Here is a 56018-nt window from a genome sequence, read left to right as displayed (position 1 = left end):
GGGCTGCGTGCCATCGCTGTCCTCGCCGTCGTGTTGTTTCACTTCGGCGTTCCTGGCCTTACCGGCGGTTTCGTTGGCGTTGACGTCTTCTTCGTTATTTCCGGTTTTCTGATCACGTCCATTATCTGGCGCGAGCGCCAGGCCGGACGCTTCAGTTTCATTGATTTCTGGGCCCGTCGCGCACGGCGCATCCTGCCGGCGCTGTTTGTAATGATTGCAGCGACACTGGCGGTGGGCTGGTTCCTGTTGGCGCCCAAAGACTATGAGGAGTTGGGGCGGTCGGCGCACTATCAGGTGACCTTTACCTCAAATTTGCTGTTCGCGCGCCAGCATGGCTACTTCGATGCGTCCTCTGACATCAAGCCTCTGCTGCATACCTGGTCGCTGGCGGTAGAAGAGCAGTTCTATATCGTTTTCCCGCTGCTGCTCACCTTGCTTTCAAGCCGCCTGAAGCACTGGCGCCTGGCGCTGTTCGTGGTGTTGCTGGGCTCTTTTGGCATGAGCGTCTGGGCGGTAGAGCATGAGCCGCAAAAAGCGTTTTTCCTGCTGCACCTGCGGGCCTGGGAGTTGTTGGCCGGCGCGATGCTGGCGGTGCTGCCCAAATATGAGTGGCGCGCCTCACCCGCCCTGGCGCAGGGGATCAGCCTGGCCTCCATGGCACTGATTCTGATCGCGGTATTGGGTTACGACGCGAAAACCCCTTTCCCCGGCGCGACCGCGCTATTGCCGGTGCTGGGTGTCGTCGGGCTGATCTGGGCCAACGGGCAGCAACACACCTGGGTCGGGCGCCTGTTGAGTACGCGGCTGATGGTCGGTATCGGGCTGATTTCCTATTCCTGGTACCTGTGGCATTGGCCGGTGTTCGTGTACGCCAACTATGCTGCGGTGGATGGCTTGAGCACTCTGGAGTTGGCCGGGTTGATGCTGCTCTCGTTGCTGCTGGGCTACTTGTCCTGGCGCTTCGTGGAAACGCCGTTTCGTGAAAAACGCTTGTTGGCCGCCCGCAAGGCAATTCTGGCGGCAGCCGTGGTCGGCATCCTGGGGCTGGGCTTTACGGGCCTTGCGATACGCGAATTCGACGGTGTGCCTTCACGGTTGTCCGAACAGGCACTGCGTTTTGCCCAGGCGAAAAAGTGGAGCCCGGACCTGCTGGCGTGCATGGCTGACAAAGACACACCCGACGAGCGGTTGTTCTGCCATTTCGGTCCGCCAACCCAGTCCGTCTCGGCGCTGGTATGGGGTGACAGTCATGCCACCGCGCTGATTCCGGCACTCAAAGAGGGCGCTGATCGCCACGATATCAGCCTGGTTGAAGCCAGCTTCGCGGGCTGTATTCCGTTGGATGGCCTGGAGAATATTGCTCGGTGCGCGCATTTCAACCGTCGCGTCGAGAAGGCGATGGCCGAGAAAAAATTCAGCGATGTGGTGCTGGCGGCGCGCTGGAGCCTGTATGTCTATGGGCAAATGTCGGGCGACAAAGAGCATGCGCTCAAGGACCCCAGCACTGGCGAGTATGTGCGTGCGGTCGCCGAGCAGCGCTTTGCCGAGGGCCTGCGCGAGCGCATCCAGGCGCTGCGCGCTGCCGGGCATAAGGTCTGGCTGGTCAAGGAGGTGCCGCTGCAGGAAATCATCGTGCCTTACCGCCTCAGTCGCCTGGCAATGATGAACCGGCCGGTGGACGGTGAAGGGCTTGCCGTGGCCGAGCATGTGAAGCGCCAGGCCTTTATTACCCAGCTGTTTGACGAGCTGGCGGCGGCCGACAGCGGTGTCAGGGTGCTGGACCCCGCGCCCTTGCTGTGCGGCACCGACGGCTTGTGCCGGGTGGAACTCAATGGCCGCGCGCTGTACACCGACGATAACCACCTTTCCGACGTAGGCGCGCGGCACATCGAGGCCTTCCTGGAGCCATTGTTCAGATCGCTGCAATCACGGGGGTTGACGGCCAATTAAGCTGCCAGCCGCCTCTAGAGCAGGTAGGATGTACGCCTATTTTACGGGTGGCATGGTTAATGAAATTCAAGGATCTTCGGGATTTCGTGCAGCAACTTGAGCAGCGCGGAGAGTTGAAACGTATCCAGATGCCGATTTCACCGGTACTGGAAATGACTGAGATTTGCGACCGCACCTTGCGCAACAAGGGCCCGGCGCTGCTGTTCGAGAACCCGACCGGCTTTGACATCCCGGTGCTCGGCAACCTGTTCGGCACCCCCGAGCGCGTCGCCTTTGGCATGGGCGCCGAGGCGGTCAGCGAGCTGCGCGAGATCGGCAAGCTGCTGGCCTTCCTCAAGGAGCCCGAGCCGCCCAAAGGCTTGAAGGACGCTTGGTCGAAGCTGCCGATCTTTCGCAAGATCATTGCCATGGCGCCCAAGGTGGTCAAGGACGCGGTGTGCCAGGAAGTGGTCATCGAAGGCGATGACGTCGACCTGGCCATGCTCCCGGTGCAGACCTGCTGGCCCGGCGATGTCGGCCCGCTGATCACCTGGGGCCTGACCGTCACCAAGGGACCGAACAAGGACCGCCAGAACCTCGGCATCTACCGCCAGCAAGTGATCGGCCGCAATAAGGTGATCATGCGCTGGCTGAGCCACCGTGGCGGCGCCCTGGACTTTCGCGAGTGGTGCGAAAAACATCCGGGCCAGCCGTTCCCGGTGTCCGTGGCCCTCGGCGCCGACCCTGCCACCATCCTGGGCGCCGTAACGCCAGTGCCGGACAGCCTGTCCGAATACGCCTTTGCCGGCCTGCTGCGTGGCAACCGCACCGAATTGGTAAAGTGCCGTGGTAATGACCTGCAAGTGCCGGCCACCGCCGAAATCATCCTCGAGGGTGTGATTCACCCCGGTGAGATGGCCGATGAAGGGCCTTACGGTGACCACACGGGTTATTACAACGAAGTCGACAGTTTTCCGGTGTTCACCGTCGGGCGCATCACCCATCGGATCAAACCGATCTACCACAGCACCTACACCGGCCGGCCTCCAGACGAGCCGGCCATTCTCGGCGTGGCGCTGAACGAAGTGTTCGTGCCGATCCTGCAAAAGCAGTTTCCGGAAATCACCGACTTCTACCTGCCGCCGGAAGGTTGCTCGTACCGCATGGCCATCGTCACCATGAAGAAGTCGTATCCGGGCCACGCCAAGCGGGTAATGCTGGGCGTGTGGTCGTTTTTACGACAATTCATGTACACCAAGTTCGTTATCATCACTGACGACGACATCAATGCCCGCGACTGGAATGACGTGATCTGGGCCATTACTACGCGCATGGACCCCAAGCGCGACACGGTAATGATCGACAACACGCCCATCGATTACCTCGATTTTGCCTCGCCGGTTTCAGGCCTTGGGTCGAAAATGGGCCTGGATGCCACTCACAAATGGCCGGGCGAAACTACCCGCGAGTGGGGCCGGGTGATCGTCAAGGATGACGCAGTGACTGCTCGCGTCGATGCAATCTGGAAAGAATTGGGAATAGATTGATGCGTGTAACCTTGCAACCTTCCGGCGCGGTCCTGGAACTGGACCCTGGCGAACGAATTCTCGATGGCGCGCGCCGCCTGGGCTACGAATGCCCGCAGGCCTGTCGCAACGGCGTCTGCCACGTGTGCGCGGCGCTGCTGGTGGAGGGCCGGGTGCAGCAGGCGGGAGAGGTGCGTGACCATGGTGAGTTCTATACCTGCATCGCCGAGCCGCTGGAAGATTGCATTGTCTTGTGGGATGGCGTGCTGGCGCCGGGAGAACTGCCGTTGCGCAAGTTGGCGTGCCAATTGAGCGAATGCGTGGAAGTCGGCGGCGATGTGTGGCGCGTGCGCCTGCGGGCTCCTGCCGGCAAGGCCGTGCGTTACCACGCCGGGCAATACCTGATGATCGAGCGTGAGAACGGCGAGAAGTCGGCGTTTTCCCTGGCGTCGGCGCCTCACTGTGGACGCGAGCTGGAACTGCACGTACTGGCCCGCGAAGACAGCGCACGCAACCTGTTGGACCAGCTCCAGCGCAATCAGATGGCCCGCGTCGAACTGCCGTTCGGTGACACTCACCTGGCGGAGCTGCCGGACGGGCCGCTGGTGCTGATCGCCGCCGGTACCGGCATGGCTCAGATGCACAGCCTGATCGAGCATTGCCGAGCTTCCGGCTTCAAGCACCCAGTGCACCTGTACTGGGGCGTGCGTCGCCCGGAAGATTTCTACGAGATCGAGCACTGGGATCAGTGGCGGCAACTGCCCAATCTGTTCCTGCACAAAGTCGTCAGTGACCTGTGCGGCTGGGAAGGACGTTGCGGGTTGCTGCATGAAGCCGTGTGCGAAGACATTGCCGACCTTAAGGCCGTGCATGTGTACGCCAGTGGATCACCGGCGATGATCTACGGCACGCTGGATGCGTTGGTCGACGCCGGTATGGATGCGCACCAGATGCGCGCTGACGTGTTTGCCTATGCCCCTCGGCCCTGAGCAGATCAAATCCGGCAGCACCATTGCGCCGCCAATCTCGCCTACAGCACTTTTTCGCCGTACGGTTACAGCGGCGCGTTTTATTACGGTAAAGTCGCTTACAACTGGTAATACATAGGAGGCGCACCGCTTTTCGCCATGACCGCCATTGAAACCGATCTTTTGCAGTTGGCTTACCCTCCGCGGCTCGACTTGGGGCCGCAACTCACTCACGAACAATTGATGAGCTCGATGCAGGCCACCATGGCTCGGCACAAGGGTGGGCCGGTCTGGCTATTTGCATATGGTTCGCTGATCTGGCGCCCGGAATGTTCATCCACCGAGCGGGTGCGGGCGCGGGTCCATGGTTATCATCGGGGCTTGTACCTGTGGTCCCATGAGCACCGGGGTACGCCGGAGTTGCCGGGCTTGGTGTTCGGGCTGGATCGGGGCGGCTCGTGCAGCGGGTTTGCTTACCGCTTGCCGGAAGATCAGCTGGAGGCTTCGCTTTATGCGTTGTGGCAACGCGAAATGCCTTACCCGTCCTATCGACCGCACTGGCTCAGTTGCCGGCTGGAAGATGGCAGCCAGGTACAGGCGTTGGGGTTTGTGCTGGAGCGGCACTTGCCCAGCTATGCCGGCAACTTGCCCGATATCGTGCTCAATCATGTGCTGCAAAGCGCTTGCGGGCGTTACGGCACCACTCGCGATTATGTCGAACAGACCGTGAACGCCCTGCGCAGCCACGCCATGCCAGATAAAAACCTGGAGGCGCGGCTCAAGCGTTGTGCAAAGGATTGCTCAGGCGGTTAACGCGCCGAGCTGACGCTGTTGGTGTGCCACAGCGTTGGGATCAGGAAGGCAATTGCCAAGACGCATGCGCCGATCAGCAGCACGAAACCACCGTCCCAGCCGAAGTGGTCCACGGTGTAGCCCATCGCCGCACTCGCGGCCACCGAACCGCCCAGGTAGCCGAACAGGCCGGTGAAACCCGCAGCCGTACCGGCGGCTTTCTTCGGTGCCAGTTCCAGCGCCTGCAGGCCGATCAGCATCACCGGGCCGTAGATCAGGAAGCCGATGGAGACCAGCGCGATCATGTCGACCGTTGGATTGCCCGGCGGGTTAAGCCAGTAAACCAGGGTCGCCACGGTCACCAGCGCCATGAACACGATGCCGGTCAGGCCGCGATTGCCACGGAAGATCTTGTCCGACATCCAGCCACACAGCAGCGTGCCCGGGATACCGGCCCACTCGTAGAAGAAATACGCCCACGACGACTTGTCGACCGTGAAATGCTTGGCTTCTTTCAAGTAGGTCGGCGCCCAGTCCAGTACGCCATAGCGCAGCAAGTACACGAACACGTTGGCGAACGCGATGTACCACAGCATTTTGTTGCGCAGCACGTACTTGACGAAGATTTCCTTGGCACTGAATTCGTCTTCGTGGCTGGCGTCGTAGCCTTCCGGGTAGTCGTTCTTGTACTTTTCTATAGGCGGCAAGCCGACCGATTGCGGGGTGTCACGCATGGTGATGAAGGCAAACGCCGCCACTGCCAGCGCCACCGTGGCCGGCACGTAAAATGCCGCATGCCAGTCGTTGAACCAGGCCATGCCTAAGAGGAACAGCGGGCCGATCAGGCCGCCGCCGACGTTGTGCGCCACGTTCCACACCGACACCACGCCGCCGCGTTCCTTCTGCGACCACCAGTGCACCATGGTCCGCCCACTCGGCGGCCAGCCCATGCCCTGGGCCCAACCGTTGATGAACAGCAAAATGAACATCATGGTCACGCTGGATGTTGCCCAAGGCGCGAAACCGAAAATGAACATCACCCCCGCTGAAACCAGCAGGCCGAAGGGCAGGAAGTAGCGCGGGTTGGAGCGGTCGGACACCAGGCCCATGAGGAACTTGGACAAGCCGTAGGCAATCGCGATGGCCGACATCGCCAGGCCCAGTTCACCACGGGTGTAACCCTCGTCGATCAGGTAGGGCATCGCCAGGGAGAAGTTTTTGCGCAGCAGGTAGTAGCCGGCGTAACCGAAGAAAATACCGGCGAAGATCTGCCAGCGCAGTCGTCGGTAGGTCGTGTCTATTTTTTCTTCAGGCAGGGGCGCCTGATGTGCGGCAGGGCGAAAGAAAGCAAACATTCAAGAGCTCCAGATTTCTTGTTTTGACTGCGGATGCGAATGTTACAGTTTCGTTACCGAAAATAGCATCGCCTCTTATCTGCAAACACAGGAAATCAAAGCAATTGCATGTTCTCTTATGAACATGTCGCGAATAGATAAGGTGTGGTCGTAAGTGGATTCTGCAGGCGCTGGAGATCCATATGTGGGAGGGGGCTTGCCCCCGATAGCGGTGGTTCAGTCAACATATGTGTCAACTGATCCACTGCAATCGGGGGCAAGCCCCCTCCCACATTGTTCGCATTTCAACTGGCTATCAGCGGGTCTGAACAACCACCTTACCCACCGCCTTGCGCTGCCCCAGGTCGTTAATAGCCTGGGCAGCCTGTTCCAACTGATACACCTGCGACACCAACGGCTTCAACTTGCCCTCGCCATACCAGGTGAACAACTGCTGAAAATTCGCCGCATTGTCCTGGGGCTGACGCTGGGCAAACGAACCCCAGAACACCCCCACCACCGCCGCGCCCTTGAGCAGTGCCAGGTTCACCGGCAGTTCCGGGATGCGCCCGCTGGCAAAGCCCACCACCAACACGCGGCCATTCCAGGCGATCGAGCGGATGGCCTGGTCAAACAGGTCGCCACCCACGGGATCGTAGATCACATCGGCGCCGTTGCCACCGGTCAGGCGCTTGACTTCGTCCTTGAGGCTGGCTTCGCTGTAGTTGATCAGCTCATCGGCGCCGGCCGCCTTGGCCACCGCCAGCTTGTCGGCGCTGCTGGCAGCGGCGATCACCCGGGCGCCCATGGCCTTGCCGATTTCCACGGCGGCCAGGCCCACGCCACCGGAAGCGCCGAGCACCAACAGGGTTTCGCCGGGTTGCAGGTTGGCCCGCTGTTTCAGCGCATGCATCGAGGTGCCGTAGGTCATGCTGAAGGCGGCGGCGATGTTGAAGTCCATGCTCGGCGGGATCGGCAGCACGTTATAGCCCGGCACCGCGACCTGCTCGGCAAAGCTGCCCCAGCCGGTCAGGGCCATCACGCGATCACCGACTTTCAAGTGACTGACCTTCTCCCCGACCTCACTCACCACGCCCGCCGCTTCGCCACCCGGCGAAAACGGGAAGGGCGGCTTGAACTGGTACTTGCCTTCGATGATCAGGGTGTCCGGGAAATTCACCCCGGCCGCGTGCACGTCCAGCAGGATTTCGTTCTGCTTGATCGCAGGGCTGGCGATCTCTTCCAGCACCAGATTTTCGGCGGGGCCGAAGGCTTTGCACAGCACAGCTTTCATCGGACTATTCCTTTTGGCGTCGTGGCCGATAAGTGTAGGAGGGTACGCCCGTGGGTCAACGAGCATGCCCGTGCCTGATAAGCCCTCATAAGCTTGTGCTCAGCCTTGCTAGCGTTATGCTACCCGGCAACCGAATTCGAGGAGTGAACTGTGAAAGCGTGGATCCTGTTGATGCTGGCCCTGACCTTGCCGATGGCGGCCCAGGCCGAAGAAGCCAAAGAGGGCGAGGCGCCGAAGGTCAGCTATATCAGCCTGAGCCCGCCGTTCGTGGGTAATTACGGGTTGGATGGCACGGCCAAGCTAAAAGTGTTCAAGGCCGACATCGCCCTGCGCGTCACCGGTACCGAAGCTGCCGCAGCGGTCAAAGCCAACGACGCGTTGATTCGTAACCAGTTGGTGGCGCTGTTCACCCAGCAGACCAACGAAGCCATGAGCAGCGTCGAAGGTAAGGAAAAGCTGCGTCAGGAAGCGTTGAAACAAACCCAGCAAGTGATGAACGATGAAACCGGCAAGCCGGTGGTGGAAGACTTGCTGTTCAACAACTTGATCATTCAATAAGTCCGAAAAAGCGGACTTTCAAGGGTTTTGGGAGGCCAGCAACTTAGTTGCTGGCTGTAGTGTAGTCAGGAGCTAATTGGCAATCAGTCTTAATATTTTTGTATCTGTTCTCCATAGCCCCTCAGGCGCGTCGAAGACAAAGTAAAACTTGAAGTCCATTGCTGTGTTCGCTGTTTGGTAGCTTGTTGAAGAGCCCCAGAAGTGCCATTGGCCATCCTGTGGAGGGACGACTGTCAATGTAGGGCCGTTTACGGCCATGGCGCTGATTTCGAAGCGCGGGTTTTTCCCCGTTACCGCACCTCGCTCGAACTGATACCTGCGCGCATGGATCGTGTAAATATTATTGCTCCACGAGTATTCAACCTCGATAGAGCCTTTATATCCATGTAATGGGTACGCCCCCGTCACTATCGTTATTCCTTTGGTGTTATCCGAGTGGATCTTAATCTCTATTTTTTCTATGGAGGCAGCTTCATTCGAGTCATTTCTATCTGAGTCTGATAAGTCAGCCATTTTTGCTCTCCTGGTAGTGTGAATGCGATAAATCCGTGTTCAGTGGTTATCATTCACTTTGGAGAAAATGTTGACTACTGTCATAAATGACAGTTGGTTATGCTGAATTTTGATAACTGTTTCTTTTTTTATAACGAGTACTTTTATGATGTTAGATGAATGCCCAATGGCATCGGACAGCTAAAGCAGTTGACGAATGGCCGTCCATTGTTCCGACGTGACCGACATCACCGAAAGCCGGCTGCCCTTCTGCACCAGTGGCAACTCGGCGAGCGTGGCTTGCTGTTTCAGGTGGCTCAGGCTCAGCACCTTGGGGAAGGTTTTGACGTGGGCCACGGTGATCGCACTCCACGGGTTTTTCTCCGCGCTGGCCTTGGCGTCGAAATAGTGGCTGTCCGGTTCCAGCGCGGTGGGGTCGGGGTAGGCGGCCTGGATAATTTTGCCGATACCGGCAATGCCAGGCTCCGGGCAACTGGAGTGATAGAAGAAAAACTCATCGCCCACCGCCATGGCGCGCAGGAAATTGCGCGCCTGGTAGTTGCGAACCCCGTCCCAGCGCGTTTCGCCGAGCTTTCCCAGGTCGTTGATGGAGAGCTCGTCGGGCTCGGATTTCATCAGCCAGTAGGCCATTTCGGGGCTCCTGAGAAAGGCATTGGGCAAGTTGTCGGGCAATGCCATGACAAACCGACAGTCGGTTGGCGTCAAGGTTTGCGTGTTGGTTCACGTTACCGCAGAATGCCGGCTTTTAAGCTTGGTGCAGCTGCAACGGACTACTTTGGAACGTTGTTGTCATCGTGTACGAGGTGCCTGAAGGGGGGCAATCGATGCAACGTAAACCGGATTTACTATGGATTTTGGTAATTTTGTTTGGTCTGGGCGTCGTGACCACCGGGTATGCCCAGAGCCTGTGGTCGAACAAGACCGATGCGCCGGTCGAACTCTCGCCTGTGCAACAGCAATTCAAGCGTTAACACGGTTTTAACCGCGTCGCGGTTCCAGCGACGTTTCTGCGACAAACCATTGCTTATCGGTGACAGTGCCCGCCAGCGGCACGTCCCAGCTCGCCTGCGCCAGGCGATCGACTTGCTGACATTCATGGGCCAGCCCCAGCAGCGTCGGCTTGCGCCAGGTTTTTCGCCTGGCAAGGTAGGCCAGGCTGCGGTCATAGAATCCGCCCCCCATGCCTAATCGCCCACCCTCGTTATCGAACCCCACCAGCGGCAGCAGTACCAGGTCCAGCGTCCACACCTTGCGTTGGCACCGGGCATTGGCCCGTGGCTCCAGAATGCGAAAGCGGTTGGGCAACAACTTATCCCCAGGCCGCACGCGTTGGAACACCATCTTGGTACGTGGCCACGCACTCAGTACGGGCAGGTAAGTGGCCTTGCCCTGGCGCTGGGCAGCGCGCAGCAGCAGACGCGGATCGATTTCGCCGTCCGTCGGTAGATATAAGGAAATATGTTTGGCCCGGCGAAACAGCGGGTGCTGTGCCAGTTGCCGATACAGGCCGCAGGCGGCCTGGCGCTGCTCGCGGGGCGTGAGGGCGCGGCGGGCTTTGCGCAACATGCGTCGAAGTTGCGGACGGGAAAGCGGCGCAGATTCGGTCATGGCTTTTCGGCTCATAAAACAATGCCAGTCCTGGGACTGGCATTGAGTTTGGGAATTCAGGCTCCCCGACAGAACCGCTGTCGACTAAGCCCTTGAACCCGAAAGTTCAAGGTGGAAGAAGCAGTAGGCTTTAAGGCTTTCCGTCTAGCGGACATGCACACCAGCCCAACGTGCAACTTCCAGGGTAGTGCGAATCGGCTCCGGGACATCGCCGACTGGCAAGCACGCCAGGGAGTGGGGCGAGTATACCTTAAACAGACTCGGCAATCAGCCCTTGGGTGCGTCTGAATCGGTGGAAAGCACCAGATCAACGCGTTCGAGCAGGTCACGCACTTGCTCGCGGGTCGAGCCGCTGGCCTGCACGTCAGGGCGTTCCTGCTTATGCAGCAGGTCGTGGGTAATGTTCAGCGCGGCCATCACGGCGATGCGGTCGGCGCCGATCACTTTGCCGCTGCTGCGGATTTCGCGCATCTTGCCGTCCAGGTAGCGGGCAGCGCTCACCAGGTTGCTGCGCTCTTCCTGGGGGCAGATGATCGAATATTCTTTGTCGAGGATCTGCACGGTAACGCTATTGCTTGAACTCATGAGTCTTGCTCCAGGGCCTTCAGGCGCGAAATCATCGATTCGACCTTTCGCCGGGCGATTTCGTTTTTTTCAATGAGGTGAGCGCGTTCCTCGCGCCAGGTTTTTTCCTGAGCTAGTAGGAGTCCGTTTTGACTCTTAAGTTGCTCGACCCGATCAATTAGCAGTTCGAGTCTGGCCATCAGCGCTTGCAGGTCGGTGTCTTCCATTGGGTTCCACTGGATTTGTCTGATGAATGGCAACTGCAGGATAAACGATCTGACGCCCTCGATAGTCTTGGTACGTCTGCCGGTGCTAGGATACAGCGCTCCATTCTAGACATTGCGCCGTCTGGCGCCTAGCTCACCATGCCCATTCAGAACTCCCCGTACGACGCTTTTTCCAAACTGCTGAGCACCAGCGGCCATCCTTGCTCGCCTGCCGAACTGCACGGTGTGCTGTTGGGCCGCAGCTGCACCGGTGTCGGCTTCGATGCCGACAACTGGCTGGCCGATGTGGCCGAGCTGCTGGAGAAAGAACCCGAAGAAAACGTGCGCAATGCGCTGATCGGCCTGCAAGAGATGGTCAAGGGCGAGCTGACCGGTGATGACGTCACCGTGGTCCTGCTGCTGCCCACCGACGATGCGCCGCTGGCCGAACGCGCCGCCGCGCTGGGCCAATGGTGCCAGGGTTTCCTCCACGGTTTCGGCGTGAACGCCGGTGGCCTGGAGCTGAGCACCGACGCCAAGGAAGTGCTGCAGGACCTGGCCGCCATCTCCCAAGTGCAAGACGCCCTGGAAGAGTCCGAAGACGGCGAAGGCGACTACATGGAAGTCATGGAATACCTGCGCGTTGCGCCGTTGCTGCTGTTCACCGAGACCAAAAAGTCCGCTGAGCCTGCTTCGCCCAAGCCGTCGCTGCACTAAACGAGGAAGCCCATCTGCCCATGATCCATATCCCCAAAGCGGAATACACCCGTCGCCGCAAGGCGCTCATGGCGCAGATGGAACCCAACAGCATCGCGATCCTGCCGGCCGCCGCCGTGGCGATCCGCAATCGTGATGTGGAGCATGTCTACCGCCAGGACAGCGACTTCCAGTACCTGAGCGGTTTTCCCGAACCGCAGGCGGTGATCGTGCTGATGCCCGGTCGCCAGCATGGCGAGTACGTGCTGTTCTGCCGCGAACGCAATGCCGAACGCGAATTGTGGGATGGCCTGCGCGCCGGCACTGAAGGCGCGATCCGTGATTACGGGGCTGACGACGCGTTTCCCATCACCGACATCGACGACATCCTGCCCGGCCTGATCGAAGGCCGTGACCGGGTGTATTCAGCCATGGGCAGCAATGCCGAATTCGACCGGCATGTGATGGAGTGGATCAACGTGATCCGCTCCAAAGCGCACCTGGGTGCCCAGCCGCCGAACGAATTCGTTGCCCTGGATCATCTGCTGCACGACATGCGCCTGTATAAATCGGCGGCGGAAGTGAAGGTGATGCGCGAGGCGGCGCGGATTTCCTGCGCGGCCCATGTGCGGGCGATGCAGGCCAGCCGTGCCGGCTTGCACGAGTTCAGCCTGGAAGCCGAGCTGGATTACGAATTCCGCAAGGGCGGCGCGAAAATGCCGGCCTATGGCTCCATCGTCGCGTCCGGGCGCAACAGCTGCATCCTGCATTACCAGCAGAATGACGCGTTGCTCAGGGACGGCGACCTGGTGCTGATCGACGCCGGTTGCGAGATCGACTGCTACGCCAGTGACATCACCCGCACCTGGCCGGTCAATGGCAAGTTTTCGCCCGAGCAGAAGGCGATCTACGAAATTGTGCTGGCTTCCCAGGAAGCCGCCTTCAAGCAGATCGCGCCGAACAAGCATTGGAACCAGGCGCATGAGGCGACCGTGCAGGTCATCACTGCCGGGTTGGTCAAGCTGGGGTTGCTGCAAGGCGACGTTGACGAGTTGATCGCCAGCGAAGCCTACCGCGCCTTTTACATGCACCGCGCCGGCCACTGGCTGGGCATGGATGTACATGACGTGGGCGAGTACAAAGTGGGCGGTGAATGGCGCGTGCTGGAAGTTGGCATGGCCTTGACCGTGGAGCCGGGGATCTATATTTCACCGGACAACCAGAACGTAGCGAAGAAGTGGCGTGGCATTGGCATACGCATCGAGGACGACGTGATAGTGACCAAGCAAGGCTGTGAAATCCTGACCGGCGCGGTGCCCAAGACGGTGGCCGAGATCGAAGCACTGATGGCGGCTGCCCGATGAGCCGGGTCAACCTGGCGATCATCGGCGGCGGTCTGGTGGGCGCGAGCCTGGCCCTGGCGTTGCAGGCCGGGGCCAAGGCGCGAGGGTGGAAAATCGCACTGATCGAGCCCTTCGCGCCGGGTGACAGCTATCAGCCGAGCTACGATGCGCGTTCTTCGGCGTTATCATTCGGTGCTCGCCAGATTTATCAGCGGCTGGGCGTCTGGCAAGCAATTTCCCGGCGCGCGGAGCCGATCAAACAGATTCATGTGTCGGACCGCGGGCGTTTCTCTACCGCACGCTTGTCTGCCTTGGAAGAAGGCGTGCCGGCCCTGGGGTATGTGGTGGAAAACGCCTGGCTCGGCCAATGCCTGTGGCAAGGCCTGGACAAGGACGTGGTGAGCTGGCGCTGCCCGGCGGAAGTCACACGCATGGAGCCGCTGCCCGATGGCTATCGCCTGACCCTCAATGACGAAACCGTACTGGAATGCGAGCTTGCGGTATTGGCCGATGGCGGCCGCTCCGGTCTGCGCGAGCAGCTTGGCATCGGCGTGAAAACCCGGCCCTACAACCAGAGCGCGTTGATCGCCAATATCACCCCGAGCGAAGCCCACAATGGCGAAGCGTTCGAGCGTTTCACCGATGAGGGACCGATGGCCTTGCTGCCGCTGCCCGACAACCGCTGTGCGCTGGTGTGGACCCGCATCGGCATGGACGCCCAGCGCCTGGCCAACCTGGATGAGCGCAGCTTCCTGAGCGAATTGCAGGGCGTGTTCGGCTATCGCCTGGGCACCCTGAAACAAGTGGGCGCGCGGCATCTTTATCCGCTGACCCTGGTGGAAGCGGAAGAACAAGTGCGCTCGCACCTGGTGGTGCTCGGCAATGCCGCGCACAGCCTGCACCCGATCGCCGGGCAAGGTTTCAACCTGTCCCTGCGCGATGCCAACGCCCTGGCCGAAGCCTTGCTGGCCGGGCCGGAAGTGCCGGGAGACCTAGCAACCCTGCAACGCTATCGCGAGCGCCAGCGCCTGGACCAGCAACTGACCGTGGGTTTCTCCGACCAAGTCACGCGCCTGTTCGGCAGCGGGCAACCGCTGGTGGCGCTGGGGCGCAACATGGGCCTGCTCGGCCTGGACCTGTTACCGCCGGCCAAACGCTGGTTCGCCCGCCAGGCCATGGGGCTGGGAGTGCGCTCCGATGCGTAAGTGGCTGATGGAGAACCCGGGCCGCGACAAGGTCCAGATTCATGACGGCTGCGGCACCCTGGTGGCGCGGGTCGACAAAACCCTTTACGTGCGGCGCAAGCCGCCAGCGAGACAGGCTTGACTATGGACATGCACGCAGATGTGCTGATTGTCGGGGCCGGAATGGTCGGAAGCGCCCTGGCGCTGGCGTTGCAGGGCAGTGGCCTGCAGGTGTTGCTGCTTGACGGCAGCCCGCTGAGCGTCAAGCCGTTCGAACCGGCGGCGGCGTTTGAACCGCGGGTGAGTGCGTTGTCCGCCGCCAGCCAGCGCATTCTGGAGCGCCTTGGCGTGTGGGACGGCATCGTCCAGCGCCGCGCCAGCCCGTATGGCGAGATGCACGTGTGGGACGGCAGCGGCACCGGGCAGATCCACTTTTCGGCGGCCAGCGTACATGCCGAAGTGCTGGGGCATATCGTCGAGAACCGTGTGGTCCAGGATGCCTTGCTGGACCGCCTGCATGATTGCGACCTGGGGCTGCTGGCCACTGCGCGCCTGGAGCAGATGCGCCGTTCCGGCGATGACTGGCTGCTGACCCTGGCCGATGGGCGCAAGCTGCGCGCTCCGCTGGTGGTCGCCGCCGACGGCGCCAACTCGGCGGTGCGCCGCCTGACCGGCACTCCCACCCGTGAATGGGATTACCTGCATAACGCCATCGTGACCAGCGTGCGCAGCAGCCAGCCGCACCGGCGCACGGCGTGGCAACGCTTCACCGACACCGGCCCGCTGGCGTTTTTGCCGCTGGTGCGCGATGGGCAAGAGGATTGGTGCTCGATTGTGTGGTCGACCACGCCGGCGGAGTCCGAGCGCCTGATGGCCCTGGACGATGAACGCTTTTGTGGTGAACTGGAGCGTGCCTTTGAAGGGCGCCTCGGCAACGTGATCAGCGCCGACCCGCGCGTCTGCGTGCCGTTGCGTCAGCGCCATGCCAAACGCTATGTGGCCGAAGGCCTGGCATTGATTGGCGATGCGGCCCACGTTATCCACCCGCTGGCGGGGCAGGGCGTGAACCTGGGGTTTCTCGATGCCGCGGTGCTGGCTGAAGTGCTGCTGGCGGCCAACGAACGTGGTGAACGTCTGGCGGACGTGAAGGTGCTGAGCCGCTACGAGCGGCGGCGCATGCCGCATAACCTGGCGCTGATGGCGGCCATGGAAGGTTTCGAGCGTTTGTTCCAGGCCGATCAACTGCCGTTGCGCTGGCTGCGCAATGCCGGGTTGAAAATGGTCGACCAGTTGCCCGAAGCCAAGGCATTGTTTGTACGCCAGGCGCTGGGCTTGACCGGCGATCTTCCGGAACTCGCCAAACTGTGAACCGAAGTGCAGCCCCCTGTGGGAGGGGCGGTGCGACGATTCGACTTGCCCCCGATGAGGCCATCAGCCCTTACGATATTCCGACCGTGCAACATCTGGTAACGCCTCCAGCAAGCGGTACCAAATGTGAGTCCTTATCATTTGCGCTCTTTTTGCAAATGAGCGACCGCACCCATGTTGGCACCCAAGCGCCTCCTGACTGCCCTGGCACTCACCCTGATCGGCAGCACCGTCGTGCAGGCCGCCGACGAAGTGGTGGTGTACTCCTCGCGCATCGACGAACTGATCAAGCCGGTGTTCGACGCCTACACCCGCAAGACCGGTGTACAGGTCAAATTCATCACCGATAAGGAAGCGCCGCTGATGCAGCGCATCAAGGCCGAAGGCGAAAACGCCACCGTCGACCTGCTGCTCACCGTCGATGCCGGCAACCTTTGGCAGGCCGAGCAGATGGGCATCCTGCAGCCGTTCACCTCCGAGGTGATCGACAAGAATATTCCGTTGCAATACCGTTCTTCGGCCCACGCCTGGACCGGCTTGAGCCTGCGCGCGCGCACCATCGCCTATTCCACCGACCGGGTAAAACCGGGCGACCTGACCACCTACGAAGCCCTGGCCGACAAACAGTGGGAAGGCCGCCTGTGCCTGCGCACCGCGAAAAAGGTCTACAACCAGTCACTCACCGCCACGCTGATCGAAACCCATGGCGCGAGCAAGACTGAAGAAATCGTCAAAGGCTGGGTGAATAACCTGTCCACCGACGTGTTCTCCGACGATATTGCGGTGCTGGAGGCGATCAATGCCGGGCAATGCGATGTGGGTATCGTCAACACGTACTACTACGGTCGCCTGCACAAGCAGAAGCCGGACCTGGCGGTGAAGCTGTTCTGGCCGAACCAGGGCGACCGTGGCGTGCATGTGAACCTGTCGGGCATCGGCCTGACCAAGCACGCGCCACACCCAGAGGCGGCCAAGGCTTTGGTGGAGTGGATGACCACGCCCGAGGCGCAGCAGATTTTCGCCGATGTGAACCAGGAGTTCCCCGCCAACCCAGCGGTAGCGCCGTCGGCAGAAGTGGCGAGCTGGGGCAAATTCGTGGCCGACACCTTGCCGGTGGAAGTGGCGGGCAAGCGCCAAGCCGAGGCTATCCGCTTGATGGATCGCGCCGGCTGGAACTGATTTTGTAAATCGCCGCAGATCAAAATGTGGGAGGGGCGGTGCGACGATTCGACTTGCCCCCGATTGCGGAGTGTCAGTCTAATCATCAGTGGCTGATTCACCGCCATCGGGGGCAAGCCCCCTCCCACACTGTTTTATGTCTGCTTTCAGATAGTCCATTCCCAGGGAATTTGCTCTTGGCCCATCCCGCCCAACGCCGCTGGTACCTGCCGGTCTTCAGCGTCGCCGCCCTGGTGCTGCTGCCGCTGAGCGTGCTGTTGCTGTCCTGGCAAAGCGTCGACCACCAGATCTGGTCCCACCTCTGGGACACCCAGATGCCCCGTTTGCTGGGTAACACCTTGACCCTGGTGCTCGGCGTCGGCCTTGGCGTGACGTTGCTGGGCGTAAGCCTGGCCTGGCTGACCAGCCTCTGCGAATTCCCCGGCCGCCGCTGGTTGGACTGGGCACTGATGCTGCCCTTTGCAATTCCGGCCTACGTGTTGGCGTTCGTGTTCGTGGGACTGCTGGATTTTGCGGGCCCCGTGCAAACCCTGCTGCGCGACGTGTTCGGCGCCGGGCTGCGCCTGCCGCGTGTGCGTTCCACCAGCGGCGTGATCATCGTATTGGTGCTGGTGTTCTACCCCTATGTCTACCTGCTGGCGCGCTCTGCATTCCTGGCCCAGGGCAAGGGCTTGATGGAAGCGGCGCGGGTGCTGGGCCAGTCGCCCTGGCAAGCGTTCTGGCGCGTAGCGCTGCCCATGGCGCGTCCGGCGATTGGTGCCGGTGTCGCCCTGGCCTTGATGGAAACCCTGGCGGATTTCGGTGCGGTCTCGGTGTTCAATTTCGACACGTTCACCACCGCTATCTATAAAACCTGGTACGGCTTTTTCAGCCTGTCCAGCGCTGCCCAACTGGCCAGCCTGTTGCTGCTGGTGGTGATGCTGGTGCTGTATGGCGAACGGCGCGCGCGGGGAGCGAGCCGGCCCAGCAACGAGCGCCCGCGAGGCAAGGCGTTGTATCACCTGCGTGGGTTCAAGGCGGCAGCGGCCAGTGGCTGGTGTGGCTTGGTGTTCGCCTGCGCGTTTGTGATCCCGGTGCTGCAACTGGTGGCCTGGTTCTGGCAGCGCGGCCGGTTCGACCTGGATGAGCGCTACACCGGCCTGATCCTGCACACCCTGTATCTGGGCGCGATTGCGGCGCTGATTACCGTCGGCGTGGCGCTGATACTGGCGTTCGCCAACCGTCTTGCGCCGACTCGGGCGATTCGCTCCGGCATCAGCCTGGCCAATGTCGGTTATGCCTTGCCCGGATCGGTGCTGGCGGTGTCGATCATGCTCGCCTTCAGCTACCTGGACCGCGAACTGGTGGTGCCGCTGTCGGGCTGGCTGGGCGGTACGGGCAAACCGTTGCTGCTGGGCAGCCTCTCGGCGCTGGTGCTCGCCTATCTGGTGCGGTTCCTGGCGGTGGCCTACGGGCCGCTGGAAAACAGCCTGGCGCGTATCCGTCCGTCGTTGCCCGAGGCCGCACGAAGTCTGGGGGTGAGCGGACCACAACTGTTTTGCAAGGTGTATCTGCCATTGTTGCTGCCCGGCACCCTGAGCGCGGCGCTGCTGGTGTTCGTCGATGTGCTCAAGGAAATGCCCGCCACCTTGCTGATGCGCCCGTTTGGCTGGGACACCCTGGCGGTGCGGATCTTTGAAATGACCAGTGAAGGGGAATGGGCGCGGGCCTCGCTGCCGGCGCTGACCCTGGTACTGGTTGGGTTGTTGCCGGTCGTCGGGCTGATCCGACGCTCCGCACGACAAATCGGTTAGGTGCCAGTCCTACAGCTTGCGGCTACAATGCGCGGCATTCGGTGTGCCGCGTCTTTCGAGGCGGGTTGCCACAGGTGTCTGCAGGCCTTGTCATCCAAGGCGCTCGGCACTGGCGGCAACTCTGCGCACCTTCGCCAAGCCCGGAAGGAGACACCCATGGGACAGCGTACGCCTCTGTATGACCTGCATCTCGCCCTCGGCGCGAAAATGGTCGATTTTGGCGGTTGGGATATGCCTTTGCATTACGGCTCGCAGGTTGAGGAGCACCATCAGGTGCGGCGCGACTGCGGGGTGTTCGATGTATCTCATATGACCGTGATCGATGTCAGCGGCCTTCAGGCCAAGGAATGGCTCCAGCACTTGCTGGCCAATGACGTCGATCGATTGCACGGCTGCGGCCGCGCGTTGTACAGCGCCATGCTCAACGAGCAGGGCGGGGTAGTGGACGACATGATCGTCTACCGTACCGAAACCGGTTACCGGCTGGTGGTCAACGCCGCCACCCGTGACCAGGACATGGCCTGGATGCAGGCGCAACTGGGCAGCTATCAAGTGCAACTCCGGGAGCGCTCCGAGCTGGCCATGCTCGCCATTCAAGGTCCCCATGCGCGGCACAAGATCGCCGAACTGGTGACCCAGTCCCGTGGCACCCTGATCCATCAGCTCAAGCCGTTCGAAGGCCAGGCCGACGGCGACTGGTTTATTGCCCGCACCGGTTACACCGGCGAAGACGGCCTGGAAATTGTCCTGCCTGCAGACCAGGCGCCGGGTTTTTTCAACGATCTGGTGGGCGCCGGTATTTCCCCCATCGGCCTCGGTGCTCGCGACACCCTGCGCCTGGAAGCCGGCATGAACCTGTATGGCCAGGATATCCACCAGCAGGTATCACCCCTGGCCGCCAACATGGCTTGGAGCATCGCCTGGGAGCCCGCAGGGCGAAATTTCATCGGCCGCGCCGCGCTGGAGGCGGAAAAGGCTGCCGGCGTGCAATTCAAATTAGTGGGACTGGTCCTGGAAGAACGTGGGGTTCTGCGCGCTCATCAGGTGGTTCGTATCGCCAATGTTGGCGAAGGGGAGATCACCAGTGGTAGTTTCTCACCTACGCTGAGCAAATCCATTGCCCTGGCGCGCGTACCGACGGCGACTGCCGACCGGGCCGAAGTGGAAATCCGCGGCAAGTGGTACCCGGTGCGAGTGGTCAAGCCGACCTTCGTACGCCATGGCAAAACCCTGATCTAACTATTTTCCGGCAGGCCTATGGCCGCTGACATTTCTTCTTGAGGACACAGACTATGAGCAATATCCCTGCCGACCTGCGTTTTGCCGAAAGTCATGAGTGGGCCCGTCTGGAAGCCGACGGCACCGTGACCGTCGGGATCTCCGACCATGCTCAGGAAGCCTTGGGTGATGTGGTGTTTGTTGAGCTGGCTGAGGTTGGTGCCACTTTTGAAGCGCAAGGCCAGGCGGGTGTGGTTGAGTCGGTGAAGGCTGCTTCGGATATCTACTCGCCGGTTGCTGGCGAGGTGATTGCGGTCAACGAAGATTTGGGTGGTAGTCCTGAGCTGCTGAACTCTGACCCGTACGGCGCCTGGATCTTCAAGCTCAAGCCAAGCAACCCAGCTGACCTGGACAAATTGCTCGACGCCGCCGGCTACAAAGCCGCCATCGGCGAGTAAACGCAAAACCAATGTGGGAGGGGGTTTGCCCCCTCCCACATTATGTGATCAGCTTGCTTTCAATACCGCTTTGACCGCCGCCACAGCCCGCTCCACATCCGCCTCCGTCATCGCTGTAAACATCGGCAACGACACGATCAAACGCCCAACACGCTCCGCCACCGGGAACATACCTTCCTTGAACCCTTGTGCCCGATACAGGCTCAGCAGGTGGATCGGCGGGTAGTGATAACCGATGCCGACGCCGTGGGCCTGCATCCGCTCCATAAAGGTGGCGCGGGCAGGCAAACCGTCCTGACGCTCCGGCAATACCAGCTGGAACAGGTGCCAGTTGCTGTTTTCGAAGTCGGCCGGCGGCAGCTGCGCGCCGTACACTTGTTCAAAATCACTGCCAAAGCATTCGAAGTAGTGCCGAGCCAGGTTCTGGCGGTGGGCGGTGATCTTCTCGATATGCGCAAACTGCCCCAGGCCAATGGCGGCGGCGATATCGGTCATGTTGAATTTGCCACCCAACACGTCCACATCCAGGCCATCGAAACCGCTGCGGGTCACGCCTTGCAGGCGGTATTTCTCGGCCAGACGGGCTTCTTCGGCGTTGTTGAGCACCAGGCAGCCGCCTTCGGATGAGGTGATGTTCTTGTTTGCCTGGAAACTGAACGACACAAAGTCGCCGGTAGCGCCGATGCGTTCCCCGTCCCAACTGGAACCCAGGGCCTGGGCGGCGTCCTCGATGATGCGCAGGTTGTACTTGTTGGCCAGCGCGTAAAGCATCGGCATGTCCAGGGGCAAGCCGGCCAGATAGACCGGGATGATCGCCTTGGTGCGCGGGGTAATCGCCGCTTCAACCTGGGCCAGGTCGATGTTGCGGGTCACCGGGTCAATATCGGCGAATACCGGAGTGGCGCCTACCTCCAGAATAACGTTGGCCGTAGCAACCCAGGAAATCGGTGTGGTAATGACTTCATCCCCAGGCCCGATACCGGCGATGCGCAGGGCAATCTCCATGGTGCAGGTGCCGGAGTTGAAAGTGCGTACCGGCCGGCCGCCGAAATATTCCGACAGCTGCGCTTCGAACGCCTGCACCTTCGGCCCGCTGGTGATCCAGCCCGAGCGCAGCACATCGCCGACCGCCGAGATGGTGGCTTCATCAATGGTAGGTTTGGAAAACGGCAGGAAGGGCTGTTGGCTCATGACGAAGAGGGCATCCGTTTCAGGTAGGCGATGAGTAATGGACGTGTCAGCCCTGCATGGTTGCACGGCTCGACTGAATATAGCCTGTCGCCCGTGAATGATTCGTCACGCTCCAGGCAAAAAAATGCCGCTTGAAAAAGCGGCATTTTTTAACGTGCAGGTATTACTCGGTTACAGCGTTCTTCGCGAGGATGGCGTTGGCCAGTTCCATATCCGTGGCTTGCAGGCCAGGGTTATCAGCACGGACCTTCTGCATGGCCGCTTCCAGGTACGGGCCGCGAATGCCGCCGTTGCTGGCGACGAAGCTGCCGGCGTCGTCCTGGGCGGCGACTACCAGCTTGTGGTCCTTGAAGGTCAGGTAGGTCGAGCCGGTGGTGGCACCCGACGAGATGACATTACGCCAGAAGCTATCGGCCATGGCTGAGCCGACAGGGAGGGAGAGCACAGCGAGGGTTGCGACAGCATATTTAAGACGCATGATGGGTGACTCCGGTGGGTTATCTGTACATTTTGATTGTAGTTAACCTGATCCAGTTCCATCACTGACTAAACAGTTTCAACCTTTAAAACCACCCCATCCTGGCCAACCACGCGCACTTGAGCGCCTACGGGCGCATCGGCACCGGTGACCATCCATACGCCATCGCCGACTTTAACCTTGCCCCTGCCATCCACGATCGCCTGATGCACCACGAAGGTGCGTCCGACCAACTCTGAACCGCGCTCATTCAAGCCGGGTTGATCGCTGGCCTTGGCGCCGCTGCGTTGGCGTTTCCACCAGTACACGGCCGTCAATATTGACAACAGGGCGAACAGCAGCAGTTGCCACTCAAGTCCCAGGGGCGGGACGATAAACTTGATCACTCCCACGGCGGCTGCGGCGATACCCATCCACAACAGGTAGCCTCCCGCGCCGAACACCTCGAGAATCAACAACACGGTGCCCAGCGCCAGCCAGTCCCAGAACGAAAGGTGCTGCAGGAAATCCCACATGATGGCGACCTCAGCCTTTCTTGCTGTCGAAAGTCGCTCTGACAATCTCGCCGATACCGCCCACGGCACCGATCACCTGGCTGGCTTCCAGCGGCATCAGGATCACCTTGCTGTTGTTGGCCGACGCCAGCTTGCCCAGGGCATCGATATATTTCTGCGCGACGAAGTAGTTCACCGCCTGCACGTTACCGGATGCGATCGCTTCCGATACCACCTGGGTCGCCCGGGCTTCAGCCTCGGCCTGGCGCTCACGCGCTTCGGACTCAAGGAAGGCGGCCTGGCGGCTACCCTCGGCCTCGAGGATCTGCGCTTGCTTCTTGCCCTCGGCGGTGAGGATCGCCGAGGCTCGCAGGCCTTCGGCTTCGAGGATCTGCGCACGCTTGATCCGCTCGGCTTTCATCTGCCCGGACATGGCCGCCATCAGGTCGGCAGGCGGGCTGATGTCCTTGATTTCGATACGGGTGATCTTGATGCCCCACGGCGCCGTGGCTTCGTCGACGGTGCGCAGCAGTTTTTCATTGATACCGTCGCGCTGGCTCAGCATCGCATCCAGCTCCATGGAGCCAAGCACCGTACGGATATTGGTTTGCAGCAAATTGCGGATGGCATGCTCGAGGTTGTTCACCTCATACGCGGCCTGGGCCGTGTTCACCACCTGGAAGAAGCACACGGCGTCGATCTGCACGGTGGCGTTGTCGGCGGTAATCACTTCCTGGGGGGGAATATCCAGCACGCTTTCCATCACGTTGATCTTGCGGCCGATGCGGTCCATGACCGGGATGATGATGTTGAGGCCGGGCTTGAGGGTGTTGGTATAGCGGCCAAAACGTTCGACCGTCCATTGGTAGCCCTGGGGCACCACTTTGAAACCCATGAACAGGATGGCAATGGCCAACCCCACGAAAAGAAGCAGTACGGTGCCGATCTGCATAACGATTCCCTATCTGATGATGTCGGTGACATGACGTTCGGTCGAGTGTAACGGTCTCGTCACGGATAAGGACGGTTTCAGTGCCCAACAAACAAAGGATTTGTTTCTGAATCCCCAGGGGTCACCCTCAGGACTTCCGCCAGCGTCGTCAGCCCGGCCTTCACCTTTTGCAGGCCGGCCATGCGCAGGCTGTGCATGCCTTGCCCGAGAGCCGCACGGCGCAAGGCCTGCACGTCCGCGCCAGGGGTGATCAGCGCCTTGAGGGTTTCGTCCACCGTCATGATCTCATAGAGCCCGGCTCTGCCCTGATAACCACTGTCGCGGCATTCCACGCAGCCGGCGGCTTCGTAGGCGTCGGCCACGGCGCGTTTGCAATGGGAGCACAGCACACGCACCAAGCGTTGCGCCATGACGCCTATCAGCGTTGCCTTGATCAAATAATGAGCGATCCCCAGTTCCTGCAAGCGGCTGATCGCGCTCGGCGCGTCGTTGGTATGCAGGGTCGACAGCACCAGGTGCCCGGTCAGCGCGGCCTGGATCGCCATTTCGGCGGTTTCCCGGTCGCGAATCTCGCCGATCATGATGATGTCCGGGTCCTGGCGCAGTAACGCGCGGATACCGCTGGCGAAGGTCAGGTCGATGTTGTGCTGGACCTGCATCTGGTTGAACGCCGGTTCGACCATCTCGATGGGGTCCTCCACGGTGCACAGGTTGACCTCCCGGCTCGCCAGTTGCTTGAGGGTGGCGTAAAGCGTGCTGGTCTTGCCCGAGCCGGTCGGGCCGGTGACCAGGATAATGCCGTGGGCCTGTCGGGTCATGGCCTGCCAGCGCTGTTGATCTTCGGCAGACAAGCCCAGCTGGTCGAAATCCTTGAGCAGCACCTGGGGGTCAAAAATGCGCATGACCAGCTTCTCGCCAAAAGCGGTGGGCAAGGTCGAAAGGCGCAGTTCCACTTCAGCCCCCGCCGGGGTTTTCATCTTGATGCGCCCATCCTGGGGTTTGCGCTTCTCTGCCACGTTCATACGGCCAAGGCTTTTCAGGCGGCTGACGACAGCGGTGGTGACCTGTGGCGGAAATTGGTAGACGTCATGCAACAGGCCATCGATGCGAAAGCGCACACGACCCTGTTCGCGGCAGGGCTCTATATGAATATCGCTCGCCCGCTGACCAAAGGCGTACTGCAGCAGCCAGTCGACGATATTGACGATATGTGCGTCATCGGCGTGCGGCTCCTTATCGCTGGCGCCGAGGTTGAGCAGGTCGGCATTGCCGGGCGCTGTCATTTTTTGATCGGCCCCACTGACCGATTTGGCCAACCGATAGAACTCGCTGATACAGCGCTGGATCGCCTGGGGATTGGCCACCACGCGCTTGACCGTGCGTTTGAGTACTTGGGAAAGCCCGGCCTCCCAGCCGCTGACATGGGGTTGAGCGCTGGCGATCGTGACGCTACGCGCATCCACGGCGACTGCGAGGATGGCGTGGCGCTGGGCAAAGGCATGGGACATCAACGGCACCACCGTCGCGACGTCGATCTTCAGCGGATCAATGCGCAGGTAAGGTTGCTCGACCTGCCGGGCCAGCCATTGGGTTAACGTTTCCAGGCACGGCCCTTCGGCGGCGATACGCTCCAGGGGATGCTGGGCGCTGGTGGGCGCGGACGACAGCCGTTGCGCCATCTCCGCCGTGATCAGCTCCTGCTCGAGCAATGCAGGCAGCAACGGATGCAGTTCCAGGGGGCGATCTGGCAGGGCGGCGGACATGAGGGTTTCCTGGTGGGCGTCGGGTGTAATTCCAGGCTAGCCAGCTTCTGAAAATCCTCCTTGTGCGTGTATTGCAGGTTTTTACCGCGACGTTGCGGCCACGGCTTGAAGCCGCGCGCAGTCAGCCGGCCGCAGCTCCAGGGAACACACGCTGATCAGGTTTCGAATCTTTTCACCGATCACCTGGGCGCGGTGCCAGCTCAGGCCGCCCATCATGATGTCGATGCGCAGCAGGTCGTCTTCCCTGTTCACGCTCACCTGACTGGGCGTGAGAAATTGCAGCGCGAAGTAATTCAACACCCGACACAGCACGTCCGGCTCCGCCTCCGCGACGATCCGATAATGCGCCTCGCAGTGAAGGCTATCGACGGCCCATGCATCGGCGCGGGTAACAGAGTGAGCGGTTTCGACGGCGTGCATGCTGATTCTCCAAATTCGACTGAAGAAATTTTTACACGCAGCGGCTGAGATTTCTTATCTAAAATCGAACAGATTGGCAGATAATCGAATCAATCAATTCAGCGTAATCAACTTATAAGGTATTTCTATGCAAAGCGAACTGGACGCTTATGACCGTCGTATCCTGGCCCTGCTCCAAGAGGACGCTTCGCTCTCCAGCGCACAGATCGCCGAGCAGGTCGGCCTCTCGCAGTCACCATGCTGGCGGCGTATTCAGCGGCTCAAGGAGGATGGCGTGATCCGTGGCCAGGTCACCTTGCTGGACCGCAAGAAAATCGGCCTCAACACGCAGATTTTCGCCGAGGTCAAACTCAACGCCCACGGTCGGTCCAACTTCACCGAGTTTACCGAGGCGATTCGTGGCTTTCCGGAAGTGCTGGAGTGTTATGTGCTGATGGGCGCGGTGGATTTTCTATTGCGTATTGTTGCGTCGGACATCGAGGCGTACGAGCGGTTTTTCTTCGACAAGTTGTCGATGGTGCCGGGGATTCAGGAGGTTAATTCGATTGTGGCGTTGTCGGAAATAAAATCCACAACCAGCCTGCCAGTATTGCGCTAGCAGGTCCGGCCCTATCGGGAGCAAGCCCCCTCCCACAGTTGACCGAGTTCCTACTTTGGAATGCAGTTATATGTGGGAGGGGGCTTGCCCCCGATGGCGATATCACAGACGCAGAAGCATCTTCCAGGCACGATTCTGATAAACCGCAATCGCCTGGTGCATCCGCGCGTCCAGCGACTCATCGGTGATCGGTTGGTTAGCCAGGTGCGCCAGCTTGTTCAGTTCGCCGTACAAACGGTCCAGTTCCGGAATATCCACCACCTGACGGGCATGGTGCAGCCAGGCCTGGATGCGCTCGATACGCGGCAGTTGCTCGGCCAGGTCTTCCGGCTGTTGCTGGTAGCGCGGCAGTTGCAGGGCAACGGCGTCGTCGGCCAGCAGGCGCGGTAGCCAGTTGGTGATTTGCGCAGCGCCCTGGCGGTTGCCGCGCACGTTACGCTCGGCGGTCCAGGTGCGGGCCAGCAGCCAGCGCGAGGTGTTCAGGGAGAACAGGCCCCAGCGCACGTCCTGCAGCTCTTCAACGAACTGCTCCGGCGCGGCTTTGCGGATGTCTTCATCGTCGTCACCGGCCTGGACCAGCGGGCGCCAGTCTTCCAGCAACGCATCCAGGACACTGCGCAATTCGCTGGTGGATTGACGCGGCGCGGCTTGGCCGAGACTGCCGATCAGCGCGCGCAATTCACCGAGGGTCTCGACCCAGTCCTGCAGCAAGCGCCAGTGGCCATTGAAGCGATATTGCTCGGCCAGGCGCTGGCTGCTGCCCAGCAAGTGCCACATGATTGCGGCGAAGGCATCGTCCAGCGGCATTTCGGCGTGGATCTGCGGTGCCGGCAGGCTCAAGGAATAGCTGCTGGCGTCGTACAGGCGATAGCCACGTTCGGCCTTGCTGATGTCACAGGGCATCAGCGCCAGGGTCGCGGCCAGTTCGGCGGCCAGTTCCAGCAGGGCGGCCGGTTCGCCTTCGCGCAGTTCCAGTTCCAGCTCGCAGATTTCTTCCTTCTGCTTGCCGACCACCACGTGGCCCAGGTCCAGGGCGGCTTCGATCACTACCTTGGCCTTGCCGCGACCCCAGGCGATTTCGGCGCGCTCGCGCACGAAGTCGGTGGTGAAGATCGGCTTGAGGGTCTTTTTGTCCAGCTCGGCCAGTTGCTCGGGCCAGCATTCGCCGTCGAGTTTCTTCACGTCGAGCTTGGCCTTGGGCAGGTCCCAGTTGTATTCGTTACGTTCCGACAAACCGGCGACGCTCTGGCCACGGGTCTTGAGGGTCTGGATGATGCTGTCACCGTCCTTGCGCAAGCGCAGGGCCACCTTGGCCTGGGCCAGGTCGCGCTCGGGGGTGTCGAAGTACTGATTCATCAACTCACGGCGTTCCCAGCCACTTTTGTTGCGTTTTTTCAGTAGCGGGTGCTCACGCAGCGCGGCGAGTGTTTCGCGGCTGACACGGAGCTTGATTTCGGTTTCTTTCTGCATGGCCGGAAAATCCAGGATCGGGAGCGCAGCCGGGGAAAAGTGTGGCTGCCAAGGTCGTGCAGTGTACAGGACTGAGCCCGGCAACGTGCCGCAACGGTTTATTGTGTCGTGCAGATGGCTCTATAGTGGGGTTCATCCGGGAAGTTGGAGACCGCGCATGCCGTTACCGTCCATGAAAGAGCAGTTCGCCGCGTTGATTGCCGCGCCGTCGGTCAGTTGCACTCAAGCGTCGCTGGACCAGACCAATCGCCCGGTGATCGACCTGCTCGCCACCTGGCTGGGCGACCTGGGCTTCTCCATCGACATCCAGCAGGTCAGCCCTGGCAAGTTCAACCTGTTGGCAAGTTTCGGCAGTGGCCCCGGTGGCCTGGTGCTGGCTGGCCATAGCGACACGGTGCCCTACGACGCGGCACTGTGGGAAACCGACCCGCTCAAGCTGACAGAAGTCGACGGCCGCTGGGTAGGATTGGGCAGTTGCGACATGAAGGGTTTTTTTGCGCTGGCGATTGAAGCGGTGCTGCCGCTGCTGGACCAACCGTTCAAGCAACCGCTGCTGATCCTCGCCACCTGCGATGAAGAAAGCTCGATGTCCGGTGCCCGCGCACTGGCCGAGGCGGGGCGGCCATTGGGCCGGGCGGCGGTGATCGGCGAACCGACCGGCCTCAAGCCGGTCCGCCTGCACAAAGGCGTGATGATGGAGCGCATCGACATTCTTGGCCGCAGCGGCCATTCGTCGGACCCAAGCCTTGGTCACAGCGCCCTTGAAGCCATGCACGACGCCATCGGCGAACTGCGCGGCCTGCGCCTTGCCTGGCAGCGCGAATACCGCAACCCGCAGTTCAGCGTGCCGCAGCCGACCCTGAACTTCGGCTGCATCCATGGCGGCGACAACCCCAACCGCATCTGTGGCCAATGCTCCCTGGAGTTCGACCTGCGTCCCTTGCCGGGCATGGACCCTGCGGTGCTGCGCGCCGCCATCCGGCAAAAACTCGAGCCCCTGGCCGAGCGGCATAAGGTCAGGATCGATTACGCGCCGCTGTTCCCGGAAGTACCGCCCTTCGAGCAGCCGGAAGACGCCGAGTTGGTGAGGGTGGCGGAACGTTTGACCGGCCACCGTGCCGAAGCAGTGGCGTTCGGCACCGAAGCGCCTTATCTTCAGCGCCTTGGTTGCGAAACCCTGGTGCTCGGCCCTGGCGATATCGCCTGTGCGCACCAGCCGGGTGAATACCTCGAAATGTCACGCTTGACGCCTACAGTGCGTCTATTGCGGGAACTGATCGAACATTACTGCCTGAAACCTGCATAAATTAACCCCTGCCTGTTCGTACATAGAAAGGAGAGTGAGCGTGTCGCCAAGCCTGTTCCGACGATAACCATCAGCCCGCTGTGCGCTTTCACGATTGATCCTTTTTTGGCTGCTTTTTATTACAGGCCCAGGTGTTATGCCCGACTACGTTAATTGGCTTCGTCACGCTTCGCCCTACATCAATGCCCACCGCGACTGCACCTTTGTGGTCATGCTGCCTGGCGATGGGGTGGAACACCCGAACTTCGGCAATATCGTCCACGACCTGGTGCTGTTGCACAGCCTGGGTGTGCGACTGGTGCTGGTGCACGGCTCGCGTCCGCAAATTGAAGCGCGCCTTGAAGCGCGCGGCCTTACCCCGGCTTATCACGAAGGTTTGCGCATTACCGATGCGGCGACGCTCGAGTGCGTGATCGACGCGGTGGGGCAGTTGCGTATTGCCATCGAAGCGCGCTTGTCCATGGACATGGCATCATCGCCCATGCAGGGCTCGCGCCTGCGGGTGGCCAGCGGCAACCTGGTGACCGCGCGGCCAATTGGTGTGCTCGAAGGCGTGGACTATCACCACACTGGCGAAGTGCGCCGGGTCGACCGCAAGGGCATCAACCGGCTGCTGGACGAGCGCTCCATCGTACTGCTGTCGCCGTTGGGTTATTCGCCCACCGGTGAGATTTTCAACCTGGCCTGCGAAGACGTTGCCACCCGTGCCGCCATCGACCTGGGCGCCGACAAATTGCTGCTGTTTGGTGCCGACCTGGGCCTGATCGATGAAAACGGCCGACTGGTGCGTGAGTTGCGTCCGCAGCAAGTGCCGGCGCACCTGCAGCGCCTGGGCAGCAACTATCAGGCCGAGCTGCTCGATGCCGCCGCCGAAGCCTGTCGTGGTGGGGTGGGGCGCAGCCATATTGTCAGCTACGTCGAAGACGGCGCCTTGCTCACCGAACTGTTCACCCGCGACGGCGGCGGTACGCTGGTCGCCCAGGAGCAATTCGAACTGGTGCGCGAAGCGGCGATTGAAGACGTCGGCGGTTTGCTCGACCTGATCAGCCCGCTGGAAGAGCAGGGCATTCTGGTGCGTCGTTCCCGGGAAGTGCTCGAGCGTGAGATCGAGCAGTTCAGCGTGGTCGAGCGTGAAGGCATGATCATCGCCTGCGCGGCGTTGTATCAGATCGCCGATTCGGATGCGGGTGAGCTGGCATGCCTGGCGGTGAACCCGGAATACCGCCATGGCGCACGCGGCGATGTATTGCTCGAGCGCATCGAGACCCGTGCCCGGGCCCAGGGCCTGAAGACTTTGTTTGTCCTCACCACCCGCACCGCCCACTGGTTCCGTGAACGCGGCTTTGTACCAAGCAGCGTGGACCGCCTGCCGTCGGCGCGGGCGTCGCTGTACAACTATCAGCGCAACTCGAAAATTTTCGAGAAGCCTTTGTAAACCCACTCCAGCAACACTACCTAACCAAATGTGGGAGGGGGCTTGCCCCCGATAGCAGTGGGTCAGTTAACTGATAAGTCGCTGACAGACCGCAATCGGGAGCAAGCCCCCTCCCACATTCGAGACCTGCCCCTTCAAAAACTTCCCCAAGGCTTCAGAACCTTTCATTCGTGCCGATACGATAAAAAGGCCGTCGCGTTGACATCAAAAGAAACTAATCCCGATACAAAAACTGTAACAAATTGACGGGAGGATGTGCCTTTGGCCATGATGGCGTCGCCTTTTTGATCGTGGGTGACGTATGCAGCAGAACGTCAACATTAAGCGATCTAAAAAAGTGCTGATAAATACCCTTTAGGAATTAGCTCGTGGGATGGTCTGTCTAGCCTGACCAGCCCGATGCGTGAATGCGCTTATTCCTGAATCGTATGAAAAAGAATGAAACAATTCTTTTTGGGTGTATGAAAAACTCATTACCCTGCAGGGACCAAATCAACTGCGATTAGACGAAGGTAGTAGACACATAAGGTTGCGATTGACTTGGTAGTCACTATCTGGCGCTAATCGCGCATCTGTGGATCGAGGGCGTCAGACCCGAGACCAAAGAAATACAAAAATTAGAAATGAGAGGAGCGGTACATGAAGAAGTCCACCTTGGCTGTGGCTGTAGCTTTGGGCGCCATCGCCCAGCAAGCAGGCGCTGCCGGTTTCATCGAAGACAGTAAAGTAACGCTGGGTCTGCGTAACTTCTACATCAACACCGACAACCGCGATTCGGCCGCTGGCACTGCAGCCAACAAGCGTGCCGGTGTGCAAAACAAGCAGGAAGAATGGGGCCAGGGCTTCGACCTGCGCTTCATCTCCGGTTACACCCAAGGCACCGTAGGCTTCGGTCTCGACGCTATCGGCCTGCTGGGTGTTCGCCTGGACTCCGGCGGCGGCACCAACGGCGCCACGGCGAGCTCCTACGGTGGCACCGTGTTCCCGAGCAAGTCCAATGGCGAAGCCGTTGATAACTACTCGAGCCTGGGCCTGACTGCCAAAGCCAAGATCTCCCAGACTGAACTGAAGCTGGGTACGCTGCAGCCAAAGCTGCCGGTCATCGTGACCAACGACGGTCGTCTGCTGCCGCAGACCTTCCAGGGTGGCCAGATCACCAGTAACGATGTCTACAAAGACCTGACGCTGGTTGCCGGTCAGATCGAAAAAGCCAAGGGCCGTAACTCCAGCAACGTCGACAACCTGTCGATCGCCGGTGCCAACTCCCGTGGTGCAAGCTGGCGCGACAGCAACAAATTCTACTACGCCGGTGGTGACTACAAGATCACCAAGGACCTGACTGCCCAGTACTACTACGGCAATCTGGAAGACTTCTACAAGCAGCACTTCCTGGGCCTGACCCATAACTGGGCCATCGGTCCTGGCGTACTGAAGTCTGACCTGCGTTATTTCAACAGCTCGGATGACGGCAAGAACGGCCACGAGTCGGCTTACTTCTCCTCGGGCAACTACAGCGGCGTGAACTCCGGTCGTGGCAAGGTCGATAACAACCTGTACAGCGGCCTGTTCCTGTACACCGTTGCCGGTCACACCTTCGGTGGTGGTTACCAGGTCAGCAACGGCAGCAGCGACTTCCCTTGGTTGAACCAGGGTGACGGCTCGTCGGCTTACCTGACCACTGACATGCAAATCGCCAAGTTCGCCCGTGCTGGCGAACGTACCTGGCAAGCTCGCTACTCCTACGACTTCGCCAAGGTTGGCGTGCCTGGCTTGACCGCCGGTGTCGTGTACCTCAAAGGCACCGACATCGATACCGTCAACGGTAGCCGTGCCGAGTTCACCGGCCAGTCCGAGTGGGAACGTGACATTACGGTTGCGTACGTTGTTCCAGAAGGCGTGTTCAAGAACGTCGGCGTTGCCTGGAAAAACGCTATGTGGCGCAACGATGTTGCTGCCGCGCGCGATCAGGACGAAAACCGTGTAATCGTCAGCTACACCTACGCGTTCAAGTAACTGCTTAAAGCCTTGCCCGGCGCAATGCCGGGCAAGGTTGTTGCTTTCAAGTCGGGCTCAACCCCCGCAAGCCCTTCCTGAAGTCCCTCTTGGTACAGCGTCTCAAGGCCTTCTCGAACCTTGAAAACGATGTTGATCCTCGTCCGCTCCCAAGTCCAATGAACAGATTTTTATATTCTTTTATCGTCTAGATAAATCGATATTTATTCTTTTTAAAATCCTCCCAAACCCTGCACAGTGGGCTCCATAAGCACTCATCAGGAGCCCCACCATGAGCCTAAGACTGGGCGACATCGCCCCCGACTTCGAACAGGATTCCAGCGCCGGCAAGATTCGTTTCCACGAATGGCTGGGTGATAGCTGGGGTGTGCTGTTCTCTCACCCGGCGGACTTTACCCCGGTGTGCACCACCGAACTGGGCTTCACCGCCAAACTCAAGGATGAATTCGCCCAGCGAGGCGTCAAGGCCATCGCTTTGTCGGTTGACCCGGTGGACTCGCACCACAAGTGGATCGAAGACATCAACGAAACCCAGAACACCGTCGTCAATTTCCCGATCCTGGCCGATGCCGACCGCAAGGTCTCGGACCTCTACGACCTGATCCATCCCAACGCCAGTGACACCCTCACTGTGCGCTCCCTGTTCGTGATCGACCCGAACAAGAAAATCCGCCTGACCATTACCTACCCGGCCAGCACCGGCCGTAACTTCCACGAAATCCTGCGGGTGATCGACTCGCTGCAGCTGACCGACAACCATAAGGTCGCCACTCCCGCCAATTGGCAGGACGGTGATGAGGTGGTGATCGTGCCGTCGCTCAAGGACGAGGAAGAGATCAAGAAACGCTTTCCCAAGGGCTATAGGGCAGTGAAGCCATACCTGCGGCTTACCCCGCAACCCAATCGTTAACACAGGACCCATGTGGGAGGGGGCTTGCTCCCGATTGCGGTGGGTCAGTCAATGCACTTGTTACTGAAAGACCGCTATCGGGAGCAAGCCCCCTCCCACATTTTCACCGTTCACATAGCAGGGGTTTTTCAGGCCGTTTCGACGGCCTTTTTTTTCGCCTGGCGATCTGTTTATCTCATATGTTTTTATGGAATAAACAAATGAATAAATAAGATTTAAAGATATATAAATCTACTGCTAAGGTCTGTTCCATCTTGGCGCCATCGCCACACAGCGAACCGCCGACACTTGCTCAAGGAATACTTGCATGCTGGTCGTAACACTTGGAGGCAGTCCCAGTCAGCGTTCCCGCTCCGGGGTCTTGCTGGAGAAAACCCGTCAATGGCTGCAGGACCAGGGCGTGGAAGTGGTGAGTTACCAGATCCGCGACTTTCCGGCTGAAGACCTGCTGCACGCACGGTTCGACAGCCCCAAGGTCATCGACCTGTTGCAGCAAGTGGCGAATGCCGATGGTCTGGTGATCGCCACGCCGGTGTACAAGGCGTCGTTCTCCGGTGCCTTGAAGACCGTACTCGACCTGCTGCCCGAGCGCGCCCTGGCCCACAAGGTGGTCTTGCCGATGGCCACCGGCGGCAGCATCGCGCACATGCTGGCGGTGGATTACGCCCTCAAGCCCGTGCTGTCGGCGCTCAAAGCGCAGGAATTGCTCCATGGGATCTTTGCCGAAGACAGCCAGATCGCCTACGGCGAAGGCAGTGCCCAGGCGCAATTGGTGCCCGTGCTCGAACAGCGCTTGCACGAAGCTCTGGAGCAGTTTTACAGCGCCATGGCCCGCCGCCCGAAACCGCTCGACCCGCATGTACTCAATGAACGCCTGTTGAGTGCTCGCTGGAGCATTTAAGCCTTACCCGACATCTGGAAACACTCACCTTACTCAGCCGCCAACGGCCAAGCAGGTGCCGCCAATACCCTAATCGCACATTTGGAGAGCGCCATGCGCACTGTCATTTTGCGTCGCGGTCTGGTCGCACTGTTTGCTGCGGCTGTGTCCTTCGGCGCCATCGTTCAAGCCCACGCCGCAGAAACCCTGCGCATCGGTTACCAGAAATACGGCACGCTGGTGCTGCTCAAGGCCAAGGGCACCCTGGAGAAACGCCTGGCAGCCCAGGGCGTGCAGGTGCAATGGACCGAATTCCCCGGTGGCCCGCAATTACTCGAGGGCCTGAACGTCGGCTCCATCGACTTTGGCGTCACCGGCGAAACCCCACCCGTGTTCGCCCAGGCCGCCGGTGCGGATCTGCTTTACGTGGCCTACGAGCCGCCCGCGCCGACCAGTGAAGCGATCCTGGTACCCAAGGATTCGACGATCAAAACGGTGGCCGAGCTCAAGGGCAAGAAGATCGTGCTGAACAAAGGCTCCAACGTGCACTACCTGCTGGTTCGTGCGCTGGAAGACGCCGGCCTTGCCTACACCGACGTGAAAACCGTGTTCCTGCCGCCCGCCGATGCCCGCGCCGCCTTCGAACGCGGCAGTGTGGACGCCTGGGTGATCTGGGACCCGTACCAGGCCGCCGCCGAGAAACAACTGCAAGCGCGCACCCTGCGCGACGGCACCGGCATCGCCGACAACCACCAGTTTTACCTGGCGACCAAGCCCTACGCCGAACAGCACCCAGAAGTGATCAAGGCGCTGGTGGAAGAAGTGCGCGCCGTGGGCGAATGGTCCAAGGCCAACCCGCAGGAAGTGACGGACCAGGTCGCGCCGTTGCTCGGCCTGCCCGCTGATATCACCCTGACCTCGGTGAAACGCCAGGGCTACGGGGCGCTGTTCCTGACGCCCGAAGTGGTCGCGGCCCAGCAGAAAATCGCCGACAGCTTCTACCAGCTCAAATTGATTCCCAAGCCCTTGAGCATCAAGGACGTGATCTGGACCCCACCCGCCTCGGTTGCCAAAGCGCCGTAATCCGACTTCTTCAGGAGACAACTCCATGAGCCTCAATATTTTCTGGTTCCTGCCTACCCACGGCGACGGTCATTACCTTGGCACCGCCGAAGGCGCTCGCGCCGTCGATCACGGTTACCTGCAACAAGTAGCCCAGGCCGCTGACCGCCTGGGCTTCGGTGGGGTGTTGATCCCCACCGGGCGCTCTTGCGAAGACTCGTGGCTGGTGGCTGCCTCGCTGATTCCGGTGACCCAGCGTTTGAAATTTCTGGTTGCGCTGCGCCCCGGGATTATTTCCCCGACGGTGGCCGCGCGCCAGGCGGCGACCCTGGACCGCCTGTCCGGTGGCCGTGCGCTGTTCAACCTGGTGACCGGTGGTGACCCGGAAGAACTGGCCGGCGACGGCTTGTTCCTCAGTCACGAAGAGCGCTACCAGGCGTCGGTGGAATTCACGCGCATCTGGCGTCGCGTGCTGGAAGGCGAGACCGTGGATTACGACGGCGAGCACATCAGCGTCAAAGGCGCCAAGTTGCTCTACCCGCCAATCCAGCAGCCACGCCCGCCGCTGTATTTCGGCGGTTCGTCCGAAGCGGCCCAGGACCTGGCAGCCGAACAGGTGGAAATGGTACTGACCTGGGGCGAACCCCCGGCAGCGGTGGCGGAAAAAATCGAACAAGTACGGGCCAAGGCCGCCAAGCTTGGGCGCACTCTGCGCTTTGGTATTCGCTTGCATGTGATCGTGCGTGAAACCAACGAGGAGGCGTGGAAAGCCGCCGATAAACTGATCTCCCACTTGGACGACGAAACCATCGCCCGCGCCCAGGCGTCCCTGGCGCGCTTCGATTCGGTGGGCCAGCAGCGCATGGCGGCCTTGCATGGCGGCAGTCGCGACAACCTGGAAGTCAGCCCCAATCTGTGGGCCGGGGTCGGCCTGGTGCGCGGCGGTGCGGGCACTGCGCTGGTGGGCGATGGCCCAACGGTTGCGGCACGGGTCAAGGAATACGCAGACCTGGGCATCGACACCTTTATCTTCTCCGGTTATCCCCACCTGGAAGAGTCGTATCGGGTCGCGGAACTGCTGTTCCCGCACCTGGATATCGAACGTCCCGAACTGCCGAAAAGCGCCGGCTACGTCAGCCCGTTCGGCGAGATGGTGGCCAACGACATCCTTCCCAAAGCTGCGTCGCAGAGCTGAGGGGGCGCCATGAACCTGGAAAAAATCAGCCATCGCGTAGCGCCCTGGGTGCTGCCGATTCTATTGCTGGCGGTGTGGCAGTTGTCGGTGACGGCAGGTTGGTTGTCGACGCGCATTCTTCCGGCGCCCAGTGCGGTCATCGAGGCTGGCATCAACCTGGTCCGCAGCGGCGAAATCTGGACGCACCTGGCGATCAGCGGCTGGCGCGCGGGCCTGGGCTTTGTGATCGGTGGCAGCATCGGCCTGGCCCTGGGCTTTATCACCGGCCTGTCGAAGTGGGGCGAGCGTCTGCTGGACAGCTCGGTGCAGATGATCCGCAACGTGCCGCACCTGGCGCTGATTCCCTTGGTGATCCTGTGGTTCGGGATTGACGAGACCGCGAAGATTTTCCTGGTGGCCCTGGGCACGTTGTTCCCGATCTACCTGAACACTTACCACGGCATCCGCAACGTCGACCCGGCGCTGGTGGAAATGTCGCGCAGCTACGGCTTGTCCGGCTTCAGCCTGTTCTGGCAAGTGATCCTGCCGGGCGCGTTGCCGTCGATCCTGGTGGGCGTGCGCTTTGCCCTGGGCTTTATGTGGTTGACGCTGATCGTGGCGGAAACCATCTCGGCCAGTTCCGGCATCGGTTACCTGGCGATGAACGCCCGCGAGTTCCTGCAGACCGACGTGGTGGTGCTGGCCATCGTCATGTACGCGATCCTCGGTAAGCTGGCCGACCTGGCGGCGCGAGGCCTGGAACGGGTGTGGCTGCGCTGGCACCCGGCGTATCAAGTGAATAAGGGAGGTGCGGCATGACGGCTCAACAACCCCCGCGCCTGCTCAAGGGCATCCCCCTGGCGGTGCGCAAATTGCGCAAATCCTTTGGCGCTCGCGAAGTGCTCAAGGACATCGACCTGCATATCCCGGCCGGCCAATTCGTGGCGGTGGTCGGCCGCAGCGGCTGTGGCAAAAGTACCTTGCTGCGCCTGCTGGCGGGGCTGGACAAGGCCAGTGGCGGCGAGCTGCTGGCGGGCTCCGCGCCGCTGCATGAGGCAATCGAAGACACGCGGCTGATGTTCCAGGAAGCGCGCTTGCTGCCGTGGAAAAAGATCATCGACAACGTCGGCCTGGGCCTTACGGGCAACTGGCGCCCCAAGGCGTTGCAAGCGCTGGAGGCGGTGGGCCTGGCCGAGCGCGCCGAGGAGTGGCCGGCAGCCTTGTCCGGTGGCCAGAAACAGCGCGTCGCGTTGGCGCGGGCCTTGATTCACCAGCCGCGCCTGTTGCTGCTTGACGAACCGCTGGGCGCGCTGGATGCCCTGACACGTATCGAGATGCAGCAACTGATCGAAAACCTGTGGCGCAAACACGGCTTTACCGTGCTGCTGGTCACCCATGACGTCAGTGAAGCCGTGGCGATTGCCGACCGGGTCATCCTGATCGAAGACGGCGAAATCGGCCTGGACCTGATGGTGGACCTGCCCCGTCCCCGCGCCCGTGGCTCACATCGCCTGGCCGCGCTGGAAGCCGAAGTGCTCAACCGCGTGCTGTCGCTGCCCGGCTCACCGCCGGAACCCGAACCTGTTTCACCGCTGCCGACGCAATTGCGTTGGGCTCAATAACTCGCAGAGGAAAAATCATGACTATCAAAGCCATCAACGTGCGTAACCAGTTCAAAGGCACCATCAAGGAAATCGTGGTGGGCGACGTGTTGTCGGAAATCGATGTGCAGACGGCGTCCGGCATCGTCACCTCGGTGATCACCACTCGCTCGGTCAAGGAGCTGGAGTTGGTGATTGGCAGTGAAGTGATTGCCTTCGTGAAATCGACCGAGGTGTCGATCGCCAAACTGTGAGTGTTTGAGTTGATCGTTCCCACGCTCTGCGTGGGAATGCCGCCTGGGACGCTCCGCGTCCCGCTGCATAAAAGTGACGCAGAGCGTCACGGGATGCATTCCCACGCAGAGCGTGGGAACGATCATTAGAAGACTCAGCGCTTGGGCAAATACACCGGCAAATAAAGCCCCACATACGCATCAAACACCCGCATCCCTTCCTCCGCCATGCGCGGCGTGATCTGCCCATGCTGATACACCGAACGCGCATACACGCGGTCACTGAGCTCCAATGCCAGGGCAAACACATCCACATCGCTGGGTAGCGTCGGCACTTCGAAGTGGCGATTGAACACGTCGAGCATCAGATCCCCCAATTCCAGGTCATGCTGACGATCCGCCTGGGTGACTTCGGTCAAGCCATGCTGGGCCAGGATCAACTGGCGGGCTGCGGCATCATTGCTGTAGACGGTGAGCATGCGCTGCTCGACGATGCAGGACAGGTCGCGCCAGGTCTGGAGCGAGTCATGTTCGATGGGCGCCTGGATGGCCGCGCGGAAGGCTGCGTGCACATCCGCCGTCAATGCCTCCAATAACGCCGGCACGCCGGCGAAAAAGTGGTACACCGACGAGGGCGGGATCTGCGCCCGTTCGGCCACGCTGTAGATCGACAGGCCGGCCACGCCTTCGGCCGCCAGCAAGGCGCGGGCGGCGTCCAGGATCGCGTCGATCCGGGCCTGGCTGCGGGCGCGGGGTTTGCGAGGGGCGGCGGGGCGGGGGGGCATGGAAGTCTCCTACAGGGCAGCGGGCATTGTATGAGCAGGAAGGTGTGTTGTCTGCCCAGCCGCTATCGGGAGCAAGCCCCCTCCCACACTTGACCGAGTTCCAACTTTGGAATGCAGTCAAATGTGGGAGGGGGCTTGCTCCCGATGCTGCCAACGCGGTCCCTCAGAAGAAACCCATAAAAAACGCCGCAGGCCATAAGCTCTGCGGCGCTCTTTTTCTGCAGCCGCTGTTTAAACGGTATGCAGATACCAGTTGTACTCAAGGTCGGAGATGGAGTGTTCGAACTCTTCCAGCTCACTTTCCTTACAGGCGACGAAGATATCGATGTATTTAGGATCGATGTACTTGGCCATCACCTCGCTGTCATCCAGCTCGCGCAGGGCATCGCGCAGGTTGTTCGGCAGGCTTTGTTCGTTCTGCTCGTAGCTGTTGCCTTCCACGGGAGCGCCCGGTTCGATCTTGTTGGTCAGACCGTGGTGCACGCCTGCCAGGACCGAAGCCATCAGCAGGTAAGGGTTGGCGTCGGCGCCCGCCACGCGGTGTTCGATACGCACGGAGTCGGCAGTGCCGGTCGGTACGCGAATCGCCACGGTGCGGTTGTCCAGGCCCCAGCACGGCGAGTTCGGCACGTAGAACTGTGCGCCGAAACGACGGTAGGAGTTGACGTTGGGGCACAGGAACGCCATCTGGGCGGGCAGGGTCTCGAGCACACCGCCGATCGCGTGACGCAATGCGGCGTTCTGCTCGGGATCCTCGCTGGCAAAGATGTTCTTGCCGTCCTTGTCCAGAATGGAGATGTGTACGTGCAAACCGTTGCCTGCCTGGCCTGGGTAAGGCTTGGCCATGAAGGTGGTGTCCATCTCATGGTCGTAGGCGATGTTCTTGATCAGGCGCTTGAGCAGTACCGCGTAGTCGCATGCCTTGATCGGGTCGGCGACGTGGTGCAGGTTCACTTCGAACTGCGCCGGGGCACTTTCCTTGACGATGGCGTCGGCCGGGATGCCTTGCTCTTTGGCACCTTCCAGAATGTCCTGGAGGCAGTCGACGTATTCGTCGAGGTCGTCGATCAGGTAGACCTGTGTCGAATGCGGGCGTTTGCCGGAAATCGGCGAGCGAGGCGGTTGTGGCCGGCCGTTCACGTTCTCCTGGTCGATCAGGTAGAACTCAAGTTCGAAGGCGGCGCAGATGGTCAGGCCCATGTCGTCGAACTTGCTCACGACTTGGCGCAGCACTTCGCGCGGATCGGCGAAGAAGGGTTCGCCTTCCAGTTCGTGCATGGTCATCAGCAGTTGCGCGGTGGGGCGCTTTTGCCAGGGCTCATTGCACAGGGTGTCGGGGATTGGATAACAGATTCGGTCAGCATCACCGATGTCCAGGCCCAGGCCGGTGCTTTCCACCGTAGAGCCGTTGATATCCAGGGCAAATAAAGAGGCAGGCAGGTTAATGCCCTTCTCGTAAACCTTGTGGAGGCTGGTGCGTTCGATGCGCTTACCGCGCACCACACCATTCATATCCGCAATTAGAAGGTCTACGTACAGAACCTCAGGATGATCCTTAAGGAACGCGTTCGCTTCGTTAAGCTGAACGGCACGCGGGGGTACCGACATGATGCAACACCTTTGTTGTTAAAAATATCAATCATTGATCTTTTCTGGTTTCAGTCAACCCGAACGGCATGCCGAAGTCAAGCGAGGCCTTTTTTGCCCTGAAAAAGCGCCAGGGCGCCTTTTTTGGGGCTTTTTGGGGCGGTTTTTTGGGTTTGAGGGTCTTGGGACCTGCAGGCTTGAGCGGGCCGTGTTGTATTTTTTACGGGGGTGTTGTGTAAAAAAATGAACAAGGCTAAGCTCGATTCAAACCCATAACAGCAATAATACCGGGGTGCTTCATGTCTCGCCTGCCGCCAACTGGCGTCTTGGCCTGCTTCAGCCAGGCTGTGTGTTCCGTTTATTCCTGCAGCGTGTATCCCTGCGCACCGGCCAATATTCTTGACGCTTGGGCCGACCCTCTCTTTTTCCCTTCGTTTGTCTCGACGCTGCCCCTCGGCAGCGCCAATGCAGAGTGCTGCTCATGATTCTGCACAAGTTTGGCGTGAGGAATGCAACGCTGCAGCAAATGGCAGGTAAGCTCCTACCCTGAGTGAACAAAACGACGCGGATGCTGCGTCAACCAACGCCTGGCCTTTTAATGGATGCCAGGAAACCCAGCCCAGAGGCATTTATGAGTAACAACCTCGACCAGCTCACCGATTGGTTGAAAGACCACAAGATCACAGAAGTCGAATGCATGATTGGCGACCTCACCGGTATCACCCGGGGCAAGATCTCGCCGACCAACAAGTTCATCGCCGAAAAAGGCATGCGCCTGCCCGAGAGCGTTCTGCTGCAGACCGTGACCGGCGACTATGTCGAAGACGACATCTATTACGAATTGCTCGACCCGGCCGACATCGACATGATCTGCCGCCCCGACCAGAACGCGGTATTCCTGGTGCCCTGGGCCATCGAGCCGACCGCCCAGGTGATCCACGACACCTACGACAAGCAAGGCAACCCGATCGAGCTGTCGCCGCGCAACGTGCTCAAGAAGGTCCTCAAGCTCTACGCCGACCGCGGCTGGCAGCCCATCGTGGCGCCGGAGATGGAGTTCTACCTGACCAAGCGCTGCGAAGACCCGGACTTCCCGCTGCAACCGCCCATCGGTCGCTCCGGTCGCCCGGAGACGGGCCGCCAGTCCTTCTCTATAGAAGCCGCCAACGAATTCGACCCACTGTTCGAAGACGTCTACGACTGGTGCGAGCTGCAGGAACTGGACCTCGACACGCTGATCCACGAAGACGGCACCGCGCAGATGGAAATCAACTTCCGTCACGGCGATGCGCTGTCCCTGGCCGACCAGATCCTGGTGTTCAAGCGCACCATGCGTGAAGCGGCGCTCAAGCACAACGTGGCCGCCACCTTCATGGCCAAGCCGATGACCGGCGAGCCCGGCAGCGCGATGCACTTGCACCAGAGCATTATCGAGATCGCCACCGGCAAGAACGTCTTCTCCAATGAAGACGGGAGCATGAGCCAACTGTTCCTCAATCACATCGGCGGCCTGCAGAAATTCATCCCCGAATTGCTGCCTTTATTCGCGCCCAACGTGAACTCGTTCCGCCGCTTCCTGCCCGACACCTCGGCGCCGGTGAACGTGGAATGGGGCGAAGAAAACCGCACCGTGGGCCTGCGCGTACCGGATGCCGGCCCGCAGAACCGCCGCGTGGAAAACCGCTTGCCGGGTGCCGATGCCAACCCGTACCTGGCGATTGCCGCCAGCTTGCTGTGTGGCTACATCGGCATGGTCGAAGGCCATAACCCGAGCGCACCCGTGGTGGGTCGTGGCTACGAGCGACGCAACCTGCGCCTGCCGTTGACCATCGAAGACGCGCTGGAACGCATGGAAAACAGCAAGACCATCGAGAAATACCTGGGTCAGAAGTTCATCACCGGCTACGTCGCGGTCAAGCGGGCCGAGCATGAAAACTTCAAGCGCGTGATCAGTTCGTGGGAGCGGGAATTCCTGCTCTTTGCCGTCTGATGCGCCGGGCGCGCTGCTGGAGCAGCGCGCCCCCACCTGAAATGTCTAGGAGATCGGTATGTCCAGCAACAACCCGCAAACCCGTGAATGGCAAGCCTTGAGCAATGATCACCACCTGGCGCCGTTCAGCGACTTCAAGCAATTGAAAGAGAAAGGCCCAAGGATCATCACCAAAGCCCACGGCGTTTACCTGTGGGACAGCGAAGGCAACAAGATCCTCGACGGCATGGCCGGCCTGTGGTGCGTGGCGATCGGCTACGGTCGCGATGAACTGGCAGACGCCGCCGCCAAGCAGATGAAAGAACTGCCGTACTACAACCTGTTCTTCCAGACCGCTCACCCGCCGGTACTCGAGCTGGCCAAAGTCATTTCCGAAGTCGCACCCGCGGGCATGAACCACGTGTTCTTCACCGGTTCCGGCTCCGAAGGCAACGACACCATGTTGCGCATGGTCCGCCACTACTGGGCGATCAAAGGCCAGCCCAACAAGAAAACCATCATCAGCCGCAAGAATGGCTACCACGGCTCCACCGTGGCCGGCGCCAGCCTGGGCGGCATGACCTACATGCATGAACAGGGTGACTTGCCGATTCCGGGCATCACCCACATCGCCCAACCGTACTGGTTTGGCGAAGGCGGCGACATGAGCCCTGAAGAATTCGGGATCTGGGCCGCCAACCAGTTGGAAGAAAAGATCCTGGAGCTGGGCGTGGACACGGTCGGTGCGTTTATTGCCGAGCCGATCCAGGGCGCGGGCGGCGTGATCGTGCCGCCCGACAGCTACTGGCCGCGCATCAAGGAAATCCTCGCCAAGTACGACATCCTGTTTGTCGCCGACGAAGTGATCTGCGGTTTCGGTCGTACCGGCGAGTGGTTCGGCAGCGATTTCTACGACCTCAAGCCCCACATGATGACCATCGCCAAAGGCCTGACCTCGGGCTACGTGCCCATGGGCGGCCTGATCGTGCACGACGATGTGGTGGCCGTGCTCAACGAAGGCGGCGATTTCAACCACGGTTTCACCTACTCCGGGCACCCGGTGGCGGCGGCGGTGGCCCTGGAAAACATCCGCATCCTGCGCGATGAAAAAATCGTTAACCGTGTACACGACGAAACGGCACCGTATTTGCAGAAACGTCTGAGGGAACTGGCGGACCATCCACTGGTGGGTGAAGTGCGCGGCGTGGGCATGCTCGGTGCAATCGAGCTGGTGCAGGACAAGGCCACGCGCAAGCGTTACGAAGGGAAGGGCGCGGGCATGATCTGCCGCACGTTCTGCTTCGAGAATGGCCTGATCATGCGCGCCGTGGGCGACACCATGATCATTTCGCCGCCGCTGGTGATCAGCCAGGCCGAAATCGACGAACTGGTGACCAAGGCCCGCCAGTGCCTGGACCTGACTTTGGCGGCATTGCAGGGCTAAGTGCTAGGCTCAGTGCGCAGCGGCTTTCGGGTGCTGCGACTGTGTAGATAAATGTGGGGGCCGGTTGAAAGCGGGCCCCCGAACTTGCCAGACTGTCGTCCTGTTTTGTTGCCCTTTGGCTGGGCCCGAAACACATACAACTTGCGGCCCCAAAAAGAAAAATCGGAGCATCACCCAATGAAGGCATTAGGTTTGAAGAACGCTGGCAAGACCCTCCTCGCCTTGTCCCTGATGGGCGCAGTGGCGAGCGCGGCCCAGGCGGACAATAAAGTGCTGCACGTCTATAACTGGTCCGACTACATTGCACCGGACACCGTCGCCAACTTTGAAAAAGAGTCGGGCATCAAGGTGGTGTACGACGTGTTCGACAGCAACGAGACCCTGGAAGCCAAGTTGCTGGCGGGCAAGTCCGGCTATGACATCGTCGTACCGTCGAACAACTTCCTGGCCAAACAGATCAAGGCCGGTGTCTACCAGGAGCTGGACACGTCCAAGTTGCCCAATTACAGCAACCTGAACAAATCCCTGCTTAAAGCCGTGTCGGTCAGCGATCCGGACAACAAGCACGCCTTCCCGTACATGTGGGGCTCGATTGGTATCGGCTACAACCCGGAGAAGGTCAAGGCCGCGCTGGGCGTGGACAAGATCGAGTCGTGGGATGTGCTGATGAAGCCGGAGAACATCGCCAAGCTGAAAAGCTGCGGCGTGAGCTTCCTCGACTCGCCGACCGAAATGCTGCCGATCGCGCTGCATTACCTGGGCCTGCCGACCGACAGCCAGAAGAAGCCCGACCTCAAGCAAGCAGAAGACCTGTTCCTGAAAATCCGCCCTTCGATTGGCTACTTCCACTCGTCCAAGTACATCTCGGACCTGGCCAACGGCAACATCTGCGTGGCCGTGGGTTATTCGGGTGACATCCAGCAGGCCAAGTCCCGTGCGGCTGAAGCCGGTGGCAAAGTCAAAGTGGCCTATGACATTCCGAAAGAAGGCGCCGGCAGTTTCTTCGACATGGTCGCCATCCCGAAAGATGCTGAAAACGTCGAGGCCGCCTACGCATTCATGAACTACCTGCTCAAGCCGGAAGTCATGGCGTCGATCACCAACAGCGTGCGCTTCCCGAACGGCAACGAGAAGGCCACCGCGCTGGTCGACAAAGACATCACCAGCGACCCGGGCATCTACCCGTCGGCAGAAGTGCAGGCCAAGCTCTACGCGATTGCCGACTTGCCGGCTGCGACCCAGCGTGAAATGACGCGCAGCTGGACCAAGATCAAATCCGGTAAATAAGCCTTAAAACCTGTGGGAGGGGGCTTGCCCCCGATGGCGTTGCATCAGAAACACATGTGCAAGCTGACACCCCGCCATCGGGGGCAAGCCCCCTCCCACACATTAAATGAAAGAAAGTTTTGCCGGATCGGTTTATCGAGGGTAAGTTGCGCGCCGGTTTTGTTGCCGGGCAACAACTCTAGGGCCAACTATTTAAGAGGACCTCCACTTGCCAATTTCTTTATTTCGCAAAGCCTTGCTGGTGGGTGCAGGTATCACGCTGGCTGTCAGCGTGCAGGCCGCACCGACCGTGCATGTTTATAACTGGTCGGACTACATCGGCCCCGACACATTGGCCAACTTCGAAAAGGCCACCGGCATCAAGCCCGTCTATGACGTGTTCGATTCCAACGAAACCCTGGAAGGCAAGCTGCTCGCCGGGCGTACCGGTTACGACGTGGTGGTGCCGTCCAACCACTTCCTGGGCAAGCAGATCAAGGCCGGGGCGTTCCAGAAGCTGGATAAGTCCCTGCTGACCCATTACGCCAACCTCGACCCGGCATTGCTCAAGCGTCTTGAGAAAAATGATCCGGGCAATGCCTACGCCGTGCCGTACCTGTGGGGCACCAACGGCATCGGTTACAACGTCGACAAAGTGAAGGAGGTGCTGGGCGTCGACAAGATCGACTCCTGGGCCATGCTGTTCGAACCGGAAAACATGAAGAAGCTCGCCACCTGCGGCGTTTCGTTCATGGACTCGGCCGATGAAATGCTGCCGGCCGTGCTCAACTACATGGGCCTGGACCCGAACAGCACCAACCCGGCCGACTACAAGAAGGCCGAGGAAAAACTGCTGAAAGTACGGCCCTACGTGACCTACTTCCATTCCTCCAAATACATCTCGGACCTGGCCAACGGCAATATCTGCGTGGCAGCCGGTTTCTCCGGTGATGTGTTCCAGGCCAAGGCCCGCGCAAGCGAGGCGGGCAAAGGCGTGAACATCGCCTACGCGATTCCCAAGGAGGGCGGCAACCTGTGGTTTGACGTGCTGGCGATCCCCAAGGACGCTGCCAATGTCAAAGAGGCTCACGCCTTCATCAACTATTTGCTGCAACCTGAAGTGATCGCTCAGGTCAGTGATTACGTCGGTTATGCCAACCCTAACCCCGGGGCGGACAAACTGATGGAGCAATCGATACGCACCGACGCAGCGGTTTACCCACCGCAGGCGGTTCTCGACCGGACATTCGTCAACTTCGAGCTACCCCCGAACGTGCAGCGTTTAATGACCCGTAGCTGGACCAAGGTCAAGACGGGCAAGTAAGGCTCAAACTATTCAAGGTTCGCCTGCACCGGGCGAGCTGTACTCTTTTTTTGGGAGTTTCGTAAATGGCAGTTGCCTCCGGCGCCTATAAGAAAGCCCTCGAGGGCGACCAGACACCGAAAAAGGTGTTGGTCAAAATCGACCGGGTCACGAAGAAGTTCGACGAGACGATTGCGGTGGACGATGTGTCCCTGGAAATCAAGAAAGGCGAGATCTTCGCCTTGCTCGGCGGTTCGGGTTCGGGCAAGTCCACCTTGCTGCGCATGCTCGCGGGCTTCGAGCGCCCGACCGAAGGCCGCATCTATCTCGACGGTGTGGACATCACCGACATGCCGCCCTACGAGCGGCCGATCAACATGATGTTCCAGTCCTACGCCTTGTTCCCGCACATGACCGTGGCACAGAACATCGCTTTCGGCCTGCAACAGGACAAGATTCCCAAGGCTGAAGTCGACGCTCGCGTGGCCGAGATGCTCAAGCTGGTGCAGATGAGCCAGTACGCCAAGCGCAAGCCGCACCAGTTGTCCGGCGGCCAACGCCAGCGTGTGGCCCTGGCCCGTTCCCTGGCCAAGCGCCCGAAACTGCTGCTGCTCGATGAGCCGATGGGCGCCCTCGACAAGAAGCTGCGCTCTCAGATGCAGCTGGAGCTGGTCGAGATTATCGAGCGCGTCGGCGTGACCTGTGTGATGGTGACCCACGACCAGGAAGAGGCCATGACCATGGCCGAGCGCATCGCCATCATGCACTTGGGCTGGATCGCCCAGATCGGCAGCCCGATCGACATCTACGAAACGCCCACCAGCCGCCTGGTGTGCGAGTTCATCGGCAACGTCAATATCTTCGACACCCAAGTGGTGGACGACGCCGAAGGCCACGCCGTGCTCAAGTGCCCGGACCTGGACCGCGATATCTACGTGGGCTACGGCATCGCCACCGCAGTGGAAGACAAGTCGGTGACTTACGCCATCCGCCCGGAAAAACTGCTGGTCACAACAGAAATGCCGACCTGCGAGCACAACTGGTCCAGCGGCAAAGTCCACGACATCGCCTACCTGGGCGGCCACTCGGTGTTCTATGTGGAGCTGCCGAGCGGCAAGCTGGTGCAGTCCTTCGTCGCCAACGCCGAACGCCGTGGCCAGCGCCCAACCTGGGGCGACCAGGTCTACGTCTGGTGGGAAGACGACAGCGGCGTGGTACTTCGCTCATGAACATGAAGAAATTCAAGCGGCGCTTGGATCGCATCGTGCCCAGTGGCAAGCAGGTGGTCATCGGGATTCCCTTCCTCTGGCTGTTCCTGTTTTTCGCACTGCCGTTTTTCATTGTGCTGAAAATCAGCTTTGCCGAAGCCGATGTAGCGATTCCGCCCTACACCGAGATCTACACCTACGTTGAGCAAAAGCTGCAAGTGGTGCTGAACCTGGCCAACTACAGCTTGCTGGCGGGCGATGAGCTCTACATCGCCGCGTACCTGGGCTCGCTGAAGATGGCCTTTTTCAGCACGCTGCTGTGCCTGCTCATCGGCTACCCGATGGCCTACGCCATCGCCACCGCGCGCAAGGAAATGCAAACGGTGCTGGTGCTGTTGATCATGATGCCGACCTGGACCGCGATCCTGATCCGCGTCTATGCGTGGATGGGCATTCTCAGCAACAACGGTTTGCTCAACGGCTTCCTGATGTCCATGGGGCTGATCAACGAACCGCTGCAGATCCTCAACACCAACATCGCGGTATATATCGGCGTGGTCTATTCGTACCTGCCGTTCATGATCCTGCCGCTGTACGCCAACCTGGTCAAGCACGACCAGAGCCTGCTGGAAGCCGCATCGGACCTGGGTTCGAGCACCTTCAACAGCTTCTGGAAAATCACCGTGCCGCTGTCCAAGAACGGCATCATCGCAGGCTGCATGCTGGTGTTTATCCCGGTGGTGGGTGAGTTCGTGATTCCTGAACTGCTCGGCGGCCCGGAAACCCTGATGATCGGTAAAGTGCTGTGGCAAGAATTCTTCAACAACCGTGACTGGCCGGTGGCCTCTGCATTGGCCGTGGTGATGCTGGCGATCCTGATCGTGCCGATCATCCTGTTCAACCGCAGCCAGGCCAAAGAGCTGGAGGGCAAGATATGAAACGCTTTCGTTTCTCCAGCTTCATGCTGGTCGTGGGGTTGTTGTTCATCTACCTGCCGATGCTGATCCTGGTGATCTACTCGTTCAACGAATCCAAGCTGGTGACGGTGTGGGGCGGTTGGTCGATCAAGTGGTACGTGGGCCTGCTGGACAACACCCAGTTGATGGGCTCGGTGGCGCGTTCCCTGGAAATCGCCTGCTACACGGCGGTGGCGGCGGTGGCGCTGGGTACGCTGGCGGCGTTCGTGCTGACACGCATCAGCCAGTTCAAGGGCCGTACGCTGTTCGGCGGCCTGGTCACGGCGCCGTTGGTGATGCCGGAAGTGATCACCGGCCTGTCGCTGTTGCTGCTGTTCGTGGCCATGGCGCAGATGATCGGCTGGCCCCAGGAGCGTGGCATTGTCACCATCTGGATCGCCCACACCACCTTCTGCGCGGCGTATGTGGCGGTGGTGGTGTCGGCACGCTTGCGTGAACTGGACCTGTCGATCGAGGAAGCGGCGATGGACCTGGGGGCGCGGCCGTGGAAGGTGTTCTTCCTGATCACCATCCCGATGATCGCGCCATCGCTGGCGGCGGGCGGCATGATGTCGTTCGCGCTGTCGCTGGATGACCTGGTACTGGCCAGCTTCGTCTCGGGCCCGGGTTCGACGACCTTGCCGATGGAAGTGTTCTCGGCCGTGCGCCTTGGGGTCAAACCTGAGATCAACGCGGTGGCCAGCCTGATTCTGCTGGCGGTGTCGCTGGTGACCTTTCTGGTGTGGTTCTTCAGCCGTCGGGCCGAGGAGCATCGCAAGAAAGCAATCCAGCAAGCGATTGAAGAAGCGGCGGCGGATGGCTGGAAACAGCCGGACGCGCGCCGGGCGCCCGCACCGGTCTGAAGCCTGGTGAGATCCAAATGTGGGAGGGGGCTTGCCCCCGATTGCTGAGTGTCAGTCACCGCACCTGTTGACTGACCCACCGCCATCGGGAGCAAGCCCCCTCCCACATTTGATTGCATTTCAAGTCCAGGGTGAGGTGCGAATCACCTCCACAAAATTCATCGGCTTGAACCCCGGCTCCTGATCCACCAGCACGTCGGTCTTGACGTTGCCAAACGTGGTCTGCGGGCGATGACGCAAGCCATCGGCGAACGCGCAGATGATGCATTCCTTGAATCCCTCACCGCGTGGATGCGCATGCACCACCGCTTCGCGCTGCACGTTGCTGAACGCGGCGTAGTCCAGGCCCAACACGTCCATCTCCACCCCTGCCGTCACCAGCGCCACGGTCGGGCGCAGATGCTGCGGCACGCCCGGCGTGGTGTGCAGGGCAATGGACAGCCATACCTGTTCGATATCGTCATCACTGAGCCCATAAGGCTTGAGGAAAGCGGCCGCCGCGTTGGCGCCGTCCACTTCGAAGCGTTCGTCGGCGCTGCGATGGCCTTCCACCAGGCCGAGGTCGTGGAACATTGCGCCGACGTACAGCAACTCCGGGTTGTACGCCATCTGCTTGCGCTCACCGCTCAATGCGCCGAACAGGAATACCCGGCGGGAGTGGTGGTAGAGCAGGTCGGACTCGATGTCGCGGATGTATTCCGTGGTGGCCCTGGCCAGGGCGCTGTCTGGGATCTTGATACCGGCGATGGTGGTGCTCATGGGGGTTCTCCTCTGGGAAGCATCCAGTCTGGTCGTGCTTGCGTGTGAGGGCTATGGCGACGAGGGAGCGATCCCGGCCAATGTGTCGACACATCGTGCCAAGGCAAAATCGGCTAGGGTAAGGCCTGCGACAATCCAAATGTGGGAGGGGGCTTGCTCCCGATGGCGGTGGGTCAGTCATACATGTATTGACTGACACGGCCTCATCGGGAGCAAGCCCCCTCCCACAGGGTTCTGTGTTTTTCCAGTTAGAAAAGGTCTGTCGTTCATGCAAAAAACCGTCGCCATCCTGATCTTCCCTGGCGTCCAGTCACTGGACGTGACCGGGCCTATGGATGTGTTCTGCGAGGCCAACCGCTTCCTCGCGGCTGAAGACCACTATCAGCTGGACGTGATCGGCTTTGCACACGGCAGCATGGCCTGTTCCAACGGGTTGTCATTGCAGGCCCACCGGCATTACAGCGAGGCCCTGCAGGCTTATGACCTGTTGCTGGTCGCCGGCGGCCCGCAGTTGCCGTTCGAGGTTTTTGGCCCGGCGTTCGATGACTGGCTGCGCGCTGCCGCCGCGCGGGCGCGACGCTTTGGTTCGATCTGCAATGGCGCCTTCATGCTGGCCCGCGCCGGTCTGCTGGACGGTAAAACCGTCACCACCCATTGGGGAGACGCTGCCGACCTGGCCCGGTTGTGCCCCTCGGCCCACGTCGAAGCCGACCGCCTGTATGTGCAGGACGGCAACCTCTACACCTCGGCCGGGGTCACGGCGGGGATCGACCTGTCGCTGTACCTGCTGGCCCAGGACCATGGACCGGAAGTCGCGTTGAGCGTGGCCAAGCGTCTGGTGGTGTTCACCCAGCGCTCGGGCGGCCAGTCACAGTTCAGCCCGTTCCTCACGCCCCATGCAGAAACCACCTCGGCGGTGGCGTTGGTGCAGTTGTACGTGCTGGCGAACCTGACCGGGGACCTGGGCATTGCCGACCTGGCCAGGGCGGCGAATATGAGTGCGCGCAATTTCTCCCGGGTGTTCGCCCGTGAAGCACGAATTACGCCGGCGGAATTTGTCGAGAGGGCGCGGGTTGATGCAGCGCGGGTCATGCTCGAAAGCACGCACGCGCCGCTCAAGACGGTGGCCTACCAATGCGGTTTTCGCGATGCGCAGCACATGCGCAGTGTGTTCAACCGTCGGCTGGGCGTGACGCCGCAACAGTTCAGGCTCAACTTTGCCGTAAATGTGGGAGGGGGCTTGCCCCGATAGCAGTATGTCAGTCAACTCATGGGTCGCTGACCCACCGCCATCGGGGGCAAGCCCCCTCCCACATTTTGACCGAGTGAAACATAGCTATCTGGCAGGCAACAGTTTCAGGGTGCCACGGGTATTCGCCGTGATTTCCTCTTCATTGAAATGCGCCTGCTCGTAGCCGCCTTCGATATAGGTTTGCGCCTGATCACTGTAGTGAGCATCAAAGGGCACACCGCTTTGCCCCACCGGGTTGATGGTCAAGGCATGGGCCGCGTCGGCGAAGTCGATCAGGCGGCGGGTCGAGGGGCCGTAGGTCACCGGCCAGGGCGCCGGGCCGATCATGGCGGTCTGGTTGTTCGGCACTTCGTGACTGCCCGGCGCCGCGAAGGGGCCCACGTTGAATAGCCTGTCCAGCGGCTTCTGCATGCCCAGCGGGTGGCCGTGGGTCAGGGTGTGCGCCTTGCCCCACTGCCACTGGGACGGGTCATCGCCGAAGGTGGCTTTCAGGTGCGCCAGGCTGTTGTCCCAGGCCAGCTTGACGGTGCCGGCTCGCGTGCCGTTCCACCAGGGCGAATCCGGCGTGGCGGCCAGGCGTGGCAGGGCGGCGTCGATCACGCGGGTGCCGAGCAGGGTCTTGAACATAGCGTCGCCCAGTTTCGGGTGGAAGGTGGCGTCAGCGAGGTTGAACAGCAATTGGTTGAACAGGGTGGCGCTGGTGGAATCCAGCGGGTAGTCGCCTTTCCAGCTTGCCAGTTGTTCTACGAGCTTCAACTGCGCCGGGTCTGTGACCACCTCACGCAGCACCGGCAACAGCGGCGCCAGCAGGCGCGGCCCAAAGGCAGTGGTGGTGCCCAGTTGCAGGGCCTGGCTGTTGTTGACGTCCCACTTCACGCTGTTGTCGCTCAACTGCGCATTCAACTGCTGGCCACGGTCGGCCAGGTTGTAATAACCGGGAATCTCCATGCCGGTGGGTGACGCCGGCTGGGCATTGGCGGAGACCACATAGCCGCGCGCCGGGTTTTCTTCCTGGGGGTTGGCGCTGAAAGGGTAGAAACCCAGCTTGTCGGCCTGGGCGGTACTGCCGTCGAGGATGAACGCCGGGTTGACGCCGGCCGGGCGTATCGGCAATTGCGCCGCCGCCCACCAGCCAATATCGCCCTTGGCATTGGCCCACACGATATTCAGCCCAGGCGCCGAGACGTTGGCCGCCGCCGCACGTGCCTTGGCCAGGGAGTCGGCACGGTTGAGCTGGTAGAAACCCTCGAGGATCGGGTTTTCGCTGTCGAGGAACGCCCACCACATGGCGATCGGCGTGGTGCCGGCGTTTTCACCAAGCACGTCATTGACGATCGGGCCGTGGGGCGAGCGGCGCAGGGTCAGCGTGACCGGGGCCTGGCCCTTGACCTGGATCTGCTGTTCGCTGCTGCTCATGTCGACCCACTGGCCGTGATACCAGACCTGGTTGGGGTTGGCCGGGTTGACCTTTTCGGCGACCAGGTCGAGGTCGTCGTTCTGGAACATGGTCAGGCTCCAGCCGAAGTCCAGGTTGTGCCCGAGGAAGGCCACCGGCACCAGCGCGTTGTGGTAGCCATACAACTCAAAGCCGGGCGCCGACAGCTGCGCCTCGTACCACACCGACGGCACCGAGAAGCGGATATGGGGGTCGCCCGCCAGCAATGGTTTGCCACTCTGGGTGCGACTGCCGCTGATGGCCCAGGCATTGCTGCCTTCAAATTGCGGCAAGCCGTTGTCAGCCAGGGCCTGCTCGCTCAGGCTGGCGAGGGCGCCAAGGGTCTTCCAGTCGCCGGCCGCCAGGTTAAGGGCGCCTTTGGCTTGCCAATCGAGGTCGAAGACCTTGAGGTAGTCGCTGCCCAGTTGGTCGCGCACGTAAGTCAGCAGCGGTTCGGTACGAAAAGCCGCAGCAAAGCTGTAGGCCATATACCCGGCGACACTGATGGAGTCCTCGGCGGTGAACGGGCGCTTGGGGATGCCCAGCACGTCGAACTCCATCGGGCTGGCTTGGCTGGCCTGATATTGGTTAATCCCGTCCAGGTAGGCTTGCAGGGCCTTCCACGCGGCCGAGTCGGTGTTCATGTGTTCGACGTAGCTTGAGGCGCGCTCGCGAATCCGCAGGCTGCGAAACAGCTTATCGGTCTCCAGCAGCTTGGGCCCGAGCACCTCGGCCAGCTCGCCACGGGCCAGGCGGCGCATGATTTCCATCTGGAACAGCCGGTCCTGGGCATGCACATAGCCCAGGGCGCGGTACAGGTCGGGCTCGTTGCCGGCGCGGATATGCGGCACGCCACGGTCGTCGTAGCGCACCGTGACCGAGCCTTGCAAGTGCGCCAGGGTGACCGTGCCCTGGCGGGTGGGTTGCTTGCTGTAGACGTACCAGCCGGCGCCGAGGGCGACCAGCACAACCAGCACCACGAGAGCCTGCAAGACACGCTTCATCGACTTTCCTTAACCCTGAATGGACAGACTACGGTTCCTTAGGCCACGAACAATAGCAGCCCACCGCCAGGGTGTGCGTGGCATTCACTTCGCGCCCGGCTTCGAGGGCCTTGAGGATCGGCTCGATAAAACTGTTGTTGGAATTGCACGTCAGCCCTTCGCTGTACGGCCCGAAATACGCCAGCTTGCCCGTACGGTCCCAGATGCCCACGGCCGGGCTGGCCGGCACCTGATCGGCGCCGGGCAGGGCGTCGAGGGTTTTCATCTGGCGCAGGGTGTCCGGCAGGGCGCCGTGGCTGCCGGCCTTTTGCAAGGCATAGAACTCGACACCCTGCGGCGCGTATTGCTCGATCAGCTCACTCAGGTGTTGCTGGTTACCGACATTGCACGGGCAGGCCGGGTCCCAGAAGTGCACCAGGCGAATCGGCCCAGGCCCGCGCAGTGCGGCGGGCAGTTGCAGCGTATCGCCGGAGAACACCGCCGTGTGTTCGCTGAAGGCGCGCAGGTAACGGCCCTGGAACCAGTCATACGCGGCCCACAGCACGGCGGTGCAGATAATCAGCACCAGGCTGGCGAACAAGGCAGTGCGGTAGGGCTGTCGCATTCAGAGGTATCCTCGCGGGTCGCGTAGCTTGCCATGCTTGTCCTGACAGATGAATATCGCAGCTCGATATTCATCTTCACCGTCAGTCTGGAAGCCTTTATGCCCGTTAACTTTGACCCTGATCATCTGCGCGAAAGCTTGCGGCCCCTGGTGGATGCGCAGCCTTTGTCAGCCGAGGCGCGGGTCTATCAACGTTTCTATGGCCTCGACCTGGGCGCACGCAAGGTGCCGGCCGTGAGCCGTCTGGGGTGCTTGGAGGTGGGCGGGTTCGAGGTGGTGGCGCAGGTATGGTGGCCGCCTGCGCCGGTGGCGACAATGTTCATGTTCCACGGCTTTTACGACCATATGGGACTGTACCGCCACGTAGTGGATTGGGCGCTGGACCAGGGTTTCGTGGTGATCGCCTGCGACCTGCCGGGCCATGGCTTGTCCAGCGGCGTGCGTGCCAGTATTGATGAGTTTGCGGTGTACCAGGACGTAGTGCAGGCGTTGTTCGCCGAGGCCCAGGCGCTGCAATTGCCGCAACCCTGGCACCTGTTCGGGCAAAGCACCGGCGGCGCCATCGTGGTTGATCACCTGCTCAACCACGGCGCCGAAAGCCCGGCCCAGGGCAAGACCTTTCTGCTGTCGCCGCTGGTACGTCCGCGTGCATGGGGCTGGTCGCAAGCCAGCTATTACCTGCTGCGCCCGTTCGTCAAAGGCATCGCGCGACGGTTCAGCGATAACTCCAACGACCCGGCCTTCAAACCCTTTCTCGAAGCCGACCCGTTGCAGCCGCGCCAACTGCCGACCGCCTGGGTAGGCGCCCTGGCGCGCTGGATCAAACGCATCGAAGCCGCACCGCGCAGCCCACGGCGGCCGGTGATTGTGCAGGGTGAAGAGGATATGACGGTGGATTGGCAACATAACTTGCAGGTGCTGCGCAGTAAGTTTGACCAGCCCGAGGTGTTGATGCTCAAGCGTGGGCGGCATCACCTGGCGAACGAAATTCCGGAGATTCGTGAAGAATATTTCAGTTTTCTCACGGACCATCTGAAGTAACACAATCCAATGTGGGAGGGGGCTTGCTCCC

General features: G+C 60.7%; 53 protein-coding genes, 1 other RNA gene and 1 pseudogene (1 of these 55 only partly in view). 35 read left to right on the top strand and 20 right to left on the bottom strand.

Annotated elements, in window-relative coordinates:
* The 4 genes from C4J86_RS25590 to C4J86_RS25575 form a co-directional block, all read left to right on the top strand.
* On the top strand, positions 1–1950 hold the 3' portion of the coding sequence (locus C4J86_RS25590; protein ID WP_124372240.1) for an acyltransferase family protein. 33 nt of this gene lie to the left of the window's left edge; the window shows 1950 of its 1983 coding nt (coding positions 34–1983); its start codon lies beyond the left edge, outside the window; its stop codon occupies positions 1948–1950.
* A gap of 59 nt (positions 1951–2009) precedes the next feature.
* Positions 2010–3476, top strand: coding sequence for a 4-hydroxy-3-polyprenylbenzoate decarboxylase (gene ubiD / locus C4J86_RS25585; RefSeq protein WP_124372239.1), 1467 nt, complete (start codon positions 2010–2012; stop codon positions 3474–3476).
* Positions 3476–4444, top strand: a complete 969-nt coding sequence (locus C4J86_RS25580; RefSeq protein ID WP_124372238.1) for a CDP-6-deoxy-delta-3,4-glucoseen reductase — start codon at positions 3476–3478, stop codon at positions 4442–4444. Before ubiD ends, C4J86_RS25580 begins: the two co-directional genes overlap by 1 nt.
* A gap of 138 nt (positions 4445–4582) precedes the next feature.
* On the top strand, positions 4583–5236 hold the full coding sequence (locus C4J86_RS25575; RefSeq protein ID WP_124364902.1) for a gamma-glutamylcyclotransferase: 654 nt from the start codon (positions 4583–4585) through the stop codon (positions 5234–5236).
* On the opposite strand, the gene glpT is transcribed toward C4J86_RS25575, so the two are convergent.
* Entirely contained in the window at positions 5233–6570 is a 1338-nt protein-coding gene (gene glpT, locus C4J86_RS25570) for a glycerol-3-phosphate transporter (RefSeq protein ID WP_124368768.1), read from the bottom strand. The two genes, C4J86_RS25575 and glpT, sit on opposite strands and share 4 nt — an antisense overlap.
* 295 nt (positions 6571–6865) lie before the next feature.
* The gene (locus tag C4J86_RS25565) at positions 6866–7843 is read right to left on the bottom strand and encodes an NADPH:quinone oxidoreductase family protein (RefSeq protein WP_124372237.1); all 978 of its coding nucleotides are present in this window, start codon (positions 7841–7843) and stop codon (positions 6866–6868) included.
* A gap of 150 nt (positions 7844–7993) precedes the next feature.
* On the opposite strand from C4J86_RS25565, the gene C4J86_RS25560 reads away from it, so the two are divergent.
* The gene (locus C4J86_RS25560) at positions 7994–8401 is read left to right on the top strand and encodes a flagellar basal body-associated protein FliL (protein WP_124372236.1); all 408 of its coding nucleotides are present in this window, start codon (positions 7994–7996) and stop codon (positions 8399–8401) included.
* A 72-nt stretch (positions 8402–8473) separates the two neighbouring features.
* Here C4J86_RS25560 and C4J86_RS25555 read toward each other — a convergent pair whose 3' ends face one another.
* Both C4J86_RS25555 and C4J86_RS25550 read right to left on the bottom strand, forming a co-directional pair.
* A complete protein-coding gene (locus tag C4J86_RS25555; protein WP_124372235.1) occupies positions 8474–8914 on the bottom strand; it encodes a hypothetical protein in 441 nt (146 codons plus the stop codon).
* 180 nt (positions 8915–9094) lie between these two features.
* Positions 9095–9544 (bottom strand): EVE domain-containing protein, encoded by a 450-nt coding sequence (locus tag C4J86_RS25550; protein ID WP_124372234.1) that lies wholly within the window; start codon positions 9542–9544, stop codon positions 9095–9097.
* A 194-nt stretch (positions 9545–9738) separates the two neighbouring features.
* Here C4J86_RS25550 and C4J86_RS26905 point away from each other — a divergent pair, with 194 nt between their 5' ends.
* The gene (locus C4J86_RS26905; RefSeq protein WP_015886446.1) at positions 9739–9885 is read left to right on the top strand and encodes a hypothetical protein; all 147 of its coding nucleotides are present in this window, start codon (positions 9739–9741) and stop codon (positions 9883–9885) included.
* A 7-nt stretch (positions 9886–9892) separates the two neighbouring features.
* Here C4J86_RS26905 and C4J86_RS25545 read toward each other — a convergent pair whose 3' ends face one another.
* The 4 genes from C4J86_RS25545 to C4J86_RS25530 form a co-directional block, all read right to left on the bottom strand.
* A complete protein-coding gene (locus tag C4J86_RS25545; RefSeq protein ID WP_124372233.1) occupies positions 9893–10522 on the bottom strand; it encodes a 5-formyltetrahydrofolate cyclo-ligase in 630 nt (209 codons plus the stop codon).
* 58 nt (positions 10523–10580) lie between these two features.
* A non-coding RNA gene (ssrS, locus tag C4J86_RS25540) (6S RNA) lies at positions 10581–10759 on the bottom strand.
* Positions 10760–10789: 30 nt separating this feature from the next.
* Positions 10790–11107, bottom strand: a complete 318-nt coding sequence (locus C4J86_RS25535) for a cell division protein ZapA (protein ID WP_005792389.1) — start codon at positions 11105–11107, stop codon at positions 10790–10792.
* Positions 11104–11313 (bottom strand): TIGR02449 family protein, encoded by a 210-nt coding sequence (locus tag C4J86_RS25530; RefSeq protein WP_003177365.1) that lies wholly within the window; start codon positions 11311–11313, stop codon positions 11104–11106. The genes C4J86_RS25535 and C4J86_RS25530 overlap by 4 nt, the downstream gene beginning before the upstream one ends.
* A 138-nt stretch (positions 11314–11451) precedes the next feature.
* Between C4J86_RS25530 and C4J86_RS25525 the strand changes: the two genes are divergently transcribed.
* From C4J86_RS25525 to gcvH, 9 genes and pseudogenes are all read left to right on the top strand, one after another.
* Entirely contained in the window at positions 11452–12009 is a 558-nt protein-coding gene (locus C4J86_RS25525; protein ID WP_124372232.1) for a YecA family protein, read from the top strand.
* A 20-nt stretch (positions 12010–12029) separates the two neighbouring features.
* Complete coding sequence (gene pepP / locus C4J86_RS25520) at positions 12030–13352, top strand: Xaa-Pro aminopeptidase (RefSeq protein ID WP_124372231.1); 1323 nt, start codon at positions 12030–12032, stop codon at positions 13350–13352.
* On the top strand, positions 13349–14536 hold the full coding sequence (gene ubiH / locus C4J86_RS25515) for a 2-octaprenyl-6-methoxyphenyl hydroxylase (protein ID WP_124372230.1): 1188 nt from the start codon (positions 13349–13351) through the stop codon (positions 14534–14536). The genes pepP and ubiH overlap by 4 nt, the downstream gene beginning before the upstream one ends.
* A gap of 28 nt (positions 14537–14564) precedes the next feature.
* Positions 14565–14657: pseudogene (locus C4J86_RS25510) on the top strand (tetrameric acyl-CoA thioesterase); the annotation flags it as partial.
* Positions 14658–14665: 8 nt separating this feature from the next.
* Complete coding sequence (locus C4J86_RS25505; RefSeq protein ID WP_164485306.1) at positions 14666–15883, top strand: 2-octaprenyl-3-methyl-6-methoxy-1,4-benzoquinol hydroxylase; 1218 nt, start codon at positions 14666–14668, stop codon at positions 15881–15883.
* Positions 15884–16057: 174 nt separating this feature from the next.
* Positions 16058–17062: an extracellular solute-binding protein gene (locus C4J86_RS25500; RefSeq protein WP_124372228.1), complete on the top strand. Its 1005-nt coding sequence runs from the start codon at positions 16058–16060 to the stop codon at positions 17060–17062.
* Positions 17063–17238: 176 nt separating this feature from the next.
* Positions 17239–18855: an iron ABC transporter permease gene (locus tag C4J86_RS25495; protein ID WP_124372227.1), complete on the top strand. Its 1617-nt coding sequence runs from the start codon at positions 17239–17241 to the stop codon at positions 18853–18855.
* A gap of 156 nt (positions 18856–19011) precedes the next feature.
* Positions 19012–20094 (top strand): glycine cleavage system aminomethyltransferase GcvT, encoded by a 1083-nt coding sequence (gene gcvT / locus C4J86_RS25490; protein WP_124372226.1) that lies wholly within the window; start codon positions 19012–19014, stop codon positions 20092–20094.
* Between the two features lie 53 nt (positions 20095–20147).
* Positions 20148–20531 (top strand): glycine cleavage system protein GcvH, encoded by a 384-nt coding sequence (gene gcvH / locus C4J86_RS25485; protein ID WP_124372225.1) that lies wholly within the window; start codon positions 20148–20150, stop codon positions 20529–20531.
* A 48-nt stretch (positions 20532–20579) separates the two neighbouring features.
* Here the strand turns inward: gcvH and C4J86_RS25480 are convergent, their stop codons facing one another.
* From C4J86_RS25480 to C4J86_RS25455, 6 genes are all read right to left on the bottom strand, one after another.
* The gene (locus C4J86_RS25480; protein WP_124372224.1) at positions 20580–21722 is read right to left on the bottom strand and encodes a DegT/DnrJ/EryC1/StrS aminotransferase family protein; all 1143 of its coding nucleotides are present in this window, start codon (positions 21720–21722) and stop codon (positions 20580–20582) included.
* A gap of 163 nt (positions 21723–21885) precedes the next feature.
* Complete coding sequence (locus C4J86_RS25475; protein WP_124364886.1) at positions 21886–22200, bottom strand: DUF2388 domain-containing protein; 315 nt, start codon at positions 22198–22200, stop codon at positions 21886–21888.
* 68 nt (positions 22201–22268) lie between these two features.
* Complete coding sequence (locus C4J86_RS25470; RefSeq protein WP_124372223.1) at positions 22269–22715, bottom strand: NfeD family protein; 447 nt, start codon at positions 22713–22715, stop codon at positions 22269–22271.
* A 10-nt stretch (positions 22716–22725) separates the two neighbouring features.
* Entirely contained in the window at positions 22726–23646 is a 921-nt protein-coding gene (locus C4J86_RS25465) for an SPFH domain-containing protein (protein WP_124372222.1), read from the bottom strand.
* Between the two features lie 77 nt (positions 23647–23723).
* Positions 23724–25409, bottom strand: coding sequence for a GspE/PulE family protein (locus C4J86_RS25460; protein ID WP_124372221.1), 1686 nt, complete (start codon positions 25407–25409; stop codon positions 23724–23726).
* 81 nt (positions 25410–25490) lie between these two features.
* Positions 25491–25829: a hypothetical protein gene (locus C4J86_RS25455; protein ID WP_124372220.1), complete on the bottom strand. Its 339-nt coding sequence runs from the start codon at positions 25827–25829 to the stop codon at positions 25491–25493.
* A 127-nt stretch (positions 25830–25956) separates the two neighbouring features.
* Between C4J86_RS25455 and C4J86_RS25450 the strand changes: the two genes are divergently transcribed.
* Positions 25957–26427, top strand: coding sequence for an Lrp/AsnC family transcriptional regulator (locus C4J86_RS25450; protein WP_124364881.1), 471 nt, complete (start codon positions 25957–25959; stop codon positions 26425–26427).
* A 102-nt stretch (positions 26428–26529) separates the two neighbouring features.
* Here the strand turns inward: C4J86_RS25450 and C4J86_RS25445 are convergent, their stop codons facing one another.
* Positions 26530–27897: an inorganic triphosphatase gene (locus C4J86_RS25445; RefSeq protein ID WP_124372219.1), complete on the bottom strand. Its 1368-nt coding sequence runs from the start codon at positions 27895–27897 to the stop codon at positions 26530–26532.
* 157 nt (positions 27898–28054) lie between these two features.
* Here C4J86_RS25445 and argE point away from each other — a divergent pair, with 157 nt between their 5' ends.
* From argE to C4J86_RS25395, 10 genes are all read left to right on the top strand, one after another.
* Positions 28055–29203 (top strand): acetylornithine deacetylase, encoded by a 1149-nt coding sequence (gene argE, locus C4J86_RS25440; protein WP_124372218.1) that lies wholly within the window; start codon positions 28055–28057, stop codon positions 29201–29203.
* A gap of 136 nt (positions 29204–29339) precedes the next feature.
* Positions 29340–30638 (top strand): amino-acid N-acetyltransferase, encoded by a 1299-nt coding sequence (argA, locus tag C4J86_RS25435; protein ID WP_124364878.1) that lies wholly within the window; start codon positions 29340–29342, stop codon positions 30636–30638.
* A gap of 639 nt (positions 30639–31277) precedes the next feature.
* Positions 31278–32651 (top strand): OprD family porin, encoded by a 1374-nt coding sequence (locus C4J86_RS25430; protein ID WP_124372217.1) that lies wholly within the window; start codon positions 31278–31280, stop codon positions 32649–32651.
* A gap of 271 nt (positions 32652–32922) precedes the next feature.
* Positions 32923–33561: a peroxiredoxin gene (locus tag C4J86_RS25425; protein WP_015886425.1), complete on the top strand. Its 639-nt coding sequence runs from the start codon at positions 32923–32925 to the stop codon at positions 33559–33561.
* Positions 33562–33868: 307 nt separating this feature from the next.
* Entirely contained in the window at positions 33869–34462 is a 594-nt protein-coding gene (gene ssuE / locus C4J86_RS25420; RefSeq protein ID WP_124364877.1) for an NADPH-dependent FMN reductase, read from the top strand.
* A gap of 93 nt (positions 34463–34555) precedes the next feature.
* Positions 34556–35524, top strand: coding sequence for a sulfonate ABC transporter substrate-binding protein (locus C4J86_RS25415; protein ID WP_124364876.1), 969 nt, complete (start codon positions 34556–34558; stop codon positions 35522–35524).
* Positions 35525–35549: 25 nt separating this feature from the next.
* Complete coding sequence (gene ssuD / locus C4J86_RS25410) at positions 35550–36698, top strand: FMNH2-dependent alkanesulfonate monooxygenase (RefSeq protein ID WP_124364875.1); 1149 nt, start codon at positions 35550–35552, stop codon at positions 36696–36698.
* 9 nt (positions 36699–36707) lie between these two features.
* A complete protein-coding gene (gene ssuC / locus C4J86_RS25405; RefSeq protein WP_124372216.1) occupies positions 36708–37496 on the top strand; it encodes an aliphatic sulfonate ABC transporter permease SsuC in 789 nt (262 codons plus the stop codon).
* A complete protein-coding gene (gene ssuB, locus C4J86_RS25400; protein ID WP_124368748.1) occupies positions 37493–38299 on the top strand; it encodes an aliphatic sulfonates ABC transporter ATP-binding protein in 807 nt (268 codons plus the stop codon). The genes ssuC and ssuB overlap by 4 nt, the downstream gene beginning before the upstream one ends.
* A gap of 17 nt (positions 38300–38316) precedes the next feature.
* Positions 38317–38532 (top strand): molybdopterin-binding protein, encoded by a 216-nt coding sequence (locus tag C4J86_RS25395; protein ID WP_003176783.1) that lies wholly within the window; start codon positions 38317–38319, stop codon positions 38530–38532.
* A gap of 134 nt (positions 38533–38666) precedes the next feature.
* On the opposite strand, the gene C4J86_RS25390 is transcribed toward C4J86_RS25395, so the two are convergent.
* Both C4J86_RS25390 and C4J86_RS25385 read right to left on the bottom strand, forming a co-directional pair.
* Entirely contained in the window at positions 38667–39296 is a 630-nt protein-coding gene (locus C4J86_RS25390) for a TetR/AcrR family transcriptional regulator (protein ID WP_124372215.1), read from the bottom strand.
* A 231-nt stretch (positions 39297–39527) separates the two neighbouring features.
* A complete protein-coding gene (locus tag C4J86_RS25385) occupies positions 39528–40904 on the bottom strand; it encodes a glutamine synthetase family protein (RefSeq protein WP_124364871.1) in 1377 nt (458 codons plus the stop codon).
* Positions 40905–41514: 610 nt separating this feature from the next.
* Here C4J86_RS25385 and C4J86_RS25380 point away from each other — a divergent pair.
* The 7 genes from C4J86_RS25380 (at position 41515) to C4J86_RS25350 (ending at position 49892) form a co-directional block, all read left to right on the top strand.
* Positions 41515–42873 (top strand): glutamine synthetase family protein, encoded by a 1359-nt coding sequence (locus C4J86_RS25380; protein WP_124372214.1) that lies wholly within the window; start codon positions 41515–41517, stop codon positions 42871–42873.
* 58 nt (positions 42874–42931) lie between these two features.
* Positions 42932–44296: an aspartate aminotransferase family protein gene (locus C4J86_RS25375; RefSeq protein WP_124372213.1), complete on the top strand. Its 1365-nt coding sequence runs from the start codon at positions 42932–42934 to the stop codon at positions 44294–44296.
* Positions 44297–44488: 192 nt separating this feature from the next.
* Positions 44489–45583 (top strand): polyamine ABC transporter substrate-binding protein, encoded by a 1095-nt coding sequence (locus C4J86_RS25370; protein ID WP_124372485.1) that lies wholly within the window; start codon positions 44489–44491, stop codon positions 45581–45583.
* Between the two features lie 208 nt (positions 45584–45791).
* Positions 45792–46886 carry a polyamine ABC transporter substrate-binding protein gene (locus C4J86_RS25365; RefSeq protein ID WP_124372212.1) on the top strand — a complete coding sequence of 365 codons (1095 nt, stop codon included), beginning with the start codon at positions 45792–45794 and terminating at the stop codon, positions 46884–46886.
* A gap of 65 nt (positions 46887–46951) precedes the next feature.
* Complete coding sequence (locus C4J86_RS25360; protein ID WP_003176776.1) at positions 46952–48094, top strand: ABC transporter ATP-binding protein; 1143 nt, start codon at positions 46952–46954, stop codon at positions 48092–48094.
* Positions 48091–49011: an ABC transporter permease subunit gene (locus C4J86_RS25355; protein ID WP_057014223.1), complete on the top strand. Its 921-nt coding sequence runs from the start codon at positions 48091–48093 to the stop codon at positions 49009–49011. Before C4J86_RS25360 ends, C4J86_RS25355 begins: the two co-directional genes overlap by 4 nt.
* A complete protein-coding gene (locus C4J86_RS25350) occupies positions 49008–49892 on the top strand; it encodes an ABC transporter permease subunit (RefSeq protein WP_124364867.1) in 885 nt (294 codons plus the stop codon). Before C4J86_RS25355 ends, C4J86_RS25350 begins: the two co-directional genes overlap by 4 nt.
* 120 nt (positions 49893–50012) lie before the next feature.
* Here C4J86_RS25350 and C4J86_RS25345 read toward each other — a convergent pair whose 3' ends face one another.
* A complete protein-coding gene (locus C4J86_RS25345) occupies positions 50013–50651 on the bottom strand; it encodes an HD domain-containing protein (RefSeq protein WP_124372211.1) in 639 nt (212 codons plus the stop codon).
* Between the two features lie 268 nt (positions 50652–50919).
* Here C4J86_RS25345 and C4J86_RS25340 point away from each other — a divergent pair, with 268 nt between their 5' ends.
* Positions 50920–51903, top strand: coding sequence for a GlxA family transcriptional regulator (locus tag C4J86_RS25340; protein ID WP_124372210.1), 984 nt, complete (start codon positions 50920–50922; stop codon positions 51901–51903).
* Between the two features lie 84 nt (positions 51904–51987).
* Here C4J86_RS25340 and C4J86_RS25335 read toward each other — a convergent pair whose 3' ends face one another.
* Together C4J86_RS25335 and C4J86_RS25330 are read right to left on the bottom strand one after the other, a co-directional pair.
* On the bottom strand, positions 51988–54342 hold the full coding sequence (locus C4J86_RS25335; protein ID WP_124372209.1) for a penicillin acylase family protein: 2355 nt from the start codon (positions 54340–54342) through the stop codon (positions 51988–51990).
* Positions 54343–54370: 28 nt separating this feature from the next.
* The gene (locus C4J86_RS25330) at positions 54371–54946 is read right to left on the bottom strand and encodes a DUF6436 domain-containing protein (protein ID WP_124368742.1); all 576 of its coding nucleotides are present in this window, start codon (positions 54944–54946) and stop codon (positions 54371–54373) included.
* 99 nt (positions 54947–55045) lie between these two features.
* Between C4J86_RS25330 and C4J86_RS25325 the strand changes: the two genes are divergently transcribed.
* Positions 55046–55987 (top strand): alpha/beta hydrolase, encoded by a 942-nt coding sequence (locus C4J86_RS25325; protein WP_124372484.1) that lies wholly within the window; start codon positions 55046–55048, stop codon positions 55985–55987.
* Positions 55988–56018 lie beyond the last annotated feature (31 nt).

It is taken from the genome of Pseudomonas sp. R2-7-07, assembly GCF_003852355.1.
Lineage (GTDB): Bacteria > Pseudomonadota > Gammaproteobacteria > Pseudomonadales > Pseudomonadaceae > Aquipseudomonas.
The sequence above is the reverse complement of the archived record's forward strand: the minus strand, read 5'-3'. Positions and strand labels throughout refer to the sequence as shown.

What these genes read in the sequence shown, in the direction of transcription:
- C4J86_RS25345 (WP_124372211.1), bottom strand. Translation starts at nt 50,651, where the DNA reads ATGAGCACCACCATCGCCGGTATCAAGATCCCAGACAGCGCCCTGGCC.
- C4J86_RS25335 (WP_124372209.1), bottom strand. Translation starts at nt 54,342, where the DNA reads ATGAAGCGTGTCTTGCAGGCTCTCGTGGTGCTGGTTGTGCTGGTCGCC.
- ubiD (WP_124372239.1), top strand. Translation starts at nt 2,010, where the DNA reads ATGAAATTCAAGGATCTTCGGGATTTCGTGCAGCAACTTGAGCAGCGC.
- ssuB (WP_124368748.1), top strand. Translation starts at nt 37,493, where the DNA reads ATGACGGCTCAACAACCCCCGCGCCTGCTCAAGGGCATCCCCCTGGCG.
- C4J86_RS25525 (WP_124372232.1), top strand. Translation starts at nt 11,452, where the DNA reads ATGCCCATTCAGAACTCCCCGTACGACGCTTTTTCCAAACTGCTGAGC.
- argE (WP_124372218.1), top strand. Translation starts at nt 28,055, where the DNA reads ATGCCGTTACCGTCCATGAAAGAGCAGTTCGCCGCGTTGATTGCCGCG.
- C4J86_RS25355 (WP_057014223.1), top strand. Translation starts at nt 48,091, where the DNA reads ATGAACATGAAGAAATTCAAGCGGCGCTTGGATCGCATCGTGCCCAGT.
- C4J86_RS25425 (WP_015886425.1), top strand. Translation starts at nt 32,923, where the DNA reads ATGAGCCTAAGACTGGGCGACATCGCCCCCGACTTCGAACAGGATTCC.
- C4J86_RS25465 (WP_124372222.1), bottom strand. Translation starts at nt 23,646, where the DNA reads ATGCAGATCGGCACCGTACTGCTTCTTTTCGTGGGGTTGGCCATTGCC.
- C4J86_RS25330 (WP_124368742.1), bottom strand. Translation starts at nt 54,946, where the DNA reads ATGCGACAGCCCTACCGCACTGCCTTGTTCGCCAGCCTGGTGCTGATT.
- C4J86_RS25455 (WP_124372220.1), bottom strand. Translation starts at nt 25,829, where the DNA reads ATGCACGCCGTCGAAACCGCTCACTCTGTTACCCGCGCCGATGCATGG.
- C4J86_RS25415 (WP_124364876.1), top strand. Translation starts at nt 34,556, where the DNA reads ATGCGCACTGTCATTTTGCGTCGCGGTCTGGTCGCACTGTTTGCTGCG.
- C4J86_RS25430 (WP_124372217.1), top strand. Translation starts at nt 31,278, where the DNA reads ATGAAGAAGTCCACCTTGGCTGTGGCTGTAGCTTTGGGCGCCATCGCC.
- C4J86_RS25350 (WP_124364867.1), top strand. Translation starts at nt 49,008, where the DNA reads ATGAAACGCTTTCGTTTCTCCAGCTTCATGCTGGTCGTGGGGTTGTTG.
- C4J86_RS25550 (WP_124372234.1), bottom strand. Translation starts at nt 9,544, where the DNA reads ATGGCCTACTGGCTGATGAAATCCGAGCCCGACGAGCTCTCCATCAAC.
- C4J86_RS25530 (WP_003177365.1), bottom strand. Translation starts at nt 11,313, where the DNA reads ATGGAAGACACCGACCTGCAAGCGCTGATGGCCAGACTCGAACTGCTA.
- C4J86_RS25575 (WP_124364902.1), top strand. Translation starts at nt 4,583, where the DNA reads ATGACCGCCATTGAAACCGATCTTTTGCAGTTGGCTTACCCTCCGCGG.
- gcvT (WP_124372226.1), top strand. Translation starts at nt 19,012, where the DNA reads ATGGGACAGCGTACGCCTCTGTATGACCTGCATCTCGCCCTCGGCGCG.
- argA (WP_124364878.1), top strand. Translation starts at nt 29,340, where the DNA reads ATGCCCGACTACGTTAATTGGCTTCGTCACGCTTCGCCCTACATCAAT.
- ssuE (WP_124364877.1), top strand. Translation starts at nt 33,869, where the DNA reads ATGCTGGTCGTAACACTTGGAGGCAGTCCCAGTCAGCGTTCCCGCTCC.
- C4J86_RS25340 (WP_124372210.1), top strand. Translation starts at nt 50,920, where the DNA reads ATGCAAAAAACCGTCGCCATCCTGATCTTCCCTGGCGTCCAGTCACTG.
- ubiH (WP_124372230.1), top strand. Translation starts at nt 13,349, where the DNA reads ATGAGCCGGGTCAACCTGGCGATCATCGGCGGCGGTCTGGTGGGCGCG.
- C4J86_RS25480 (WP_124372224.1), bottom strand. Translation starts at nt 21,722, where the DNA reads ATGAGCCAACAGCCCTTCCTGCCGTTTTCCAAACCTACCATTGATGAA.
- C4J86_RS25375 (WP_124372213.1), top strand. Translation starts at nt 42,932, where the DNA reads ATGTCCAGCAACAACCCGCAAACCCGTGAATGGCAAGCCTTGAGCAAT.
- glpT (WP_124368768.1), bottom strand. Translation starts at nt 6,570, where the DNA reads ATGTTTGCTTTCTTTCGCCCTGCCGCACATCAGGCGCCCCTGCCTGAA.
- C4J86_RS25390 (WP_124372215.1), bottom strand. Translation starts at nt 39,296, where the DNA reads ATGCCCCCCCGCCCCGCCGCCCCTCGCAAACCCCGCGCCCGCAGCCAG.
- C4J86_RS25325 (WP_124372484.1), top strand. Translation starts at nt 55,046, where the DNA reads ATGCCCGTTAACTTTGACCCTGATCATCTGCGCGAAAGCTTGCGGCCC.
- C4J86_RS26905 (WP_015886446.1), top strand. Translation starts at nt 9,739, where the DNA reads ATGCAACGTAAACCGGATTTACTATGGATTTTGGTAATTTTGTTTGGT.
- gcvH (WP_124372225.1), top strand. Translation starts at nt 20,148, where the DNA reads ATGAGCAATATCCCTGCCGACCTGCGTTTTGCCGAAAGTCATGAGTGG.
- C4J86_RS25555 (WP_124372235.1), bottom strand. Translation starts at nt 8,914, where the DNA reads ATGGCTGACTTATCAGACTCAGATAGAAATGACTCGAATGAAGCTGCC.
- ssuD (WP_124364875.1), top strand. Translation starts at nt 35,550, where the DNA reads ATGAGCCTCAATATTTTCTGGTTCCTGCCTACCCACGGCGACGGTCAT.
- C4J86_RS25360 (WP_003176776.1), top strand. Translation starts at nt 46,952, where the DNA reads ATGGCAGTTGCCTCCGGCGCCTATAAGAAAGCCCTCGAGGGCGACCAG.
- C4J86_RS25565 (WP_124372237.1), bottom strand. Translation starts at nt 7,843, where the DNA reads ATGAAAGCTGTGCTGTGCAAAGCCTTCGGCCCCGCCGAAAATCTGGTG.
- pepP (WP_124372231.1), top strand. Translation starts at nt 12,030, where the DNA reads ATGATCCATATCCCCAAAGCGGAATACACCCGTCGCCGCAAGGCGCTC.
- C4J86_RS25450 (WP_124364881.1), top strand. Translation starts at nt 25,957, where the DNA reads ATGCAAAGCGAACTGGACGCTTATGACCGTCGTATCCTGGCCCTGCTC.
- C4J86_RS25580 (WP_124372238.1), top strand. Translation starts at nt 3,476, where the DNA reads ATGCGTGTAACCTTGCAACCTTCCGGCGCGGTCCTGGAACTGGACCCT.
- C4J86_RS25445 (WP_124372219.1), bottom strand. Translation starts at nt 27,897, where the DNA reads ATGCAGAAAGAAACCGAAATCAAGCTCCGTGTCAGCCGCGAAACACTC.
- C4J86_RS25500 (WP_124372228.1), top strand. Translation starts at nt 16,058, where the DNA reads ATGTTGGCACCCAAGCGCCTCCTGACTGCCCTGGCACTCACCCTGATC.
- C4J86_RS25380 (WP_124372214.1), top strand. Translation starts at nt 41,515, where the DNA reads ATGAGTAACAACCTCGACCAGCTCACCGATTGGTTGAAAGACCACAAG.
- C4J86_RS25385 (WP_124364871.1), bottom strand. Translation starts at nt 40,904, where the DNA reads ATGTCGGTACCCCCGCGTGCCGTTCAGCTTAACGAAGCGAACGCGTTC.
- ssuC (WP_124372216.1), top strand. Translation starts at nt 36,708, where the DNA reads ATGAACCTGGAAAAAATCAGCCATCGCGTAGCGCCCTGGGTGCTGCCG.
- C4J86_RS25545 (WP_124372233.1), bottom strand. Translation starts at nt 10,522, where the DNA reads ATGACCGAATCTGCGCCGCTTTCCCGTCCGCAACTTCGACGCATGTTG.
- C4J86_RS25475 (WP_124364886.1), bottom strand. Translation starts at nt 22,200, where the DNA reads ATGCGTCTTAAATATGCTGTCGCAACCCTCGCTGTGCTCTCCCTCCCT.
- C4J86_RS25535 (WP_005792389.1), bottom strand. Translation starts at nt 11,107, where the DNA reads ATGAGTTCAAGCAATAGCGTTACCGTGCAGATCCTCGACAAAGAATAT.
- C4J86_RS25505 (WP_164485306.1), top strand. Translation starts at nt 14,666, where the DNA reads ATGCACGCAGATGTGCTGATTGTCGGGGCCGGAATGGTCGGAAGCGCC.
- C4J86_RS25395 (WP_003176783.1), top strand. Translation starts at nt 38,317, where the DNA reads ATGACTATCAAAGCCATCAACGTGCGTAACCAGTTCAAAGGCACCATC.
- C4J86_RS25460 (WP_124372221.1), bottom strand. Translation starts at nt 25,409, where the DNA reads ATGTCCGCCGCCCTGCCAGATCGCCCCCTGGAACTGCATCCGTTGCTG.
- C4J86_RS25470 (WP_124372223.1), bottom strand. Translation starts at nt 22,715, where the DNA reads ATGTGGGATTTCCTGCAGCACCTTTCGTTCTGGGACTGGCTGGCGCTG.